Source organism: Streptomyces fulvoviolaceus (assembly GCF_000718165.1).
Classification (GTDB): Bacteria; Actinomycetota; Actinomycetes; order Streptomycetales; family Streptomycetaceae; genus Streptomyces; species Streptomyces fulvoviolaceus.
The window spans coordinates 113,218-169,366 of sequence record NZ_JOEY01000011.1 but is presented as its reverse complement, the minus strand read 5'-3'; the positions used below and the strand labels follow the sequence as shown (position 1 = coordinate 169,366).

Here is a 56,149-nt window from a genome sequence, read left to right as displayed (position 1 = left end):
ATCCCCACCGAGCCCAACCTCCACCAGGTGGCCCAGTCCGTCGTACCGGAGGCGCGGGTCGTGTACGTCGACAACGACCCGATCGTCCTCGCCCACGCGGCAGCCCTGCTGCACGGCACCCCCGACGGCGTGACGCACTACGTCCAGGCCGACGCGCGCGAGCCGGAGCGGATCCTCGAAGAGGCCGCCTCCGTCCTCGACTTCGAGCAGCCCGTCGCCCTGTCGCTGATCGCCCTGCTGCACTTCATCGCCGACGAGGACGGCGCCCACGACCTGGTGGACACGCTGGTCGGCGCGCTGGCACCGGGCAGTTCCCTGGCGCTGTCCGCGCTGACGGCGGACTTCGATCCGGAGAACGTACGCCGCGGCATCGAGGCGTACACGGCGAGCGGGGTGACGCTCGCCGCCCGCTCGCACGCCGAAGTGGGCCGCCTCTTCAAGGGACTTGACCTGCTGGAGCCGGGGATCGTGTCCCTGTCGGACTGGCATCCGGTGGAGGGCGAGCAGGCGGAGGGCGACGGTCCCGTGTCGCTGTACGGCGCGGTCGGCGTCAAACATTGAGCATTTTCCAAGCTGGCGGTGGTGGGCGGGAGTTGGACACTCCTGCGCAACGATGAAGCTCCTGGCAGACGGGTTCTCGACCAAGATCAGCCGTGTCCGCAGGGAGCTTCGTGTGCTTGCCTACCCGTCCTCGATTGATCTGTCCAGCCGCACCTTGCGGTTGCCTGACCGGGCAACTGACAGCCCGGCGGCAGGAGATCGGAACGCGGTGGCGGCGCCTTCCTGCCGGACGTCAGGCTCTGCTCGCCCTCGCCCACCTGCGGTGCGGTGACACCTACGCCCAACTCACCGCCGGATTCGGCACAGGTCCTCCCCGACCCGTTCGGACGTCTCCTCTGGGCCTCGCCAGCCCTGCCCCGGCTCGACCCACGACCTCACCGCCGCCCGACACCACGGGATCATCGACGCCCTCGCCGATGCGGACCTCAAATGTTGGGCTGACATATATAGGAGCATCAAGGCATACCAAGGCGCCGGCGGACCCGTCCGGGTGCCTTTCCGGGGCCGCCGCTCAAGCGATGGAAGCGCCGTCACAACACCACCCACGCCAAGATCCGTTACGTCGGCGAACAGGCCATGGCCACCCTCAAGGACTGGCGCCTGCTGCAGAGACTCCGCTGCAGCACCAACCGCATCACCAACATCGTGAAGGCCGTCCTCGTCCTTCACCACGCGTCAGCGTGAGGATGAAAACGGCTCACAGCACTAGCCCGCCCGGCGCGATCCACTGTGACTGACCGGCCGGAGCTCCGCCGAACTGCCCGTCAGACCCAGTCGAGGGCAGCCGGCTCCTGCAGGAAGCTCACGAACACCGAGGCGTCGTCGTCCGGGCGGGCAGGGTCGTGGAGCACCTGCACCGCACCACCCTGGACGAGCACGGACGCATCGGCGTACTTGCGCGTCACCCAGCGGCGCGTGCCGACGGCGTCGACGTAGGTGACCGTGGCGGTGGCCCCCGCGACGTGCCGCCCACCGGAGTCGTCACTGGAGTAGTGGATGCGCAGCTCGCTGATGGTCCCGGTGGTCCGCAGCCCCTCGATCAGCAGCCGGTCCCGGGTGGCGGCGCTCGCGGCGCCGCGGCGCTGGGCCCGGACGGCCGACCACACCAGCAACAGCGAGAGCACGACCAGGAGACCCGGCAGCCAGAGGTCGGCGTAGTAGAGGATCCACGGCCCCCAACCCCAGGGCTCCGGCGGCTCGTAGTCCGTCACCACCCAGCCGACGCGGTCCGCCGCCACCCAGTCCCGCGCCGCGACAGCGACGCCCAGGGCAAAGCCGGCGACGCCGATCGCCAGCGCCCATCCGCCGCCGCCCCGTACAGCCCGGTAGCCGTCGAGATGATGGGCCCCCGCCGGCAGTCCCAGGCCCGCCAGGAGGGCCCCTGCGACCACCCCGGCGCCGACGAGCGGGACCGAGACACCGGAGACGTGGGTGCCGGACGGCGCGTTGAGGGAGATCGCGCGCAGCGCGTCGAACCACAGGGCGACGAGGAGGCCGAGCACGAAGGCGCCCGCGGCGCCGAGGACGAACCAGATCACGCCCATACGCAGGGCCGCCGGATTGCCCACCTGACGATCGCGTTGCTGGCGCCGACGCACTGACGGATCCACGGTCTCCATGGCGCCTCCTGTGGTGCAGGTCGGCGCGGTCGCCGGGAAACAATGGTACTGAACTGATCGGGTGATGTCGGGGCGTGCGGTCGGCTGACCGCAGCCCACGCCGGCGACCCCCTCGGCCCGCAGCCGCCTACCGCGTCTTCCCGGGGGCTCGTGACATCGGCGACTGACATCGCAGGGCCCCGGCCCCCAGGGCTCCGTCGTTCTCGCGGTCGGCCCGACGTAGCCGGTATGGGCCTGGTACGCCCGGTGCGGCTGAACTACGTTCTTTGCGACCCGCGCCCCGAGGATGAGGCGGCGCTGATCGATCTGCTTGCTCCCTACACCGGACGCTTTCTCCTGTTGCGGTTCTCCAGTTTCAACCCGGTACGCGGCAGCCCCTGCGCCCAAGCCCGCGAGAAGAGGCCTTCATCACCGCTCTCTCCCACGGCTTGAACGGCTGGACGGTCTCCTGTCACTTGTCCGCCGGCCGGGGGTCAGCAACGGCCTGTGGGCAGCTTCGTGCAGACATCCCGGAGCTCGTTCCGCCAGCCAGGCGCCCATGATGAGAAGCCGGTGTGCCCAGGAGCGCGGCTATGGCCTGTGCGGAGTCGTGATCTCGGTTTCCGCAACCGATACCGGCGATCGTGGTCGAGCTGATAGGACACCGGTGTGGCGCGACGTGAACTGAACGATGACGACCGGGAGTTGATCCGCCCTCACCTGCCGATCGGGCAGTACGGCCCCTACCCGGAGCGCCTGCGCGATCAACTGGAGGGAATCATCTGGCGGTTCCGCACCGGCGATGAACGAGATATCTCATGACCGGCGGCTGCCAATATGGCAACCACCTCCCGTTGCGGCACCCGGGGCGCCGGCGTCTCCCCGCTCAGCGAAGACCGCGCTTCTCGCGTTCGGCTTCGATCAGCTCCTCCATGAGTTCCTCCGGGGCCACCGTGTACTCGGTGTCATCGAGGGCGTCGTAGTCCTGGGTGCTTAGCGGTAGGCCAAGCTCGGCGAGTTCGGCGGCCAGTTGTGTGAACGCGATTCGCTCGTCGGGCTCGTCCTGGTAGCTTGCCTGCCCGGCGGCGGACCCCTCGGTCAGGGTGAGGCCGACCAGGCCCCAGAAGGTGAACTCGGTGTCCAGCTCTATGAGGTGCCAGGCACGGTCCGCGGGTTCGTCGGGGTGCAGCCAGTAACCGATCCACCCCTTCCCGCCCTTCGCCACGAGCTTGACGTACTTGGCCATCTCCGCGGCTCCGGCGTTGACGGCCTGCATCTCCGGGTCCGCGAGTTCCTTTTCGCTCAGATAGCTGGTGTCCAGGAGCGGATGGACCTCTCCCGCCTCGAAGAAGTCGAGGTCGAGAAGGTGGGTGAAGTCGGTGCGGCCTTCCCACTGCGCCACCAGCAGCACGCGCAGATCCTCGGGTATGGGACGGCCGTCCAGCCGCTCGCGGGAGAACTCGGCGAGCCGTTCGTCGTACATGCGCCCTCTCCAGAGGTCGAAGCAAGATCCTCGCGTCAACGTAACAGCGGTGTCTGACAAGAGGTTGGGTATGCCGGCGACTCCCGACCACCCCCGCGATCCGGACTCAGAACAGGTCCTAGTAGGCGCGTATCTGGCTGTCACCGAGGGCGTCGTCGCAGGTCACGGGTCAAGCGCGCGACGGGGGCGGGACGCTCGGGTGGTTGGGGAAACACCCGAGCCCCACCCCCGTGCCAGCCCTCCCACCACCCGCGATGGTCAGGGTGAAACCGCTCGGTGGCGTTACCGAACTCGTATGATCTCGCGGTGAGGATCTGGACGGAGCGCCCGGCCAAAACCGACGTCGAAGCGGTCGTTCGCCACTACTTCAGCCTGCTCCGAGCCGGGAGGATCCCTGAAGCCGAACAACTCATCGATCACTACCCGGTCCGTCATGTGCTCAAGTCGCTGTGGACCGGCTCCGTCGAAGCGAGCGCCGATGAGGACGAGGCGAGCGGCAGCCCTGCTGCCGACAAGTGGGAGCAGGACCTGTCCTGGCTCTGCGAACTCGACCTCGCGGACTTTCACTGGGACCCCACTGGCAGCCATCTCTACGTTGAGATCACCTACCGCGCGCAGATGGTCGAGGTGGCCTTGGGCCTTCGGGTCAAGCCTACCGACGCCGGCTGGGTCGTCTCGGGACCGGCCACATACTGGTAGGACACACGAAAGAGCAGTACCAGGTGTCGGCGCAACCTCCCGCCGACGGGCGATCAGCTGCTAACGATCACGGACCCGACCAGTCCGAGCACCCCGCCCCCGTCCCACGCCGGCCCCGTGACCTGGAACCTCAGGTTGGAAAAGACTGACCGACCCCGTTCAGCCGAGCAGCCACCCCCCGTCCACACTCAACCCCACCGCGTTGACCGACCGGTTGCGCAGCAGGAAGTCCACCGCGTCCGCCACGTCCGCCATCGTGGCGAGCCGCCCAGTGGGCGTCTTTGCGCGCAGGCCGGTCAGCACCTGCTCCGGTTTGGTCCGCCAGTGCGGGCTGTCGCCCACGACGCCCGGGTGGACGGCGTTGACGCGGACGGGGGCGAGTTCGACGGCGAGGGTGTGCACCAGGCCGGTCACCCCCGCGTTCACGGTCGCTACCGTCGTCGCGCCCGGGTAGGGGCGCTCCTTCGCCTGCCCGCCGAACAGCACGATCGCGCTGTCGTCGTGCAGCCGGGGCTGCAGCGTGTGCACGACCTCCGTGTAGCCGACGAGCTTGAGGGTGACGAGGTGGAGCGCGGCGTCGATGTCGTACTCGGTGACCCGGTTCTCGTCGCGGGAGATGCCCGCGATGACCAGGTGGTCGACGCGTCCGAGGCCGGCCAGTGCCGCGGCGATCTCGTGCGGCCGTGCGAGGTCGAGGGCGAGGCCGCGCGCGCCGATCTCCTTGGCCACGGTGTCCGCGCGGTGCGCGTCGCGGCCGGTGAGGACGACCTCGTCCCCACGTTCCGCGCGCATACGGGCGAACTCACGGCCGATCCCGGACGTACCGCCGACGACGAGGACGCTGCTCATGATTCCAGGGCCTCCCTCAGGTACTCCCAGTCCCGCGTGAACCGGTACGAGTGGCGCACCGGCGGCTGCGGCGCCTGTGTCTCCAGCCAACGCACCGGTCCCTGACCGGCGTTGGTGAACCCGTGCACACAACCGGCGCCCGCCCAGGCCACGTCACCGGGCCCCAGTCGGTGCACCGAGCCGTCGAGGGTCGCGTCCACGTCCCCTTCCAGGATCAGATACGTCTCCTCGAAGGGATGGTCGTGCGTGCCCGCGACGCCGTCGGGCGCGTACTGCACCATGAACATCGTCGAGGCGACCGCGCCCAGGTCGCCGTCGACCATCATCTTCACGGTGATGCCGCTGTAGACGAGCAGCGCGGTGCGCATGCTCGCCGACACCGCGAGCAGGTCCTGGGACTGCTTGCCCGGGTCCATCTGCGCGGCCTCGAAGTGGCCGAAGGACCTGGTGCGCGGGTCGCGGACGTCGATGCGGACGGGGTCCCGCGCGGGGATCGCGGGCACCGTCTGGGTGTCGTACCCGTAGCGGGCCCGTGGCACCGGAGCGAGCATGTCCGCCCAGCGCGCGGCCGTGTCCCCGGCACCGCGCCAGGCATGCGGAACGCCGGTCGGGAGGAGGCCGTAGTCGCCCTCCTCCAGGAGGTACGCGCCCTCCGGCACGTCGAGGATCACCGTCCCGTCGAGGATGTGGAAGCTCTCCTCGTACGAGTGCACATGGGCCCCGGCCACCCCGTCGGGCCGCAGCTCGCAGATGCCGAAGCCGGTGTGCGCGCTGCCGTCGCCCTCGCCGACCAACTCCCTTCGCCGGTAGCCGTGTTCGTCGTACGGCGGCTCGGTGACGTCCGTGGCCCGGCGCACCAGGTGACGCGTCATGCCCGCGCCGCCTTGGCGGTCAGCAGCCGGTCGCGGGACTCCTCGACGAGGCGCCGGGCGCGGGCCACGTCGGCCGTCAGCCTGCCGTCGCGCTTGCGGACGACGCCGTCGACGATGACCGTCTCCACGTTGGAGACGTCGGCCGACAGCGTCACCGCGGCGGCCGCGTCGTGAACCGGGGCCACGTTCAGGGCAGTTGCGTCGATCGCGACGACGTCGGCGCGCTTGCCGGGGGTCAGGGAGCCGGTGCGGTGTTCCAGTCCCGCGACATGGGCGCCGTTGCGCGTGGCGATCTCCAGCATCTGACGTGCCGTCAACATCGTTTCCGGCACCGGGACATCGGCCTGCCAGCACGCGGCGTTGATCCGGGCGCGCTCGGCACCGAAGGCCGCGCGGATCTGGGTGAACATGTCGCCGGGGACGGTGGTCACGACGTCGATGCTGAGCGAGGGCCGCAGTCCGTGCTCGATCGCCTTCACCACGGGCGGCCAGCCGTGCCCCATCTGCGTCTCCACCTGCGGCGCGACGGACACCGTACCGCCGCTGTCGGCGACCATCCGCCATTCCTCCTCGCTGAAGTAACAGCAGTGGATGTAGGTGGTGTCGGGGCCGAGGAGTCCCAGGTCGTTGAGCTGTTTCACCATCCCGAAGCGGCCCGCCATGCGGCCCATCCCCACGTGCACGGTGATCGGGATGTCCAGTTCGCGGGCGAGGGCCCATTCGGCGGTGACGACGTCGTTGACGCAGAAGCCGGGGCCGCGGGTGGCGAGCGCCATGGTGAGCAGGCCGTCGTCGGAGGCGAAGTTCTGGGCGCGGATGCGGCGTACGTCGTCGCCCGGTATCGCGATCTTGCTCTCGAACCAGTACTCGGCGAGGGAGGTGTTGGCGCTGCCGTACGCGTACTGGGCGCGGATGCCGGTCTCCGCCAGGGCCCGGATCGCCGCGTCCGGATGCTCGGGCGTGTTGTTGATGTGCGACCAGTCGACGAGGGTGGTGATGCCGGCGTTGAGGCACTCCAGGGCGCCTGCGAGGTTGGCCGCGTACACGTCCTCGGGCGTGTACAGGGGTGCGAAGGTGTCGAGGATGTCGACGAAGTAGTCGTCGAGGGTGGCGTCGGGCGCGACCCCGCGGATCGAGGCCTCCCAGGTGTGGCGGTGGGTGTCGACGAAGCCGGGGATCACGATGCGGCCGGTCATGTCGAGGACCTCGGCGTCCGCCTCGATGTCCGGCCGTACGGCCGCGATCTTCCCGTCCTCGATGAGGACGTCACCCCTCGGCAGGTCCCCGACGGCGGGATCCATCGAGAGCACGTGCCCGGCACGAAGGAGTATCCGACTGGTCATCGCCCTTCCTTCCATGGGGAGTTCAAGGGGGGTGCAAGGGGTGTTCAGTACGCGGCGAGGTTCCGCACCGCCGCCACGGCCTTGTCCGCGGTGGGGATGATCTGCTCCGCCGGCGCGTCGGCGAACGGCAGCGGGACGCACTCGCCCGCCACCCGGCGCCCGGGCGCGTCCAGCAGGCCGAGTCCCTCGTCGTCGACGACCGACACGAGGGTGGCGCCCCAGCCGCCCTGGTGCGGGTTCTCCTCCACCGTCACCAGCCGCAAGGTCCGGTCGTGCGAGGAGAGAACGGTGCTCAGGTCCAGCGGCACCAGGCAGCACAGGTCGACGACCTCCGCCTCGATGCCGTCCTCGGCGGGGTCGTGGGCGTCCTTCTCCGTACGGCGGATGACGGCCATCTGTTCGTACAGCGCGAGGAGTTCGTCCCGCCCGGCCATCAGGCGCCGCCCCTGTTCAGATGGGACTGTGCCTCGCGCCGGGTGTTGAGCTCGCCGCCGACCGTCCAGTACTTGCGGCCCGCCACCAGCAGTTCCTCCGCCGGGAACTTGGTGATGACCTCGCAGCCGTCGGCGGTGACGACCAGCTCCTCCTCGATGCGGGCCGCGGACCAGCCGTCGTCGGCCGGCCAGTAGGTCTCCAGGGCGAACACCATGCCCTCTTCGAGGACTTCGGGATGGTCGAGGGAGACGAGGCGGCTGAAGATGGGCTTCTCCCAGATCGACAGGCCGACGCCATGGCCGTATTGGAGAGCAAACGCAGCGGTCTCGTCGGCGAAGCCGAACTCCTCGGCGCGCGGCCACACTTGGACGATGTCGGCGGTGGTGGCGCCGGGCCGGACGAGGGCGATGGCCTCGTCCATGTACTCGCGGCAGCGCACGTACGCGTCGCGCTGGGCGCGGGAGGCGCTGCCGACGGCGAAGGTGCGGTAGTAGCAGGTGCGGTAGCCGAGGTGGCTGTGCAGGATGTCGAAGAAGGCGGGGTCGCCGGGGCGGATCAGGCGGTCGCTGTAGACGTGCGGGTGAGGTGAACAGCGCTCCCCGGAGATGGCGTTGACGCCCTCGACGTACTCGCTGCCCAGGTCGTAGAGGACCTTGCTGACCAGTCCGACGCACTCGTTCTCGCGCACGCCGGGGCGCAGATAGCCGTAGAGCTCCTCGTAGGCCGCGTCGACCATAGCGCAGGCCTGGGTGAGCAGGGAGATCTCGTCGCGGGTCTTGGTGCGGCGGGCCTCCAGGAAGACCTGCTGGCCGTCGACGACGTCGATGCCCTCGGCGCGCAGGGCGGCGAGGACCGGCATCTCGGCGACGTCGATGCCCAAGGGCTCGCCCGCCAGGCCGTGTTCGCGCAGTTCGGCGGCGATCTTCCGGGCGACGTCCTCGGCGATCCCGGCGTCCGGATGGAAGGCGCCACGGAGAGTGGAGATGCCGGCGCGGGCGCCGGTGGGCGGCCCGTCCTTGCCCTCGCTGTAGTCGAGCCAGGGGTTGTAGAGCTGGTGGTGGCGGGCCGCGGAGCCGAAGTCCCAGATGACCGGCTCGCCGCCGCGCACCAGCAGGGCGAAGCGGATCAGCTTGTCCATCGCCCAGGTGCCGATGTGCGTGGCGGTCATGTAGCGGATGTTGGCGAAGTCGAAGCTGAGCACGGCGCCCAGCTCGGAGCGGTTCAGCTTCTCGTGCAGGCGGGCCAGGCGCTCTTTGCGCAGCCGGTCCAGGTCGATGCGCTCTTCCCAGTCGACGGCGTTGGGTCCGTATGTGCGGATCGCCATGGCGAACACCCCCACTGCGGAGTGAACGACCGCGCACCGGAGGTGTCAAGTGCCACTGAACACGAACCAGACGCCCACGGCCGGTTCGGCGCCATCGTTGCGGTACCGGTGCGGGGTCGTCGACTCGAAGCAGACCGCGTCGCCGGGGCGCAGGGTGTGCTCGTCGAAGCCGAGGGTGAGGACGAGTTCTCCGGAGGTGAGGTAGCCGTACTCGGTGCCGGCGTGCCGCATCAGGCCGCCGGAACTGGAGGAGGAGCCACCGGGCCGGTACGTGACGAGCAGGAAGTCGACGTCGGTGCCGGGGACATGCCCGAGGCGCTCCCAGACGACGCCGGAGTCCAGCTCCAGCACGTCCCGTGCACCGGGTGCGACCAGGGGACCGATACGGCGGCCGGGGTCGGCGGCGAAGGCGGCCAGGGCCTGCACCACCGTGCCCGGGGCCACGGCGACGACCGGGGACACGGCGCCCTGCTCCTCGTAGGCGTCGAACAGTGCCTCCACGGAGATGCCGAGGACCGTCGTGATGGCGTACAGCGTGCTCACCGACGGCTGGCTCTTGCCGGTCTCGATCTGGGAGACGAGGCTCGCGGAGACGCCGATCTCCCGGGCCAGGCCGCGCAGAGTGAGCCCGCGCGCGAGGCGTGCCCTGCGGATGCTCGCACCCAGGGACGGCACGGTGGCTGGTGACACGAGCAGCTCCTCCGACAGACCGGCATGTGCAGTGACATTGAACAGCCACGGCCCGCGCCGATGGAAGGGCGACCGTCACGCCGGGAACACCGCACGCACCTCCCACCCATGACCGTCACACGGCCCGGCATTCAGCTCGCCGCCCAGTGCCGTCACCCGTTCCTTCAGCCCGACGAGGCCGAACCCGCCGCCGTGCGCCGCGGCCGGGAGCTGGCTGCCGCCCCGGCCGTCGTCCGCCACCGACACGTCCAGCCGACGGCCGTCGTGCCGCAGCCGGACGGTGACCTGGGTGGCGTCGCCCGCGTGCCGCCGTACGTTGGTCAGCGCCTCCTGGACGACCCGGAAGGCCGCCGCCTGCACCTCGTGCGGGAGGTCGTCGGAGACGGCGGGGTCGCGGTGCAGGACCGCCCTCTGGACCGGGGTCGCGAAGCTGTCCACGAGCTCGGCGATGCCCACCAGGTCGCCCACCGGGCGCCGGTCGGCCGCGTCCTCCCCGCTGTCGCGCAGCACGCCGACCGTGCGGCGCATCGACGCCAGGGCCTCGGTCGCGGCACGTTCGATGCCGGCGAGGACGGGGTCGAGGTCGCCCTGCTCGGTGTCGGCCATCATGCGGGCCACCTGGGTCTGCACCAGGATGCCGGTGACGTGGTGGGCGACGAAGTCGTGCAGGTCGGCGGCGATGGCCAGGCGCTCGGATCGGCGGGTGTCGCTGACGGCGACGGTCCGCCGGTAGTCCAGCGAACGCAGATAGGCGGCGAACCCCGCGGTGAGGCCGACCAGCACGAGGCCGATCAGCATGAAGCCCGTCATCGGGCCCATGTCGTTCCGGTAGGTCCGCACCGGCAGGGCCAGCACGGCGGCGCCGTCCAGCACGCCCGACAGCACGACCCACTGCGGCGGACAGTGCCGTACGGCGACGAAGAGCAGGCTCAGCAGGACGATCAGCTCGCCCGGGCCGAACAGACTCTCGGGGCGCAGCGGCGAGGTCGCCGTGTACAGCAGGGAGGCCAGGGCCGGTACGCCGGTGCGCAGCTGCGGGGTGAGCCACGCGGGGCGCCGGTCGGCCGGCCACAGCAGGGCCGCGCCGCCGAGCAGCAGCACGGCCACCACAGGCCAGTTGATGGTTTCGGAGGCGTTCGCGTAGTACGAGTCGATGGCCGCCGCCGCGAACAGGGCGCCGAGACCGGCGCCGCGTGCGCAGCCCCCAGGGGAAACGGACTTCATGCTGTTCACCGTATGCGGCGCGGGCCCGGGCGGGATCGGCCGAACGGTCGAGGGCACGCCGCCCCGAGCCTGACGACCTTGGCCTTATGGCCGAGGCGGGCGCCCGCGCCCACGGGCGAGGGTGGAGCCACCTCCTCACGGAGCCACTTCCTCCCCCAACCTCAGGAGTTCGTGATGCAACGCAAGTTCGTCGTCGGTGCCATCGGCGGAGCGGTCGGCGTGGCCGCCCTCTTCGGAGTCGGTACGCACCTGCTGTCCGGAACCGAGTCGACCACCGTGCTGGACGCGCAGGACACCGTGGCCGTCGGCGGTCACAAGGCACTCGCGGCGAACATCGTCGAGGGCCGCACCCAGAGCAAGTACCACCCCCTGCCCTGGGTCGGGACGAAGGTCACCGACGTCTCCTGCCCGACCGGGCTGAAGGCCGTCGCCGGGGCCTCCGTCACCTGCACCGGCAAGAAGAGCGACGGCGGGTCCGTCGACATCCCCGTCACCGTGGTCAAAGCCGCGGCCGACTCCGTGACCTGGAAGTTCGAGCGCTAGAAGAGGACCGGTTCCCGTGATGCACTCCGTTCTGGCCGGTCACGGCCTCGTCAAGAAGTACGGCTCCACCACCGCCCTGGCGGGCGTGGACGTCGAGGTCCGCGAGCGCGACTCGCTGGCGATCATGGGCCCGTCCGGGTCCGGCAAGTCCACCCTCCTCCACACCCTCGCGGGGATCGTCCGTCCCGACGGCGGGCAGGTCCTGCTGCGCGGCGAGCGCATCGACAATCTCGGCGAGAACAAGCTCAGCGCCCTGCGCCGCAAGCGCTTCGGGTTCGTCTTCCAGTCCGGCCAGCTGCTGCCCGAGCTGCCCGCCGAGGAGAACGTCGCCCTGCCGCTGATGCTGGAGGGCACGCCCCGCCGTCAGGCGGTGAAGCGGGCCCGCCGCTGGTTCGCGCCGCTGGGCCTCGACGGGCTGGAGGGCCGCCGCCCCGGCCAGCTGTCCGGCGGACAGGCCCAGCGGGTCGCCATCGCCCGCGCCCTGGCCGTCGAACCGGACGTGGTCTTCGCCGACGAACCGACCGGCGCCCTGGACCAGGCCACCAGCACGGAGGTGATCCGGCTGCTGACCTCGGTCACCCGCGAACAGGGCGCCGCCCTGGTGATGGTCACCCACGACGCCGACGTCGCCGCCCACTGCGACCACATCCTCCACGTCCGCGACGGCCTGATCAGCAACTACAGCCAGTACACGGTCGCCTGAGCCGACCGCGTACTTCAGGAGCCCCGACATGCGCACCTCCGTCCTGCCCCTGACCTGGCACCTCGCCCGGTCCTCCGGCCGCCGCGGCCTGCAGAGCCAGCTGCTGGCGGCCGGCGCCGCCGCCGTCGGCGCGTTCGTGATGCTGGTGATGATCGCCGCCTCGCTCGGCTCCGGCACCCGCGCCGACCACACCGCCTGGCGCACGCCCCAGGCCGACAAGCACGGCACCGCCGTCCAGGCACTCGCCACGACCTACGTCCGCCATGAACCCCTCACCGTCGTCTCCCTGGCCCAGCTGCCCGACCGCGCTGCGACCCCCGCACCGCCCGGCCTCAACGCCTTCCCGAAGAAGGGTGAGGTGTACGTCTCCCCCGCCCTGGCCGAGCTGCTGCACAAGCTGCCCGCGAGCCAACTGGCCGATCGGCTCCCGAAGGTCTCGTCGTACGGCACGATCGGCGCGGCCGGTCTCGCCTCGCCCGACGAGCTCGTCGCCGTGGTGGGCCGGGCGCCGACCGACCCCGCGATGTCCAAGGCGGCCGCGGAGGGCGCGAGTTGGTTCGACGGAGGCCAGAGCGCGCGAGCGGTGGTCTCCGGGTTCACCGGCACCAAGGCGAGCATGTTCACGGCTACGGACCAGGCGATGGCGTTGCTGGGCGTGGTGCTGCTGGCGATGCCCGTCGTGGTGCTCTCCTCGGCGGCCGGACGGCTCGGGGCGGCCCGGCGCGAGCAGCGACTCGCCGCGTTGCGGCTGGCCGGGGCGACTCCACGGCAGATCATCGCGATGACCGCGGTGGAGGCAGCGGCCGTCGGCACGGCCGGAGCGCTGACAGGCGCGCTCGCCTACGCGGTGCTGCTGCCCGCCCTCGCGAAGATCCCGTACGGCGTCGGCTCCTGGTACACCGGGCAGCTGTGGGTGGGACCGGCGTGGTTCGCGGGCGTCGTGCTGGCGGTCACCGCGCTCATCACCGTCAGCGCGGTGTCGATGCTGCGCCAGGTGGCGACCTCGCCGCTGGGGGTCGCCCAGCAGGCGAACCCGAGGCGCACCCGCATGATCCGGCTCGTGCTGTTCGTGGGGGCCCTGGGCTACATCTGGGTGTCCACGGCCGGCGGCGGCCAGCTCAAGGCCGGCCAACTGCTCGCCCTGCTGATCATCTTCTACGGCGCGTTCTGGCTGTTCGGCCCGTGGGTCGTGGACCGGCTGGGCCGGATCGTGGGCCGCTTCGCCCGCCGCCCGGCGACCCTGCTGGCCGCACGCCGGCTCAGCGACGACCCGCGCGGCGCCTGGCGCACGGTCAGCGGTCTGGTGCTGGCCGGGTTCGCGGCCGGGTTCTTCTCCGTCAGCTTGCTGGGCTCCGACGTCTCGCAGTACCGGGACCAGGTCGCCGTGACCACCGTCGGCACCGCCGAGGCCCGGCAGGCCGCCACCGAGGCCCGCACCCTGCTGAACCGGGCCGGCGTCACCGCGACCGTCACCGTCGGCAGCGAGGAGGACTTCGACAGCCTGCTGGGCGGCAGCCCGGGCGTGATCGCCCACGTCACCGGCGGCACGGAGCGCATCGACACCGCCGTCACCGCGCTCACCCCCGTCGGCTCGGGCACGCTGCCGTACTCCCAGGACTACGCGGGGGCGAGCGACCGTACGACCACCGACCGCATCGCCCAGGCCAGCACCGCCACCCTGATCCTGAGCTTCGTCCTGGCAACCGCCTCCGCCGGCCTCACCGCCGCCGCGAACGTCCTCGACCGACGGCGCGTCTACGGCCTGCTGCGCCTCGCCGGCACCCCGCTGAGGGTGCTGGACCGGGCCCGGCTGCGCGAGACGGTCCTCCCCCTCGTGGCCCTGGCGGGCGGCACCACCGCGATGGGCGTCTACGGCTCCTACCAGCTCAACAAGGCGGCCGGCGCCGGCATCAACACCTCCGGCGCCGTGGAGCTGGTCGCGTGTCTGGTGCTCGGGGCACTGGCGATGTTCGCCGCCATCGGCGCCAGCAGGCCGCTGCTGCGACGGGTGACGGCCGACCCGGCGCAGAGCGCGGACTGACGACACCGACGACCGGCTGGACGGCCCGCCGCGACACCGCGGCGGGCCGTCCCCATGACTTCCTGAGGCATGATGCGAGCCATGACGAGCCCCACCCCGCCCGGCGCGCCCATCCGTGTCCTGATCGCCGACGACCAGGACATGGTCCGCACCGGTTTCCGCTTCTTCCTGGACGCGCAGCCCGACATCACCGTGGTCGCCGAGGCGGCCGACGGCGAGGCGGCCGTGGAACTGGCCCGAAAGCTGCGGCCGGACGTGTGTCTGCTGGACATCCGGATGCCGAAGCTGGACGGTCTGACGGCCACCCGGCTGCTGGCGGGGCCCGACGTCGCCGATCCGCTGCGGGTCGTCGTGGTCACCACCTTCGACCTCGACGAGTACGTCTACGGCGCACTGCGCGGCGGCGCCTGCGGATTCCTGCTCAAGGACTCCGGGCCGACCCTGCTCGCGGAGGCGGTCCGCGCCGCCGCGGCCGGCGACTCGCTGGTCTCCCCCTCGGTCACCGTGCGCCTGCTCAAGCACGTCACGGCGACCCCGGAACCGACCGCCCCGCCCCGCCCGGCGCCGCCCACCGAAGCTCTCACCGACCGTGAGCTCGACGTGGTCCGGCTGGTCGCCCTCGGCCGCACGAACGCCGAGATCGCCGCCGAACTGTACGTCTCCCTCTCCACCGTCAAGACGCACCTGTCCAGCGTCCAGCTCAAGCTGGACGCCCGGAACCGCGTGGAGATCGCGGCCTGGGCCTGGCAGCACGGGCACGCGCAGCCGGATGCCTGAGCAGCTCAGCCGTCCCGGCCCTTGGCGTCGAGCAGCCGTTCCAGCCGGTCGAACCGCTCGTGCAGGGCGCGCACGGTCTCCGCGCCCGCCTCGTGGACACCGTGGGCCAGCCGGTGGCGACGCCGCTGCTCCCGGCCCACGAACCAGGTGGCCGTGGCCGCGGTGACCATGCCGTACGTCGTGATCCCGACGACCATCACCACCGCGCCGACGACCCGCCCCCACAGGGTCACGGGATAGAAGTCGCCGTATCCGACAGTCGTCGCCGTCTCGATCGACCACCACAGCGCCTTCGGGTACGACGTCAAACTGGCGCCCCGCACCCCGTGTTCGGCGGCGACCACCGCCCAGGAACCGGTGAGCATCACCACCGCGAGGACGGCCGTCGCACCGCCCGCCGCCTTCAGGTGGAGCGAGCGCCCCTCCCGGGCGAGCAGCAACTCGACCGCCCTGGTGAGGAATCCGGGCAGCATGGTCGCTCCTTGGGGTCCGGTGCCGTATGCGGACAGTGTCGCCACGGCGGCGGGCGGGGGCACGCCGGGCGGAGCGTTCGAGTCGCACCAGCGCTCACCCGAACAGGCCCGAGCGCTGGTGGCCCACCAGGGCCGATGGTGCGCTGTGGGAACTCACCCCGTTCTCAGGAGGCCACCGCGATGACCGCACGTCCGTCCCGACCAGTCAGACTCCTCGCCTCGGCCCTGGCGGCAGGCACGCTGCTGACCACGGCGGCCTGTTCGAGTGACGACGGCGACAACGGGTCGAGCACCGCGGAAGTGGCCGCGTCCCCCGTCGCCAAGAAGTCGCCGACCGCCTCACCTGCCGCAGTGCTCACCGAGGCCGGCGCGCGGACCGCCCTGATCACCGAGGCCGACATCGAGGACGACTGGACACAGGTGAAGGACGCCGCGACCTGGCGCGACTCCCTGCTCATCGACACGGTCGACGTCGCCGACTTCCTCACCGCGAAGACCGACGCCGCCGACTGCCAGAAGCTGCTCGACGGGCTCTACGGCGACGACCTGCTGGGCGAGCCCTCGGGCGCGTCCGCGCTGAGGGGCTTCGAGGAGGACCAGTCCCGCCTCCTCCACCAGGTCGCCGCCTACGGCCGGGCCGAACTGGCCGCCTCCCTGACCTGGTTGAAGACCCTGCCGGTCAAGTGCGACCAGTTCACCGCGACCGACTCCGCCGGTGAGCAGCGCACGGTCCGGGTGATCGAGGCCTCGCTGCCCGACGCGGGCGACGCCCGGCAGGGACTGCGCGTCACCGTGCAGGGCAAGGCCGCCACGCTCACGCTGGACGTGGCCGCCGTCCGCGTCGGCACCGACGCGATCACCGTCACGGCCGGCGGCCTCGACGGCGACGAGGGCGACTCGGTCGAGGACGCGGTGAAGCTGGGCACGCAACGGCTGAAGGACGTGCTGGCCGGCAGAACGCCCGCCGCGACCCCCGGCGAGGTCGACTGATGCTCCCGCCTGCGCTTCGGGCCCCTTCCGCTCGAGCCGTTTCCGGGACAAGCTGATCATCGGACGGCACAATGGCGACGAAGGCCGCAGGCGCGAGCAAGGAGCACAGTCGTGAGCGAGAGCCACACCCCGGCAGGCGGGTCGGCGAGGCTGAACACCGGTGTGGCGCACAACGCGCGCGTGTGGAACTACTGGATCGGCGGCAAGGACAACTACGAGGTCGACCAGCGGGTCGGCGAGCACGTCGCCGGGATGTTCCCGATCATCCGGGAGATTGCCCGCGCGGACCGCTGGTTCCTGGGCCGGTCGGTGCGGTTCCTCGCCGGTGAGCAGGGCGTCCGTCAGTTCCTCGACATCGGCACCGGGCTGCCGACGGTGGAGAACACCCACGAGATCGCCCAGGACATCGCGCCCGACTCGCGCATCGTCTACGTCGACAACGACCCGATCGTGCTCGTCCACGCCCGAACCCTCCTGACCAGCACCCCCGAAGGCGTCACCGACTACATCGACGCCGATGTGCACGACCCGGACGCCATCCTCGAACGTGCCTCGCAGACCCTCGACTTCGACAAACCGGTCGCGGTGATGATGCTGGGCATCCTCAACTTCGTGCTCGACGCCGAGGAGGCACAGGACATCGCGCGCCGCGTCGTGGCCGCGCTGCCCTCCGGCAGCTACCTGGCCCTGACCCACCCCACCTTCGACGCCGACCTCGGTGGCGAGGGCCAGGTCCCGGCCATGAAGTTCTGGAACGAGAACGCCACGCCGCCGATCACCGCCCGCAGCCGCGAGGACATCGCCGCGTACTTCAACGGGCTGGAGCTGCTCGACCCGGGTCTCGTGTCGTGCTCGCAGTGGCGTGCCGAGCCCGACTCCCCCGTCGTGGTACCGCAGTTCGGCGCGGTGGCCGTGAAACGCTGACACAGGCGCCGATTCCGGCCCGAGTTCGACCGAGCTCGTCGTGGAGGACGTATGACCACCCTTGCCGACCCCGTCCCCGGCGGCCGCCCCGGTGACGTGGAGCGGGCCACCGCGCTGAGCGACGAGCTCTCCGAGCGGGGCGTGCACGGCATCGTCCTCGGCTACGTCGACACCGCCGGAGTCGGCCGGGTGAAGACGGTCCCGACAGCGAAGCTCGCCTCGGCGGCGGCCTGGGGCGTCGGCATGTCACCGGTGTTCGACACCTTCCTGGCGAACGACTCCATCGTCGCCACCGACGTCCTCGGCTCCCCGGACGGCGACCTGCGCCTGTACCCCGACCTCGACCAACTGGTCGTCCTGGCAGGGCAGCCCGGCTGGGCCTGGGCCCCCGTCGACCGGATCACTCAGGAGGGCGAGCCGCATCCGGGATGCACCCGGACCGTCCTGCGCCGAACCGTCGCCGAGGCCGCCGAACGGCACGGCATCACGTTCAAGGCGGCCATCGAGATCGAGTGGTCCGTGGGTCAAGGGGCGGCGCCCGACGGCGAGTTCGTGCCCGCGACCACTGGACCGGCGTACGGCGCCACCCGACAGGTCGAGCTCGGTGACTACGCGGCCGACCTCCTGGCGGCCTGCGCCGAGCAGGGCATCGACATCGAGCAGCTCCATCCCGAGTACGCGGCCGGGCAGTTCGAGATCTCGGTGGGCGCCCTCGACCCGGTGGCGGCGGCCGACCGCAGCGTCCTCGTCCGGCAGACGATCCGGGCGGTCGCCGGGCGCCACGGCCTGACCGTCTCCTTCGCCCCGGCGGTCTTCGCCAAGGGCGTCGGCAACGGCGGCCACATCCACCTCTCCGCCTGGCGCGCCGGCGTGAACCTGCACGCCGGCGGCAAGGGCCGCTACGGCATGACGGCCGAGGCCGAGTCGTTCACGGCGGGGATCCTCGCCCGTCTGCCCGCCCTCACGGCCGTGACCGCACCGAGCCCGGCCAGCTACCTGCGCCTCAAACCCTCCCAGTGGGCAGGGGTGTTCACCTCCTGGGGCAGGGAGACCCGCGAGGCGGCCGTCCGGGTCGTCACGGGCACGGCGGGCCTCCAGGCCCGGGCCGCGAACCTGGAGGTGAAGCCGGTCGACCTGGCCGCGAACCCGTACCTCGCCCTGACCTGCCTCATCGCCGCCGGCCTGGACGGCCTGACCTCGGCCGCGCCCCTGCCCGAGGAGACCACCGGGGATCCGGCCCGGCTCGGCGCCGCGGAGGCGGCGGCCCGGGGCGTACGGCGGCTGCCGACCTCCCTGTCCGAGGCGGTCGAGGAGTTCCGCGGGGACAAACGGCTGCGGGCCGCGCTGGGCCCGGTCCTCGCCGACGCCGTGATCGCCGTACGACTCGGGGAGATCGAGGCCGTGGCCGGGCTGGACGACGAGCGGGTCGCGGCGGCGTACCGCTGGAAGTACTGACATGAGCGCACGGCCTGTTGATGAAGCGCTCGCGGCCGTACGGCTGGTGGACCACCACTGCCACGGTGTCGTGACCGCCGACCTCGACCGGGCGGGCTTCGAGTCGCTGATCACCGAGGGCGCGGCCTGGCCCGGCATCTCCCCGTTCGACAGCCCCGTCGGCGTGGCGGTCCGCCGCCACTGCGCTCCCCTGCTGGACCTGCCGCGCCACGCCCCCGCGGTGGAGTACGTAGCACGGAGGTCCCAACTCGGCTGGCACGAGGTGAACCGCCGCTTCCTCACCGCCGCGGGCACGGACGTGCTCTGCGTGGACACGGGGTACGTGCCGGACCGCATCACGACGCCGCAGGAGCTGGCGGAGGCCGCCGGCGGGACGGCTTACGAGGTCGTACGACTGGAGAGTGTCGCCGAGGCGGTGGCGGCGCGGGGCGTCGAGCCGGGCGAGTACGCCGAAACGTTCCGCTCGGCCGCCCTCGACGCGGTGGGCCGGCCGGGCGTGGTGGCCGTGAAGTCCGTCGCGGCCTACCGGACCGGGTTCGATCTGGATCCGACCCGCCCCACGGACGCGGACGTCACCGAGGCGGCCCGGCGCTGGCTCGCCGACGGCGGCCGCCTGGCCGATCCGGTACTGGTACGGCACCTGCTGTGGACCGCCGTGGACCTGGGGCTGCCGCTCCAGCTGCACACCGGGCTGGGCGACAGCGACATCCGTATGCACCGGGTGGACCCCACCCACCTGACCGACTGGCTGCACCTGACCTCGGGCACGGTCCCGGTTCTGCTGCTGCACTGCTGGCCGTACCAGCGGCAGGCCGCCTATCTGGCCGCGGTGTTCGAACAGGTGTACCTGGATGTGGGCCTCACCCTGCACTACGTCGGCCCCGCCCGGGCCCGGGCGATCCTGGCGGAGGCGCTGGAGATCACACCGTTCCGCAAGCTGCTGTACAGCTCGGACGCCTATGGTGTGGCTGAATTCCATCTACTCGGCGCGCGGGCCTTCCGGCAGGGTCTGGCCGAACTGCTCCAGGAGCGGGTGGACGCCGACGAACTGAGCCTGCCGGACGCGCTGCGGATCGCGGCGTGGGCGGGCGGAGACAACGCCCGCCGCCTTTACGGACTTCCCTCCCCCGACCCCGTCCCAGCAGGCGAGCACGACTGAGCGCCCGCCGTCCCCGGAAAGTATGATCAAGCAATGTCTGACATGACCGAAACCACGCCCGGCTGGCTGAGCGCCGACGACCTCGAGCAGGCGCGCGCCCGCATGCCGATCCTGTACGTCGAGGCCGTGCCCGTGCGCGTCGACGACAGCGGCGAAGTCACCAGCGTCGGCCTGCTGCTGCGCATAGGGCCCGACGGGACGGTCAGCCGGACCCTGGTCTCCGGCCGCGTCCTGCACCACGAGCGGATCCGCGACGCCCTCCTGCGCCACCTGGAGAAGGACCTCGGCCCCGTGGCGCTGCCCCGGATCCCGTCCGCGCTGCAGCCCTTCACCGTCGCGGAGTACTTCCCCACGCAGGGGGTCACGCCGTACCACGACCCCCGCCAGCACGCCGTGTCCCTGGCCTACGTCGTCCCGGTCGCCGGCGACTGCCGCCCCCGCCAGGACGCCCTCGACCTGGTCTGGTTCAGCCCGCAGGACGCCCTGTCTCCCGCGGTGCAGAGCGAGATGCCGGGCGGACACGGGGTGCTGCTGCGGCAGGCGCTGGCGCATGTGGGCTCGGTGAGCTGACCCGCGGTCAGTCGGAGTCGCCCCGCTGGGTCGTGCCGGGCTCGCCGGTGTCGCGCTTCCACTCGACGACCAGCTCGTCCTTGGTGCCGAAGCGGACCAGGTGGCTTCCGAGGACGCCCTCCAGGAGGTCGAGGTGTTCGGCGTCCGTCTCCAGCACGAGCAGCAGCGCACCCTCGGCGGCGGTGAGGGTGCCGGTGCCGCCGTTCTGGAAGACGACGCTGCCCTCGCCGCTCTCCTCGTCCCAGCTGGTCTCGCTGCGCCGGCCCAGGTGGGAGGCGAGCTGCTTGGCGTAGCGGTGGGGGCGGTCGGTGGGGACTCGGGCTTCGGAGCGGGGCATGGAGGACTCCCGGGGTGACGGTGTGCGAACGGTTCGATACTGCCGCAGTGACGCACCCGGCACGCACCCGCCCCCTTCCATCGCGTGCGCAGGATATGGGTTCGCGGCGCGTCGGGCCGGCAGCGCTTGACGCTCGCGGGCGATGAGGGGAAGGTTGGACATATACGTCGTAAACATACGACGTTGTGAAGCGAAGGAACCGGGCCCATGAGCCCACCGTCAACCGTCCTCGTGACCGGTGGAGCCGGTTTCATCGGCAGTCACGCCTGCGTCGAACTGCTCGACCACGGCTACGAGGTGATCGTGGTCGACGATTACTCCAACAGCACCCCGCAGGTCCTGACCCGGGTGGAACGGATCGCCGGCCGGTTCGTCGGCGCCGTCTACGAACTGGACATCCGCGACCGGCGCGCCCTGTCGGCCGTGTTCGACCGGCACGCCGTGGACGCCGTCGTGCACTTCGCCGCGTACAAGGCCGTCGGCACCTCGACCCGCATGCCGGTCGAGTACTACGACGCCAACGTCGGAGGCACGACCGCCCTGCTCAGGGCCATGGACGAGCACGGGGTGCACCAGCTCGTGTTCTCGTCCTCCTGTGCGGTCTACGGCGACGCCGGGCACGAGCGCCTGGACGAGACCACCCCGCCCCGGCCCACCAACCCCTACGCGGCCTCCAAGTGGCTCTGCGAGCAGATCCTCGCCGACGTCTGCCACCGGTGCCCCGAGTACACGGTGCTGAGCCTGCGGTACTTCAACCCGGCCGGGGCCCACCCCAGCGGGCTGCTCGGCGAGGATCCCCCCGACCCGCCCGAGAACCTGATGCCGTACGTGGCCCAGGTTGCCGACGGCCGGCGGGAGCGGCTGCACGTGTTCGGGAACGACTATCCGACACCGGACGGGACCGCGATCCGCGACTACCTCCACGTCATGGACACCGTCGACGCCCATCGTGTCGCCCTCGACCATCTCGCCGACGGCCCGGGCATGCACGTGTACAACCTGGGCGCCGGCCGGGGCAGTTCGGTCCTGGACGTCGTCACCGCGTTCTCCGAGGTGTCCGACAGACCCGTACCGTACGAGTTCGCACCTCGCCGCCCGGGCGACGTGGCCACACTGGTCGCCGACGCGAGTGCCGTGGCGCACGACTGGGGCTGGCGGCCCACCCTCGACCTCGCCGACATCTGCCGGGACGCCTGGCGCTTCCAGCAGCTCAACCCGAACGGCTACACGGGCTCTGCCCGACGGCCGAATGCGAAGGAGTGACCGGCGGGCGAATCGACTGGGTGCCCCGCGGGCAGCTCCGACAGGGCGAACGCCGTCTCCACCAGGGCGATGTGGCTGAACGCCTGTGGCGCGTTGCCCAGTTGGCGGTTCGTGTCCGGATCCCACTGCTCGGAGAGCAGACCGACGTCGTTGCGGATCGCGAGCACTCTCTCGAACGCCTCCCGGGCCTGCTCCACGTGGCCGGTCACGGCGAGCGCATCGGCGTACCACAGAGAGCACGCCACGAACGTGCTCTCGCCGCCCGGCATGCCGTCCACGTCCTGCACACCGGGCCCGCCCTGCGCGTACCGCCGTACGAATCCGCCGTGCCGCAGGCCTCGCAGCGCCCGCACGGTCCCGCGCACGCGCTCATCCCCGGCCGGGAGGAATCCGAGCCGCGGCATCAGCAGCGCGGAGGCGTCCAGAGCCGAGGAGCCGTAGGACTGGACGAAGGACCCCTGCCGCGGGTCCCAGCCCTCCCGGCACACCTCCCGGTGCACCTCGTCCCGCATGGCCCGCCACTCGGCCGAGGAGCCGTTCCTGCCGAGCAACTGCCCCATCCGCAGGGCGCGGTCGGCGGCGACCCAGGCCATGACCTTGGAGTGGACGAACTGCTGACCGGGACCGCGAACCTGCCACAGCCCCTGGTCGGGTTCCCGCCAGCGTCGGAGCAGATTGCCCATCATGGCCTCCACCAGGCTCCACACATGCGGGGGCATGGGGATCCCGGCCCGCAGCGACAGCCAGAGGGCGTCGAGGACCTCGCCGTAGACGTCCAACTGAAACTGGTTCGTCGCTGAGTTGCCGAACCGGACGGGCCGGGAGCCCTCGTAGCCGGGCAGCCACGGCGCCTCGGTCTCCGGCAACAGGCGCTGCCCGCCCACGCCGTACACGGTCTGCAGGTCGGCGGGGTCGCCCGCGATCGCCCGCACCAGCCAGCCCAGCCAGGCCGCCGCCTCGTCGCGGTAGCCGCTGTGCAGCAGACAGGACAGGGTCAGGGTGGAATCGCGCAGCCAGCAGTAGCGGTGGTCCCAGTTGCGCTCGCCGCCGATGCGTCCGGGCAGGGATGTCGTCGGGGCGGCGACGATGCCGCCCGTGGGTGCGTAGGTGAGCGCCTTGAGCGTGATCAGGGAGCGCATCACGGCGTCCCGCCACGGTCCCGCATAACGGCACTGGACGGCCCAGCGCCGCCAGAAGTCGCCGGTCTCCTTCAGCAAGGTCTCGGCCGGGACGCACAGCGGCGCGGGCGTCTCGGGCAGATGCGACGGCGACCACACCAGCGTCAGCGCCAGCCGTCGTCCGGCCGGGACGGTGAAGTCGTACACCATGGAGTCCGCGCCGTCGACCGCCCGTACGGGGCCGTCGGCGTCCAGCCAGACGGCATCCGGGCCGGCGACCGCCACCGCGCCATGGTCGACGGCCCGGATCCAGGGCACGACCCGGCCCTGGTGGAAGCGCAGCCGCAGCTCGCTGCGTATGGACACCGTGCCGGAGAGGCCCTCGACCACCCGGACGATGCAGGGCAGTTGGGCGCGGGGCGGCATGAAGTCCGTGACCCGCACGGCCCCCGTCGCGGTCTCCCACCGCGTATCCAGGACCAACGTGTCCGGCCGGTAGGCCCGCTGTGGGCACGGCCCGCGGGCGACGGGGGCGACCCGCCAGAAGCCGTTGTCCTCCGTGCCGAGCAGCGCGGCCAGACAGGCCGGCGAGTCGAAGCGGGGCAGACACAGCCAGTCGACGGAACCGTCCCTGCCGACCATGGCCGCGGTCTCCAGATCGCTGATGAGGGCGTAGTCCTCGATGGGAGTACTCATGATCGCCAGTCACTTCACAGTCGAGACGGTGGTCGTGCGCGGGGTGGCACCGACGGCGGCGGCAGCTCCGCCGTCGGCTCATTCTGCGGGGGCTTCCCGTTCCGCATCATTGATCACCACTGTGGAAAAGCCGTATATTTACGGCGTATACGTACATACTGGCCTCACGAGAACCCCGAGTCAACCCCGATCCCCCCGGAGCGGATCACCCATCGCACGGTGCCCGCCTCTTGACGATCTACATAACAGGGGGGAATATGTACATATACGTCGTAAACATACAGCATCCGGATACGTCCGGTCGCTCTCCGGGACGCACCGGAACCGCACTTCCCGCACCTCCCACCCTTCCGTCCACGGAGCACCGATGTACCTCCTTCCTGTCCGGCGGAGCGCCCAGCGGATCCCTGATGTCGCCCCCGAGTACGAGTCCGCGCACGTCGACCATGCCGCGGCAGCCGTCGCCGTCGTCGGCCTCGGATACGTCGGCCTGCCCACGGCCCTGGCCCTGCTCGCGGCGGGCAACAAGGTCATCGGCGTCGACGTCAGCGAGAGCCGGCTGGACGCCATCCGCCGCCGCGAGGTGGACCTGACGCCCACCGACCACCAGCGCCTTGCCACGTACGTGGACGACCCACGCTTCACCGTCACGTCGGACCCCGCCGCGGCAGCCCGGGCGCGCACCGTCGTGATCTGTGTGCCGACCCCGATCGACCGCCACCTCGTGCCCGACCTTCGCGCACTCTCCGCGGCCTGCGCCTCGGTGGTCGAGCACGCCGTGCCCGGCCAGCTGCTGATGCTCACCTCCACCACCTACGTGGGCGCTACCCGAGATCTGCTGGTGGAGCCGCTGACCGAGCGCGGACTCCGGGTCGGCAGCGATGTGTTCGTGGCCTTCTCACCGGAGCGCATCGACCCTGGACTCGTCAATGACCACCCGCACATCTCCCACGACCGCACTCCGCGCGTGGTCGGTGGCACGGGCGAGCTGAGCACCGGCCTGGCCGCGGCCGTTCTGCGACGGACCGCGCCCGCCGTACACCTGGTCTCCTCGGCCGAGGAGGCCGAGATGACCAAGCTGTGGGAGAACACGTTCCGGGCCGTCAACCTTGCGCTGGCCAACGAGTTCGCCGAGGACTGCCGGGCGCTGGGCCTGCAGCCACGGCCGATCATCGAGGCGGCGGCGACCAAGCCCTATGGTTTCGTGGCGCACTATCCCGGGCCCGGCGTGGGCGGCCACTGCATTCCCTGCGATCCGCACTATCTGCTCTGGCAGCTGCGAGCGTTGCACGTCACCTCTCCGCTCGTCGAAACGGCCATGTCCGCGATCGCGGCCCGGCCCCGGCAGGTCGTGCGGCGAGTGCGTGACATCCTCGCCGACCGGAGCACCAGTACCTCGGGCGCCCGGATCCTGATGGTGGGCGTCTCCTACAAGCCGGGCGTCGCGGATCTGCGCGAGTCACCTGCCCTGGAGATCCTCGCGGAACTGGCCGAGGAAGGCGCCGAGGTGCACTTCACGGACCCGCTGATCCCCACGCTCGAGCTCGGCCCCAAGACGCTCGCCGGCGTCGCCGAGCCGGAAGCGGAGCAGTGGGATCTAGTCGTGGTGCACACGGTGCAGCCGGACGCCGAACTGGAATGGCTCGCCGATCAGCCGGCCGTGCTGGACGCCACCTACCGGCTCGGCCCGCTCAAAGCCAAGGCGGTCCTGTGAGCGCCGCGTACATGGGCCGCAAGGATCCCGGTGCCGGTGCCGCGTCGGCCCCGCAGCGGCTGGGGTCGCACGGGTCCGGACCCGGTCAGAGCGTCCTCACCCGACCGAAGCCGGCGCCGCCGCCGCTGCCACCGCTTCGCTCGGCGCGGCCGCAGCGGCCCGGTGCGGTGCGCCGATGGCTGGACCGGATGGACCCGGACACCCGCTACGACGCGCGGCGTGTGTTGACCCTGATCTGCCTGCTGCCGCTGCTGCTGATCCTGGCTCGGGGGGCGCCGGCGCTGCTCGAGGACCCGCTGTTGATGAGCTACGGCTTCACCGTCCTGCTCGGCACCATCACCATGTTCTACCTCGCCTACACCCGCTACGACGACCCGTCGGAACGCCCCATGCGCAAGCGGCCGAAGGCGAGGGATCTCGAGAGCTTTCCGGCACTGCCCACCACGCCGAGGGTGAGCTTCCTGTTGGCGGTCAAGGACGAGGTGGAGAACATCGAGAGCTGCGTACGCTCCATGGCCACCAGCGACTACCCGGACCTGCAGGTCGTCGTGGTCGACGACCTGTCCGAGGACGGCACCCAGGATGTGCTGCGCAGGCTGGAGGCGGAGCTCGGCATCACGGTGATCTACCTGAAGAAGAACCTCGGCAAGAAGGGCGCGTTGGTCCGCGCCTGCGAGGTGGCCCACGGCGACATCATCGCCATGACCGACTCCGACTGCTTCCTGGCCCCGGACGCCCTCGGCCGCTGTGTACGCGCGCTCGTCGACCACCCCGAGCTGGGAGCGGTGAGCGGCCACGCCCGCGCGCTCAACGCGGGCTTCTCCTTCTGGACGAAAGCCCAGGACGTGTGGTTCGAGGGCCAGTTCCGGGTGGCGAAGGCGACCGAGTCCACCTTCGGCCGCGTCACCTGCGTCTCCGGCCCGTTGGCGGTGTTCCGGCGCGACGCCATCTTCAACTACCTGCCCGCCTGGGCCAACGACCGCTTCATGGGCGCGCCCTTCCGCTTCTCCACCGACCGCCAGCTCACCGGTTACGTCCTCGGCCAGAAGTGGAAGGGGCAGGAGCTCAAGCGCAAGTACGCGGACTCGCCGTTCGTCACCCGGCGGGACTACCCGGAACGCGAGTGGCGGGTCGGCTATGTGTATTCGGCCAAGGTGTGGACCAACGCCCCGCCCCGCTTCCGGCCCCTCATGAAGCAGCAGATCCGCTGGAAGAAGAGCTTCGTCCGCAATCTCTGCTTCACCGGCACCTTCATGTGGCGCATGGGCCTGGGGCCCGCGACCCTCTACTACGGCCACGTCCTGTGGGTGACCGCCGCCCCGTTCATGGCGTTCCGGCACATGATCTGGGCGCCGGCCCAAGGGGCGGCCTTCCTCACCCTGCTCTACCTGTGTGGAATCATCCTCAAGGGCTGCGCCTACGGCCTCGCCTTCAAGATCGACAACCCGGGCGACGCCCGCTGGATCTACCGGCCGGCGATGGGCCTGCTCTCCACTTTGCTACTGGCCTGGCTGCTGCCCTACTCCCTCGCCACCATCCGGCGAGGCGTCTGGTCGAGGAGTGCCACCTGATGAACAACCTGCGCAAGGTCGCTCGCCCGCTCGGCCTCTTGCTGTACATCGCCGTGATCGGCTTGTCGAGACTCGATGACACTCACCAGAGGAGGCATTCCGCCACGGCCTCGCCTTCGAGATCGACAACCCTGGCGACACCCGCTGGATCCCCTCCCCATCGTCCGGCGAGGGGTCCCGTCCAGGAGCCCCACCTCATGAACAACCTGCGCAAAGTCGGACACCTGCTCGGCCTCTTGCTGTCACTCGCCGTGGTCGTCTTCCTGTACGCCATGGTGCTCACCCGGGGAGGCATTCTGCCGTGACCGCGACCGAGCCCCTGTCGAAGGTGAAACCCCGGCCCGACGGCCTCCGGGGCCGGACACGGCGAGGCGTCCGCCTCCTCACCCACTGGTGGGTCCGCACCGGACTGATCCTGCTCTCCGTGTGCGTACTCCTGGTGCCGTTCTACGTGGCCGCGCAGTACTACCTCGACCAGAAGTACATGAGCAGGCAGAGCGACCCGCCCGTGACCCGCGTCGACGCCACCACCGCCGCGGCAGCGGAGCGGATGACCAAGGGGCTGCCTGCAGCCACGGCCCCCGTCGTGCTGACGTACCACGACATCAATACCGACAACCCCAGCGAGTACGTGGTCACCCCCGCCGCCTTCGATGCCCAGATGGCCGCTCTCAAGCAGGCGGGATACCGCAGCCTGACCAACGAAGAGTTCGTCAACTACCTCAAAGGCGGCCCCGCCCCGCCGAGGTCGGTCTTCATCACCTTCGACGACGGGCCGAAGGGCCTGTGGGTCAACGCCGACCGCATCCTGGCTCGCCATGGCATGCACGGCACCGTCTTCCTGATCACCGCCCGGGTGGACGACCGCCCCTACTACCTCTCCTGGCGGGAGGTAGGGCGGATGGCCGGCTCCGGTCGGTGGGACTTCCAGGCCCACACCCACGACTTGCACTGGCGTGAGCAGACGGACACCGCCGGACACCGCGACTCCGCCCTCTCCCACCGCCTGTGGCTGCGGGACCGGAACCGCCTGGAGACCCGGTCGGAATACCAGGCACGAGTGACCGCCGACATCACGTCGAACCTCGACGCGTTCAAGAGCCACGACCTGCCGAAGCCCCAGCTCTTCGCCTACCCCTTCGGAGAGGCCACGGAACACGGCAACCTGCCTCCGGGCCAGACCCTGCAGGAGCTGCTGTACAAGAACTACGCGGCCACGATGGCCAACGAGTCCCCCGACCCGCTGAGGCCGCCGTTCGCCGCCAGCCGCCGCGCCGCGGCGGAGCGCACGATCCAGCGACTCGAGGTGCTCAACACGACCACCGCCGACGAGCTGCTCTCCAAGGTCGCCCAGTGGACCCAGGCACCCCCCGTCGCCTCCGACCCCCTGAACGAACCCGCGCTGTGGACGCGTACGGACGGCAGCGACCAGCGTGGCATCGACGTCTTCACCGAGCACAAGCCCTTCCCCGGCAAGGACCAGCGATACGCCGCCGCGGACTATCGCGTTCTCGGGAGCGTGGACTGGACCGGCTACCGGGTGGACGCCACCATCACCGGGCTCGGGGAGAGGACCAACCAGGCCGCCGTCTCGGTACGCAACCGCAGCAGGGACCCGGTCGTGATCCACGTCGGCCAGGGCACGGCCAGACTGCAACACGGCGGACACCAGGCGGTCGTCCGCAAGCTGGTGCCGAAGAGTTCGCACACCCTGAGCGTCACCGTGCACGGCGCCACCACCACGGCCCGGGTGGACGGCAGCACCGAGCTCAGCTGGACCGCCAAGGGCATCACCGCCGAGGGCCTCACCGGGGGCTTCGGCATCCGGGTCGGCAGCGACGGGCCGGGGGTCGCGCCACCGGCCTTCAGCGCGCTACACCTCTCCACGCCGCCCAAGAAGACCGCTGCGGCCGCCGACAGTCGGCAGACCGTGGCCGGATCGGCGCTGCTGATCCCCGACGCGTACTGGGAGAGCACCCCCGGGGTGCGGGCGCCGTTCGAGATCAAGGAAGGTGTGATCACGCCGCTGGGTCGTAGCGCCCTGTCCGTCTACGGGGCGTATCAGCCCACCCGGACGCAGCACTGGACCGGCTACACGGTGAGCGGCACGATCTCCCAGCTATACGATCCAAGGATGAAAGGTGCGATTTTGGTCAAAGTGGGCAGCTTGCAGACGATCAGCGTGCAGGTCTCCCACAGCCGACTGGAGGTGCTCTCCGGGAACGCCGACAGCCAGAGCCTGGTCGTCGCACGCGATCTGAAGGCGGCCGACTCGCACGATGTGTCGGTCACGGTGACCGGCCGGTCCACGGTGGTCGGTGTGGACGGCAAGGTCCAGATGACACTGCCGGCCAGGGGCGAGACCGGAGGCGTGGCCTACGCCGCGTACCGGGACACCAACCGGAGCTTCTGGCCGCGCCTGGCCGACCTCGAGGTCGCACCGGTGGCGGGCGGATGAGCGACGAACCGACGCGCCGGGGGAGCCTCCGGTCCAAGCGCCGGAGGCTCCCCCGGCGGACTCTCGTCTACGCCCTGCTGCTGGCCACCGCAGCGGTCATCGGGACCGGTACGGCCCTGTTCATGAAGGTGGACGAGGAGGAACCGCCGAAGCCGACGGTCCTCTTCGAGCCGAGTTTCGCCAAGGACGGCCTCGTCACCAACGCGTTCGCCTTCCTCCACCCGAGCAACCCGCACGCCAGGCTCTCCCCCGACTGGATCACCACCAGTGGTTCCCTCTTCGCCAAGGACGGCGCGGGCTGGACGGGCGTGCCCGACGCCGGCGACACCGGCCCCGACTCCGCCCGTCACACCGACTCGGCCGTCTTCCGTCTGGCCACGCGCCGGCGCGACTTCGGGCCGGCGACGGTGAGTATGTGGGTCCGGCTGGAGCCGCCCGTCACCACCCCGCGCACCCCCGCCCGCGACTGGGACGGCGGCCACGTCTGGCTGCGTTACCACAGCCCGGAGGAGCTGTACGGGATCAGCTTCCGCCGCCGTGACGGCGTGGTGGTGATCAAACGCAAGATTCCGGGCTTCGGCTCCGAGGACGAGGACGAGGACAACGGGGGCTACGCGACCCTGGCCGAGGGCAAACGCGCCATCTCCTACGGCACCTGGCACTACGTGACGGCAAGCGCTGTCAACCTGCCCTCGGGATCAGTGCTGCTCCGATTGGACATCGACGGGAAGACAGTCCTCACGGGCCAGGACCCCACCCCTGGCCCGCTCCGCCGGCCGGGCGCAGTAGGACTGAGGGCGGACAACACCGAGCTGTTCTTCCGGGATTTCCGTGTCATGCCGGTGCACTCCACGCCGACGTCCGATTGACCGGACCTCAGCTGCCAGGTGCCCGTGACAAGCCGGTCGAGCAGGACGTCCAGGCCTGCGGCCGCGGCCCTCCGTGCTCGGCGAGACCGGGCGCGATGGCACGCAGCCGGGGGAGTCCTGCGCGAGCATGAGGCGCAGGCCGAGCCGGAGCGCGGGTTCGGGTTCCTCGCGGTTGTCCACCATGGCCCGTAGCTCGACGAGGAGGTAGCCGCGGAGCCAGGCGGTGACCGCCTGCAGGGACAGCACGGCGGTGCGGTCGTCCATGCCTGCCCGGTCTAACAGCGCGAGGAGACGCTCGTAGAACCGCAGCACCGCCATCGGGCGCCGGGCCAGGGGCACAGCCGGCATGCGCGTGGCGAGCAGCGGCGCGACCTGGGGTGCGCCACCGAGACGCGGCGGGCCTCCTGGGCGATACGGTGCAGCGCGTCGCGCCACGGAACGGGCTCGCCGACCTCTTCACCCGCTCCGGAATCGGAGGCTTCCAGGCTCCCCTCAAGCTCGCTCGATGCCGAGCCTGCGCATGCTCGGTGCGGACATGCCTGCGCGGTCCACCACTTCGGGAGCGGCCGCCGGCACCCGCTCCCGGCTCAGCCGCCCGTAGCGCGGTGACGGGCTCCCCATGTCCTATGCCGCGTTGACCGCTGCCAGCGAAGCGCTGATCCGACTGGCGGCGAATCCCGTGCCGCACACGAATCGCAGCAGCGGCCCGAAGGTGGGAGCAGCAGCCAGCCCCGCGAAGTACAGGCCCGGCACCGATGCCTGGAAATCGGCGGACAGCTGCGGCGCACCGGCCAGCTGAGGCGGATCGACGGCGCTCTTGCGCACCGCCCGGCGCAGCTGTGGGCTCAGCAGCTCCACCCTGTCGATGTCGACCAGGTATCCGGTCCCCGCGATGACATGGTCGGCGTACAGGGTCTCCACGTCTCCGCCGGGATCCCGCACCTCCAGCCGCACCCCGCCGTTCTCACGCGCCGCCGCATGGAGGCTACGACCGGACAGCACCGGGACACGGCCCTGCACGCGCTCCCGGAGCCACCATGCGCCGGACGGTCCCAGGACCGTGTGCAGGAGGTGGGCACGGATGCGGGCCGGCATGTGCCGGATGGCCCCGGGCCCGCGGCTGCAGACCACCAGCGGCCATCCGGTGCCCATCACGGCCTCCGGCCACAGCAGTCGGGCGTGGAGCGAACGGTCCTCCGCCCGGTCGGTCTCCGGGGGAGGACCGAAGGACGGACGGGTGCGGGCGAGCACCGCCGGCTCCGCTCCGGCCTCGTTCAGCAGAGCAGAGGTCTCCAAGGCCGACTGGCCGCCTCCCACCACGACGACGCGCCGGCCGGCGAACACCGACAGGTCCGTGTGGTCCGCCGTGTGGGAGACGAGGCCGTCTTCCTGCAGCCCGGTCAACTCGCGCGGTACGTACGCGAAGCGGCTGACGCCCGTGGCGACAACGACGGCACTCGCGGTGAACTCCTCCCCGGAGTCCAGTGTGACCCGGAACCGGTCGTCGGGGCCGCGGTCCACGCGGCGTACCGCGGTCCGTTCCAGCTCAGGGACACGGTTCTGCTGAAACCAGAGCCCGTAGCGCACGAATTCGGACAGCGGCACCGGTTCCCGCTCGCGGCCCGGGTGGCGTCCCTCCTGGGCTCGGAATTCCCCGAGCCCGTGCCCCGGAGCGGGGGCGGAGATCGACGAGGAGAACGGGGACGACTTGAGGTGCATCTCGCGGGGCATGTGCGAGCGCCAGCCCTCCATCGGCTCCCCGAAGATCCGGTACGGCACTTGGCGGGACTGGAGGTGGGCGGCGATGGAGAGCCCGTAGGGGCCTGCTCCGACCACGGCGACTTTGGCGTCTCCTGGAGGCTTCATGGTTTCCGAACGACCTTCCCATGAGCGAGTTCTTGACTATGAGCCCATATCGGGCGTATGTATATTTACATCGTAAACGTACGCGATATGACAATCAAGACTGGCCAAGAGGTGAGGTAGCGAGCCGTGGCCGTCGTAGTCGTCAACGAAACGACCGGCACCGGACCGGCGAGGACCACGGGAGGGGTGCGCAAGCGCCATCGCCGCGGTTCTTCGGTCCCGGGCCTGCTCGCCGTCGACACGCTTGCCGCGGCCGTCGCCGCGGGCGGGGTGTATCTGCTCTTCCATCGCTGGTTCGTCCCGGCCGTGTTCGTCCCACTGTGGCTCCTCGCTCTGGCCTCACAACGGGTGTACGGACCGGATGCCGACGCGGAGCGCTTCCGCCGGATTCTGCGGGCGGCCTGCCTGGCGGCCGCCATGGCCGGCGCCGCATGGTGGTTCGCACCGCGGGACGAGCTGCTGCACGACGCGCTGACCGCATTGCCGCTGGCCGCCGGTGCAACGCTCGGGCTGCGCCGGTACCGGCAGGCGAGGATGCGCACCGGCCGGGGCCGGAACGCCGACCGGGTGCTCGTGCTCGGACCCGCCGAGTCCGCCGCCGAGTTGATCGCGGCGCTGCGGAGAGGGCACGCCCCCGGGCCGCAGATCGTCGGCGTCTGCCGCACCGGCCCGGCAGCCCCCGACGGCGGTGCCGTGGACCTGCTCAAGGCGGTACGGCGGAGCGGCTGCGACGCGGTCATCGCGCTGCCGGGCCCCGAGCTGGGCGCCGAAAGACTGCGACAGCTGTCCTGGGAGCTGCGGGCAGCGGGCGTCGACCTGATGCTCGCGCCGGTCCTCGCCGACGTCACGGCCAGGAGGCTGGCCGTGCGTCCGGTCGCCGGAGTGCCCCTGCTGCAGCTGCGCGCACCCAGGATTTCCGCGCTGCCCCGCATCCCCAAAGAGCTGACCGACCGTCTGCTGGCCGTGCTGGGAATACTGCTGCTGGCTCCGCTGATGGTGGCCATCGCCGCATGGGTACGGCTCGACAGCCCAGGACCCGCGTTCTTCCGGGAACGCCGTATTGGGCGTGACAGCCGTGAATTCACTCTTCTGAAGTTCCGGACGATGCACCGTGGTGCGGATCGGCGCAAGGCCGAACTCGCCCACCTCAACCGCTACGGCAGCGACCGGTTCTTCAAGATCGCCGACGACCCGCGCGTCACCAGAGCGGGGTCGATCCTGCGCTCGTCCTCACTGGACGAACTGCCGCAGCTGTTCAACGTGGCGGCAGGCCATATGTCCCTCGTCGGCCCGAGGCCTCTGGTGAAGGACGAGGTCACCGCCCTGAGCGAGGACGCGAGTCACCGGCTTCTGGTGAAGCCGGGTATGAGCGGGTTGTGGCAGGTCAGTGGCCGCTCCTGCCTGCCGGCCGATGAGCGGGACCGTCTCGACGTGAGCTACGTCGAGAACTGGTCGCCCGCCCTGGACCTGTCCATCCTGCTGCGGACGCCGTCCGCGGTGGTGCGCCGGACCGGCGCATGCTGACCCGTGTCATCGGCGGGACCGAGTCAACAAGGTCGCACCGAAGGAGTTCCCATGAGCGACCAACTACCGGCACTGCTCGTCAAGGTGGGGCGTTTCCCCCAGCTCCACGGGGGGCTCGGGGTTGTGCGCACCCTGGGGCGTATGGGGGTCCCGGCGTACGCCATGGTCGAGGACCGTTTCACCCCGGCCGCCCTCTCAAGCCATCTTGCCGGCCGCTTCATCCGCCCGACGACCGGCAGGGAGGACACGTCGGAACTGGTCTCGACCCTCCTGCAGATCGGCCGGGAGATCGGGCGCCCCACCGTTGCGGTGCCGGAGGGAGACGAGGCCGCCGTGCTGCTGGCGGAGAACGCCGGTCGCCTGGCCGAGTGGTTTGTGCTGCCCCCCGTGCCGCCCGCGCTGCCCCGCACTCTGGCCAGCAAGGAGGGGTTGCACCGGATCTGCCAGGAGCACGGGGTGCCCACCCCGCGCACGCGATCGCCGGTCAACAGGGCCGAGCTGGTCGCGGTGAGCCGCGCATGGGGCTTTCCCGTGGTGCTGAAGGACAGGGAGGCGTTCACCAAGTTGAACGACTCCGCCATGGGGCACACCACGGTCGTTCACGACGAGGCCGAGTTGCTCGCCCGGTGCGGGGCGGCCGAGTCTCCCTCCGTCATCGTGCAGGAGTACATCCCTCTCGAACTCGCCGAGGAATGGTTCACCCACCTCTACTGCAGCGCGCGAGGCATACCCCGGCTCGTCTTCACGGGGCACAAGTTCCGCTCCTGGCCACCGAAGACAGGCCTCACCACCCGGGCGCGGGCCCGGCCCAACACCACCCTCGCGACGCTGGCCGTCGAGCTGTGCCGTGCGATCGGCTACTGCGGGATCGCCGACCTCGACTGGCGGTTCGACCGGCGCGACGGCCGCTACAAACTGGTGGACTTCAACCCTCGGTTCGGGCAGCAGTTCCGCCTCTTCAGCACCACGCGGGGACTGGATGTGGTCCGGGCTCTGTACCTGGACCTGACCGGTCAGCACGTTCCGGACGGGGTACAGATCCACGGCCGGGGCTTCATCGTGGGCAATCTGGATGCGGTATCGGCGACTGTGAGTGCTTGGCGCGAACGCCGGCTCCCGGCGGCGCTGCCGCGGCGGAACCTCGAACGAGCCTGGCTGTGCCGGGACGATCCCGTGCCCGCGGTCGCCGAGGCGGTGCGCTTCAGCGGCACCGTGGCACGGCGACTCACGAAACCGTTGCGCGCCGTGGGCGGTCCGGACAAGGGTGTTCCGGCCGCGGGTGCGCTGCCGCACGACACCGTCTCGGCTCCGGCAGGTCCACTCCTGCCGCAGAAGGGCGCAGCTCCGTGAGGCGGGTCATCCTGCACATCGCGCAGTCGAGCGAGGCAGGCGTCGCCAGAGTGGTCACGGACCTGGCCGCCGGGCAGTGTGCGAAAGGCGACCGGGTGATCGTGGCATGTCCGATCGCCGGCACACTGTTGTGGACAGCCGCGCAGCGCGGGGCCCAGGTGATGCAGTGGGACGCCGTGCGCTCTCCAGGTCCGGCGCTCCCGCGCGAGGTTGCCGGAGTGCGGCGCATCGTGGACATGGTGCGTCCGGATGTGGTGCACCTGCACAGTGCGAAGGCGGGCCTCGCAGGCCGCCTGGCGATACGCGGGCGCCTTCCCACCGTCTATCAGCCGCATGCCTGGTCGTTCGAAGCCGTGTCCGCTGCCCTGCGGACTGCCGCCGTGCAGTGGGAGAGGGTGGGTGCGCGATGGGCGCACCAGGTGGTGTGCGTCAGCGAGGGCGAGCGTACCCACGGGGTGGCCGCCGGCATCCGGTCCCGGTACACCGTCGTACGCAATGGGGTGGACCTCGACTCGTTCAACCCACCGGAAGCCTCTTCGCGTGAAGCCGCGCGGTACCGGCTCGGCGTCGCCGGCACCGGACCACTGGCCGTGTGCGTGGCGCGTCTTTGCCGTCAGAAGGGGCAGGACGTGCTCCTCGCCGCCTGGGCAGAGATCGAGGACCGGATACCGGAGGCGCGGCTGGTCCTGGTCGGGGGCGGGCCGGACCGTTCGGTCCTGGCAGCACGGGCATCCCCGACCGTCAGGTTCGCCGGAGCCGTCGTCGACCCTCGCGACTGGTATCTCGCGGCTGATCTCGTGGTTCTGGCCTCTCGCTGGGAGGCGGGAATGGCGCTCGCCCCCATGGAAGCCATGGCCTGCTCCCGCCCCGTCGTCGTCACCGACGTGCCGGGAGCGCGGGAAATCCTCCCGCCCCATCATGTGCCGTTCGCCGTCGTGCCGCTGGAGGACCCGGGTGCGCTCGCAGCCGCGGCGGCACGCCTGCTGGCCGATCCGGCGACCAGCGGTGCACTCGGCGAGGAGGCGCAGGCACACATCCGCCGCCATTACGACGTGCGGCAGGTCGTCGAGCGCATGTACACCGTGTACTACGACGCCCGCCGCGTCTGGGCCGCGGACCTGCACGGCCCAAACAGTACGACGGCCGACACGCGGCGTCCGTGAACGAGGTCATGGCCGGTGGGCGCGGCCGATCAGTGAGTGCAGGGCGGGGCGCAGCGACGGCACTGCCCCGGACATCCGACGGACGGCGGGATAGCCCCGCCAGATCTTCAGCCGGAAGGTCGCGTCGGTCTCGGTGGCGTTGATGTCGACGCGCGGGACGGCGTAACGCCCGGCGCCCTGGTGCACGCTGAACGCGATCTCGAATCCGGCTTCGGCCACTGCTCTGCGGGCGGCCGCGTCGTGCGTTCCGTAGGGGTAGGCGAACGCGCGGGCGCGCTTGCCGGTGATGTCGGCCAACACCGCAGCGGCATCCACGAGATTGCGGGCGAGGGTCCCGGCCCTGGCGTTCACCAGGTCACTGTGGTCCCATCCGTGGCATTCGACGTCCAGCCCCGCATCAGCCAGTGCGCGCACGCCTTCAGCGTCGAGCAGTGGCTCATCCGGCATTCCGGCCATCCACGTGGAGGTGCCACCGAGTACGCCGCTGAGCACAAAGGCGGTAGCGGGAAACCCCAGCTTGCGCAGGACCGGCAGCCCCTCGTCCAGCAAGGCCTGGTAGCCGTCGTCGAAAGTCACCAGCACGCTGCGCCTGGGGAAGTCACCGCGCAGGTACCGGCCGAGCGTCAGGGGCGTCCAGCCCCGGTCGAGGAGCCCTCGCAGTTGCCTGTAGAGAGTGTCCGGTGAGACGAACAAGCAGAACGGGTCCTGGCGGGCGGGGCGTCTGCCGACGCCGTGATACATCAGCACCAGCGGTTGCCTGACCGTCATGACGTGACTCATCGGGGACCGTCCGCGGCAGCCCCGCCCGATCTCATCCGACCGACCAGTCCACGCCCGGCCCCGGCCGCCTTGGCGAGGTCTCGCACTGCCGCGGCGAAGGGGACGAGGGGCAGCGCCGCCCAGTGGCGTCGGCGGACAACCCTGGTGAGCGGCAGTGACACGTACGCCGCGAACGCAGTGGTCGCGACCGACCGGGCGCGTGGGCCCGTCACCACCGCAGCGAGGGCGGTGGCGTAGGCGAACGCTCTGGCCATGTCCCGGCCCAGCAGGCGCGGGTTCGCCGACCGTCCGCCGCCCTCGCCGTAACGGAAGTACATCGCCGCTGTCTGGCGCAGCGTCGGCCGCTGCTCCCAGCGAACTTCGGCGGCGGAGGCCAGGACCGCCCGGTGGCCGGCCCCGACCACAGCCCGGCCGAAGAGTACGTCCTCAGAGGTCCGCAGATGTTCGGGGAAGCCCCCGGCGTCCTGCCAGGCGGTGCGGGAGAAGGCCACCGAACGCCCGGTGGGCATGGTCGGGTCGAGTCCCCGGCCGAAGAGCCGACAGTACACGCGGGTCCACGGTCCCGGGTGACGGGCCTCCTCGGGGACCGGATAGCCCACCGCCGACATGGCATGGGCCAGCGGTCCGTGGCCGTCCACCCGGTAGACGCCGGTGATCAGGTCGGCCGGGACGGGCTCTGCCGTCGCCGCGCGCAGCCGGTCCAGCCAGTCCGGATCGGGGTAACAGCCCGCGTCGGTGCAGGCGATCAGTGGGTTGCCCGCCGCTTGCACGCCGGCGTTGCGGCCGGCCGAGATGCCCGAGCCGGGGAGCCGGAGCAGGCGGATCCGGGCATCCTTCGAAGCCCACGCCTCGACCCGGTCGGGCGTGCCGTCGGTCGAGCCACCGTCGACGACGACGATCTCGTCCCCGTCCTCGACGAGTTGGGGGACCAGCAGGCCGAGCAGCCGGTCGATCACGTCGGCCTCGTCGAGCACGGTGGTCACCACCGAGACCGGCGCGGTCCCGGTCAGCCCCGCACCGGGCAGCCGAGCGACCTCGGACAGGATCTGCACCAGCCGTCCGGCGCACTCGGCCGGGCCCGGATGAGAAGCGGCCAGCCGGTGTCCCACCGAGCCCATGGCGACGCGGGTGTCGCGGTCCGCCAAGCGCCGCAGCGCCAGGCCCACCTCGGTGGAGTCGCCGGGCTGGACGGCGATCCCGGCGGGCGCCGCCCCCGGCTGCGCCACCCGGTCGGCGACGGGGCCCGGTGTGGTGATCACCGGGACTGCGGAGCGCATCGCCTCCAGTGCGACCGCACCGAACCCCTCCGGATAGGGCATTGCCGGGGTGGCCTTGGTCAGCACCGCGGCCGCCTCGGCCCCGGGGATGATCCGCCAGGCGTCCTGGACAAAACCCGTGAAGTCGACGCGGTCGCCCACTCCGAGGTCAGCGGCCAACCGGGCGAGCCGGCTCGGCTCGCCCGGTTCGGCCGGATCCTCGCCCCCGACCACGGCCAGTCGCCAACGCTCTCCCCCGGGCTTCGCCAAGGCCTCGATCGCGTCGTCCACGCCCTTGTTGGCGACGAGACGGCTGATGGTGAGCAACAGCGGCTCGTCGTGGTCGTCTCCGAGCCGCACACCGTGTCGTACCAGCTCCTCCCGAGCCGCCTCACGCGGCAGTGCGGTGCCCTCCGGCGCGGGGAACGGCACGAGTACGGCCCGGGGATGTCGCGAGGCGAGCACCAGTCCGTCCGCGGTCGCCACGCAGTCGTCGATGAGCGTGGCCAGGAGCTTCATCAGACGGGGGTGGGTGTAGTCGTGCTTGGCCCAGACGCACCGCACCCCGGTGAGCCACGTGGCCGGGCCGCACACGCACGCCGCTTTGATCCCGTTGGCGAGAACCACGTCCGGCCGGTCCGCCCGCAACCGGCGCGCGAGCGATACCGCGGAGGCCGCGATCGCCGCTCCGGTCCGGCCCGTGGGGCGCGTCACGCAGGGCACGCCCCTGCGGCGGAACTGCTCGTCCAGCGGTCCTTTCCCCAGCATCACCGCGTCCACGTCCAGCCGGTCGGTGGCGTCGAGCAGCGCAAGCAGCCAGAGTTCCGCACCGCCGAGGATTCCAGCGGTCGTGACCACCGTGACGCGCAGTGGACGGTTCATATGGCCCTCCTGCATGGCCGACAACCACAGCCTGACCCGCAGCTGAGGGCTGCCGTGGCCGTTCGGGCGAAGACAGCTCATCACCGAGCAGCTCTGGCGTGTCCGGAAATCACCGATCCCTACCTGATCAATGCTCCGCCGGTCCAGGCACTGACGCCAACAGATGGGCCGCTGCCAGGGCAAACGGGCACAATGCGGCCATCCCACTCGGGCCCGATGACGCAGCCGGCCGAGCCCTGGACCGCTGCGCGACACACGGGGCCGACAGGCTCCCCTTCCAGTTCCGCACCAGCTATGTTTACGTCGTATACGGATGCTGTAGCCCAGACGGCCCTTACATTCACGGGGCAAGGAGGCGCGGAATGGCCAAAGGCTCAGGAAACGACCCCGCTCGCCGCGCCAGCGATCGCGGGCGCTATGGCAGGCTCAATCGCGAGCGCGTGCTCGCCGCCGCCCTGGAGCTGGTGGATCGAGAAGGCCTCTCGGCTCTGAGTATGCGTCGGCTGGGCGCCGAGCTCGGCGTCGAGGCAATGGCTCTCTATCGGTACGCGGCGGGCAAGGACGCCCTGCTGGACGGCCTGGTCGAGGCGCTGTACCTGGAGCTGGAGGAACGCCTGGCCGCCGAGGCCGGGCCCGAGGGCGAGGACGCCGGGGCACACGAGTGGCGTAGCGGGCTGCACCGCATCGCGCGGGCCACGTACGACGTATGCCTTGCCCACCCCCAGGCGGTCCCGCTGTTGGCCACGCGCATGCTGGCGGTCCCGCTGGCCCGTCGGCCCCTCGCCGTACTCAAGGATCACGAGCGGGTGCTCGCGCTGCTGCGGGAGGCCGGGTTCGACGACAACCGTGCGGCCGCCGTCTTCCGCGCCTTCACCGCCTGGCTCCTCGGCTATGTCTCCGTGGAACTGCGTCCGATGGTGGACAACCCCGACGAGCCGGATCCGGCGTTCCGCCTGGGCCTGCACCGGATGCCGCCGCAGGAACTGCCCATCCTCCGGGATGTCGCCCCCGCGCTCGCCGAGCGCGGGGGGCCTCAGGGGCTGGCGGCCGGCCTGGACTCGTTGCTCGACCGCTTCGTCGAGGCAGGGTGAGGAGCGAGGTCCGCTGGCGGCAGCCCTCGCAGGTGTGACCTACGAGGACCGCCGTCGGTGCACCTCGTCCAACCGAGCCCGCTGCTCCCCCGTCAGCTCCAGCTCCACCGCCGCCAGGTTCTCCTCCGACTGCGCCGACGACGACGCCCCGGCGAGCGGGATGATCGGCAGTTCGCCGCCGATCCGCCAGGGGAGGACGACCTGGTTGACGGTCGCGCCGGTCTCGCGGGCCACGTCGCTCAGGACCGCGAGCCGGGCTGGGGTTCCCGGGCGGTCGCAGTCCGGAGGCATGGGCTTCTAGTCGCGGACGTAGGCGCCGGTCAGCAGGGGTGAGCAGGCGACAAGGGGCAGGGCGGGGTCCTCCCTCATGCAGCCGAGAACCTCGTAGCCGGGCAGGCCGGCGCGGCCGCGAGGGCGTGGGCCCGTTCCACGCGACAGACGACGTGGTTGCTGACGTCGATGCGGCCGACCGTGCCCTCGGCGACCAGTTCGGCGAAGCCCTCGACCGTCTCCTGCACGACTATTCCGAGAAGAGCGACTGCCCCGCGCTCCGCGGTGCTCCTCCGACCTCAACTCACGTGCGCTGCTTGCTGATCATGGCGAACTCGTCGGCCTCGGCGAGGTCGAAGTCGCCGTGGTCGCTGCCGAGCCCCTGTGCTACCAGCGCCGCCGCCGCACTGCCGAGTATGGCGGCCTCGAACGGCGTACGGCCCAGGCTCACACCGCGCAGGAAGCCGGCCGAGAAGGCGTCGCCGCAGCCGGTCGTGTCGACCACGTCGATCTCGAAGGCGGGGACCGTCTCGGTGCCCTCCGCGGTCACCAGGAGTACGCCGTCGCCGCCGCGGGTGACCGCGACGAGACCGGCCCCGCCGGCGAGAAACTTCTTCGCGCCCTTCACGAGGTCGAGCTCTTCACTGAACCCGAGTACCTGATCGTCGTTGGGCAGCAGGTAGTCGACGTACGGGAGCACCGGCTCGATCTGGTCGAAGCTGCCGAGCTCACCGGGGGCCAGGAGGTCCACGGAGGTCACCACGTCGTGTTCCTTGGCGTGCGCGAGGATGCGCGCGGCCACGTCGGCGCCGATCAACTCGGGGCCGCCCAGGTGGAGATGGGTCGCCTCGGCGACCGCGTCCCAGGGCACGTCGTCGAGGCCGTAGGTGATGTTGGCACCGAGCAGATGGAGGGAGGGGCGGTCGCCGTTGGGGCGGATGGGCAGGACGCTCGCGGAGGTGGAGGTGTCGATGCGGCGGACGAGCAACTCCGTGTCGATGCCTGCCTTGTTGAGCAGCTGGACCAGCAGGTCGCCGGTCGGGTCGGTGCCGATCGCCCCGGCGGTGCGCACCGAGGCGCCCAGCTTGGCGAGGGTGAGCGCGGTGCCGGCGGCCGTACCGGCGGCGGTCATCCTGATGTCCTCCACCAGCGTCGCGCCCTGGCCCTCGGGTATGGCTTCCACCGGCCGTACCAGCACGTCCAGTACGTGCACGCCCATCGTGACGACCTGCTGTGCCTTCATCGGTTTCCCTCCCGCGCGGGTTGTGTGGTGCCGTAGTTCCGTGCGATCGCGGCCTCGATCACCGCGAGTTGCTGCTGTTCGTCGAGCACACGGGGCGGCCCCAGGGCGGCCGCGTGCTGGTAGACACCGCAGGCCCACTCCAGCAGCAGCGCGTGCTCGACCGCCTTGTCGAGTGTCGGCGCGTGGGTGAGCGCCCCGTGGTTGGCCATGAGTGCGGCGCCGCGGCCGTCGAGTGCGGTGAGCACCGAGTCGGCGAGCTCCGGGGTGCCGAACGTGGCGTACGGCGCCACTCGCACGGTGCCGCCGAGTGCGAGCAACTGGTAGTGGATGCAGGGCAGTTCGTCGAGCACGCAGGACAGTGCGGTGGCCATCGACGCGTGGGTGTGTACGACCGCGCCGGTGCCGTAGCGGCGGTAGACCCCGAGATGCAGGTCCAGTTCCGAGGTCGGCTCCAGCGTGCCGGCCACGATCTTTCCGTCGAGGTCGACCACGGTGACCTGGTCCGCGGTGAGTTCGGCGAGAACCGCGCCGGTGGCGGTGATCGCGACCCGCTCCCCCGCGCGCACGCTGACGTTGCCGGCCGTGCCGATGAGCAGCCCCTCGGCCCCCAGACGGCGGCAGGCGTCCGCCACGGCGGCCCGCTCCTCGCTCAGCGCCGAGCTTGAGTCGGTCATGCGCGCGACGCTAACCTAAACGTGAAACAAAGTCACGTTCAGATTCTAAGATCAGACTCTAAGATCAGATTCCAGGATTCGGAGGCAGTCGCGTGGGTGAGCCGACCGCGGACGCCGGCCCGGTGGCGGGGATCGCCTCCCTGCGCCGAACTCCCCAGCAGGCACGCAGCAGAGCCCGTCTGGTCCGGGTCCTGGAGGCCGCCGAGCGCGTCCTGGTCGACGAGGGGGTCGAGGCGCTCACCACGACACGGATCGCGGCGGAGGCGGGAGTCTCGGTCGGCTCGATCTACCAGTACCTGCCCGACCGCGGCGCCATCATCGAGGCCCTCGCGGCCGGCTACTTCACCAAACTCGAAGCCGCCATGGACGACCTCGTCCGCAGCGCGTCCGCACAGCCGTGGGAGGACCCGGTGGGCGTCCTCATCGACGCGTACGCCGAGATCTACCGCACCGAACACGGCTTCCGCGCCCTGTGGTTCGGCAGCGGCCTGACCGAGCAGACCCGGGCCGCTGACCGCGAGCACAAGCGCCGGATGGCCGACGGGATCCGCCGTATCCTCCTCGCGCTCGGCCTCGCTGAGGACGACGACGACCTCGCCCGGTCCTGCCACGCGGCGGTCCTCGCCGCCGACGCCCTCGCCCAGGAGGCGTTCCGCCGCGACACGAAGGGTGACGCGGCCCTCCTCGACGAGGCCAAGATCATGCTGCGCGGCTATCTGACGGACATCGCCGGACGCTATCCGGAACAGGGTGGGTGAACGGCCGCAGCTCTCTCAGGCGGTCGTCATCCACTTCTCCAGCCCACTCGCATCCAACGGCAGCGCGTCCGACAACACCTCCGACCCATCGGGAGTGACCAGGATGTCGTCCTCGATGCGCACACCGATCCCCCGCAACTCCGGCGGCACGGTCAAGTCGTGCGCGTGGAAGTACAGACCGGGCTCGACCGTGAGCACCATGCCCGGGGCCATCTCCGCGCCCTGGTACGCCTCGTCGCCCGCCCGTGCGCAGTCGTGCACGTCGAGGCCCAGGTGGTGGCCGATGCCGCACACGAGGTAGCGGCGATGATGCTGGCCGGTGTCGGAGAGCGCCTCGTCCACGGAGACCGGCAGCAGCCCCCAGTCGGCGAGGCCGTGCGCGATGACCTCCATGGCGGCGTGGTGGAAGTCGGTGAACCGGCGTCCGGGCCCCACCGCCGCCAGCCCGGCCCGGTGGGCCTTCTCCACCAGGTCGTGCACCTGCCGCTGGGCGACGGAGAACCGGCCGGAGGCCGGGAAGGTGCGGGTGACGTCGGCGGTGTAGTGGCTGTCGACCTCAACTCCCATGTCGAGCAGGAGCAGTTCGTCCGGGAGGACCGGACCGTCACAGCGCACCCAGTGCAGCGTCGGGGCGTGCTTGCCGCTGCCGACGATCGACGCGTAGCCCGGGCCGTTGCCGTACGCGCGGGCGTACCGGTCGAAGGTGCCCTGCAGCCAGCGTTCCCCCGGGCCCTCGATCGCGGCCGGGATCTCGCGGACGACGGCGGCGAAGCCCTCGACCGTGCGGTCTACGGCCCGGCGCAGCTGTGCGACCTCCCACTCGTCCTTGTACATGCGCAGTTCGGCCAGGGTCCGGCCCACTTCTTCGGCTACGGCTTTTTCGGCTACGGCTTTTTCGTCTACGGTCACCTCTTCGCCCAGCTCCGAGAGCGGGCGTACGGCGATCCCCAGCGCCCGTGCCCAGTCGTCGAGGCCCGGCGCTGCCCCGACCCACAGCTCGCCGTACTGGGCGTCGCGCCAGAAGGACTGCTCTCCGGCGTAGGCCGGGGGCGGCATGTAGAGCGTGGCGTCGCCGGCCCGCAGCACCACCACGGCGTTCTCGATCGCGCAGCCCGTCACCCAGTAGAAGTCGCTGTCCGGGCGGAAGTCGTACGTCGTGTCGTTGCTGCGGACGGGAGCCCGGCCGGCACTCAGCACCACCGTCCTGCCGGGCAGCGCGGCGGCGAGCCGGGCCCGGTGGTCGGCGGCGGCCTCGGCGGCGCCGGGGACGACGCGCGGTGTGCGGTCGGGGGTGTCCCAGCCCGTGCCCATGTACGCGTTGAACTCGGGGATGTCCGTCAGCTTCGGGGGCCTGCCGTCACTCACTGATCTCTCCTCCTGCGTCCTGCACCAGCTCGGTCAGCCGGGCGAAGACCCGGTCGTCGCGGATGCCGTCATGTTCGTACTCGTTGGTGACCCAGGTCTGGACGTTGCCGACCCGGGAGGCCGTGTCCAGCTGCAGGCCCGCGTCCACGTACATGTCGTCGTAGTAGACGGCGGCGGCGACCGGGACCTCGTTGGCGGCGAGCCGGTCGGTGTCGTAGAGCGGCGGCCACTTCTCGCGGGCGGCCAGTTCCTCGACCGCCCCCTGGAACGGGCGCAGTTGGGCGATTTCCCGGAACATCCAGGGGTAGATCATCTCGCCCGTGAACAGCAGGGGCCGTGTGTCCTCGCCGAACTGCGGGTGCCGGGCCCGCTCGGCCTGTGCCGCCCACGCACTCGCGCCGGAGCCATGCCCGTAGATGCTCTCCTGCAGCGCGGCGAACAGCGGGTTGTCGCTGTACGAGGTACGGGCCATCACGTCGTACAGGAACGCCGAGGACAACTCGTCCCCGTTGAAGGCCTCGTCGAGCAGCCAGTGCAGGCGCTCGTGGCCCGGTTTCATGCCGAAGTCGATGCCGAGCGACTGCAGCCGCCGGACGGTCAGCACGTCGCCGTCGGGCAGCCGTATGTCGCCCTCGGCCAGCCGGTCGGCGATCCGGGCGACGTGGTCGAGGTGCTGGGGGTAACGCCGGTAGAACACCGCGTTCTTGGCCTCGACCCGCGGGTACGTACGCCGGTAGACCTCGGCGGCGGACGGTTCGATGCCGGGCAGTCCTCCGGCGACGTAGCAGGCGCTCAGGCCCTCAGGGGCGCGGGACAGGTAGGTCAGGGTGAGGAAGCCGCCGTAGGACTGTCCGAGCAGGGACCAACGGCCGCCGCCGTAGACGGTCTTCCGCAGGTGCTCGTGGTCCGCCACGATCGAGTCCGCGCGGAAGCACGCGAGGAAGTCCGCGCCCTCCCGCGCGGTCGTGAACGCGCTCATCCGGCGGCCGTCGATCCGGGTGCTACGGCCCGTGCCGCGCTGGTCGACCAGGATCACCCGGTACGTCTCGAGCGCCCGGCCGAGCCACCCGCTGCGGTCGAGCGGGCGTGGGCCTTTGCCGCCCGGGCCGCCCTGGAGGTAGACCAGGCAGGGCAGGTCCTCGCCCTTCCGCGCGGGGGCGGTGATGTCGCGGGCGAAGAGCTGGATGGTGCCGCGTGCCGGCTCTGACCAGTCGAGCGGAACGTCCACGAGGTGCTCGCGGACGTGCATCCCGGGAATCGTGCAGGCAACGGTGTCGGTCATGCGGTGGCGGCCCTTCTCCGGCGGTCCCACTCCGGGTTGATGCGCGGGATCGCGGCCAGCAGCGTCCGGGTGTACGGGTCAACTGGATCGTCGAAAACCTGGGCGCACGGCCCCTGTTCGACGATCTTTCCCTTGCTCATGACCGCCACCCGGTGCGCGATCCGCCGGACCACCGCCAGGTCGTGGGCGATGAAGACATAGCTGAATCCGCTCTCCCGCTGAAGCCTCAGCAGCAGCTCGATGACCTGCGCCTGGACGGACACGTCCAGCGCGGAGACCGCCTCGTCGCAGATCACCAGTTTCGGGCTGACGGCGAGCGCGCGGGCGATGCCGATCCGCTGGGCCTGGCCGCCGGAGAACTGCGCGGGATAGCGCTGGGAGTGGTCGGGGTTGAGGCCGACCCGCTCCATCAGCTCCTTGGTGTACGTCCTCCTGTCTCCCGGTGGCGCGATGCCCTGGTAGTCGAGCGGGGCCATGAGGATGCGCTCGACGGTGTGCCGGGGGTTGAGCGAGGAGAACGGATCCTGGAAGACGACCTGCACGTCGGCCCGGTAGCGGGCGAGCTGCGCGGCACCGGCGTGGGTGATGTCCTCGCCCTCGAACTCCAGGACGCCCGCGCTCGGTTCCATGAGTTTGGCGACCATCCGCGCGGTGGTGGACTTGCCGCTGCCGGACTCGCCGACCACGGCGAGGGTCTCGCCCCGGCCCACGTCGAAACTGACGCCGTCCACGGCGGTGAACTCGGCTTTACGGCCGTACACGCCGCGGACGGTGAACCGCTTGGTCAGGTCTCGGGCGCTGAGCAGTACGTCGCTCACGTGGTCACCTCGTCGGCGGGAAGGGCGTCGGTGATGCGCGGGATGCTGTCCAACAACTTGCGCGTGTACGGGTGTTGGGGTGCCGAGAAGATCTGCTCGGCGGTGCCGTACTCGACCTGCTCGCCCTGGCACATCACCAGCACGCGCGTCGCGATGGAGCTGATCACGGCGAGGTCGTGGGTGATGAAGACCATCCCGGTGCGGGTGCTCTGCTGCAACTCGGCGAGCAGGCGCAGGATTTGGGCCTGGACGGTCACGTCGAGGGCCGTGGTCGGCTCGTCGGCGATGAGCAGCGCGGGCGAGCAGACCAGTGCCATCGCGATCATCACGCGTTGCCGCTGCCCGCCGGAGAACTGGTGGGGGTAGTGGCCCACCCGCCGTTCCGGTTCCGGGATGCCGACCCGCGCGAGCGCCTCGACGGCGACCTTCCTGGCCTCCTTGCGCGAACCGCCTCGGTGCGCCCGGTACATCTCCTCGATCTGCAGGCCGACCGTGTAGTACGGGTTCAGCGAGGACAGCGGATCCTGGAAGATCATGGCCGCCTGTGCGCCCCGGATCCGGCGCATCTCGCGGTCGCTGCGGCCGAGCAGCTCGACTCCGTCCAGCCGGACGCTGCCCTCGGTCACGGCCCCGCGCGGCAGCAGGCCCATGACGGCCAGGCTGGTCATCGACTTGCCCGAGCCGGACTCGCCGACGATGCCGACGGTCTCGTTCCTGCCGACCGTGAACGACACGTCCTTGACGACGGCCACGGGCCCCCGCGTGGTCGGCAGAGTCACGGTGAGGTTCTCCACGACCAGCAGCTCGCTGTTCAGAGCCTCGCTCATCGGATCCTCACCCTCGGGTCGAGGGCGGTGTAGACGAGGTCGACCACGACGTTGCCCACCACCACGAAGAAGGCCGCGAGCAGCGTGACCGCCATGATCACCGGCTGGTCGTTCTTGGCGATCGAGTCGGCGGCCATCTTGCCGATGCCGTTGAGTCCGAAGACGGTCTCGGTGATCAACGCGCCGCCCAGCAGCGCGGCGAAGTCCATGCCGAAGATCGTGACGATCGGCGTGAGTGCGGGCCGCAGCGCGTGCCGCCGCATCGTGAGGACGGGAGCCAGGCCCTTGGAGCGGGCCGTCCGGAAGAAGTTCTCGGCCAGCGTGTCGATGACGTTCGCTCTGGTCAGCCGCGCGTACAGGCATGCGGCGCCGGTGGCGAGGACGAACCACGGCATGAGGTACGACTGGAACCACAGCCAGGGGTCGTCCGTGAAGGCCACGCTCGACGGGAACGGCAGGATCTGCAGCTTCACGACCAGGATGTACTGCAGGGCGAGCGCGAGCACGTAGTTGGGGATGCTGGCGCCGCCCAGGGCCAGGTTCATGGCGGCCCGGTCCCACCAGGTGCCCTCCTTGACCGCGCTGAGCAGTCCCGCGGTGATGCCGGCGAGCAGCCAGAGCGCGGCCGCGCCGACCGCGAGGGTCGCGGTGACGGGGAGGCGGGTCACGACCATCTGCATCACGGACTGGTTGGTCTGGAACGAGTAGCCGAGGCAGGGCGCGGGACAGTGCACGAGGTTGGCGCCGGTCCCGTAGTCCCGCCCGGCGAACAGCCCGCCCAGGAAGTCCCCGAACTGGGTGAGGAACGGTTTGTCGATGCCGAGGACCGTGCGGATCTGCGCGACCCGTTCCGGGGTACAGGTCTTGCCGCAGATCATCACCGCTGGATCCGGCGACAGCTCGAAGAAGATGAGGTAGGTGAACAGGCAGACCAGGAACAGGATCAGCACGAGCCCGGCGATCCGGCCGGCGAGGTAACGGGCCATCAGGCGGCCTCCCCCGCGTCGGTGGCGGCCCGGATCCGGTCGCCGAGCACGGTGAGGGACAGCACGGTCAGGAAGAGGAAGAGCCCGGGGATCGCGAAGTACAGGGGGTCCACCGCGTACCAGCTGACCGAGCTCGCGATCATCTGGCCCCAGGAGGGCGTCGGCGGGCTGACGCCCACCCCAAGGAACGACAGGCCGGCCTCGGTACCGATGTATCCGGGCACGGAGAGCGTCGTCATCACGATCAGCGAGCTCCGCAGGTTGGGCAGGATCTCCCTGAACACCAGGGCGCGTCGGGACGCGCCCGAGGCGCGGGCCGCCTCGACGAAGTCGCGGTTCAGCAGGGTCAGCGTCTGTCCGCGCACCACGCGTGCGAGATAGGGCCAGCCGAACACGCTGATCACGGCGACCAGCAGGAACGACCGGTTGCCCGCGGGCAACGACGACAGGATGGCGATCATGAAGATCAGCGCCGGAAAGGCCATCAGGAAGTCCATGACCCGGGAGACGAACTGGTCGACCCAGCCGCCGTAGAAGCCGGCGACCATACCCAGGACCACGCCGAGGAGCGTGGTGACCACGGTCGCCGACGCGGCGATGAGGAACGACACGCGCGCGCCGTACGCGATGCGCGCCAGGATGTCGCGGCCGTTCAACGGCTCGACGCCGAGCGGGTGTTCGGCGCTGATCCCGCCGAACGACCCCTTGGGCAGACCGCCGGAGTCGACGTCGATGGCGGACGTGTCGAACGCCGTCGGTCCATGTCCCGTGAGGGCGCTGATGAGCGGTGCGCAGATCGCCATCAGCATCATCAGGGCGATGAAGGAGGCGCTGAACAGCGCGGCCCGGTCGTGTCGCAGCACGCCCAGGATCCGGCCGCCGGCGGTGGCGGGCACACCCGGTGCACCGGGTGAACCGGGTGCGCCCACCGGTGGCCCGGGGTGCGCGTCATGCACGAAGGCAGTCGTCATGAGCCGGCTACTTTCCCGAGTCCTTGAGGCCCACGGAGACCAGGTCGATGCCGCCGCTGAACGAGGCGGACAGATAGGCGCCCGCGATGTTGGCGCCGGGGATGAGGAGGGCCTTCTCGTAGGCCAGGGGCACGACCGGGGCCTGGGCCATGATCTGCTTGTCCAGTGCGCCGTACGCCTTGTTGGCGGCGCCCACGTCCTTCATGGCCGCGATCTCGTCGATCCGCTTGTCGATGGCATCGTTGTCGAGCTGCGCCAGGTTGGTGTTCGCGGTCGGGGTGATCCGGCGGCCGTCGAACAGCGGCGGCAGGAAGGTCGAACCGGAGGCCCAGTCGGGGCACCAGCCGGTGATGGCGAGGTCGTGCTGCTTGGCCGTGGTGCCGATGACCTCGTAGTACGACGACGTGTCGATGGTGTTGATCTTCACCTTGATGTTCAGCGGCTTGAGGGCCTCCTGGATCGCGACCGCGAGCGCTGTGTTCTTGGCGTCCGGGCGGTTGTCCAGAGTGAGGGTGAACCCGCCCGACACTCCCGCCTCGGCGAGCAGCTTCTTCGCCTTGGCCACGCTGTGCGGGTAGAGGTCGTAGTCGGTGCGGCCGATCATGGTCGGCGGCTGGATCACGGTCGCCTTGGTGGCGAGCCGGGAGCCGCCGAGCGCGGCGACGATCGTGTCCTTGTCGACGGCGTACTCGATGGCCTTGCGCACCCTCAGATCGGAGAGGTACTTGCGGGTCGTGTTCATCCCCATGTACGTGGTGCAACCGCCGTACCCGGACAGCGTGCGGGCCTTCAACTGCGGCGTCTGGATCCGTGACAGGGTCGCCGGCTGAATGGTGCCGGCGTTGCCGGCGATGGCGTCGACGTCCGTGCCCTGCCCTGCGAGCATCCGCTCGTCGACGGTGGCGGCGTCGAGCCCGAAGGTCCACTCGAAGGCGTCCGGCTTCGCCGCGCGGATCTTGTCGGTCGACGCCTTCCACTCGGTGTTGCGGACCAGCTTGAGCGAGGTGCCGTGGTCGTAACTGGCCACCTTGTACGGGCCGGAGGCTATGGGCTTGGTGTCGAACACGTGCTTCGCGCCGGTCCCCTTCGGGAAGGGGGTGAAGTTGGGCATGGTCAGCGCGCTGGGGAAGTCGGGGAAGGACTTCGTCAGATGGAAGACTACGGTCTTGGCATCGGGAGTCTCGATCGAGTCGAGGTCACCGGACTGGTACGGCCCCTTGTAGTCGTCCGGTGCCTCGATGAGCTCCTTCGGGTACGGCGATCCGCCCATCTCGGGGTCCCAGGCACGCTCGATGCCGAACTTCACGGCCGCGCTGTCGATGGGCGTTCCGTCCTCGAAGGCCAGGCCGTCCTTGAGGTGGTACGTCCAGGTCTTCGCGTCGTCGGAGGAGGTGCCGAGATCGGTCGCCAGATCGGGGACGATCTTCGTGCTCTCGGCACCGGGCCCGGCGCCGACCGTGGTCAGTCCGCGGTAGATGAGCCGGTAGAAGTTGTTGACACCGCCGTCCCAACCGAGCCCGGGGTCCAGGTGGGAGAAGTCCGCACCGGCCAGGATGTGGACGGTGCCGCCGGTGGCCGGGGTCTTCGAGGATCCGGTGCCGTCGGTCGAGGCGTCGGTCCCGCCGGAACAGGACGTGAGCATCAGCGTGCTGAGCAGCGTGACGCCGGTGACAACCGTGGATCTCCGCATGGGGGCTCTCCTTGGGGCGAGGCGGGTCGTTGAACTCAGGGGGTACTCAAGGGGTGCGGTCACTGGGCCCTGACCCACACGCGCATGGCCCCGGGCCTGCGGTTGCCCCACAGGAAATAGGGCACGAGCGCCACGGGGACCGTCTCGGTCTCCTCGATGGCGGTGGGTTCGGTGGTCAACTCCGGGTAGAGCTCAGGCGATTGAGCGGGGCGCGCGTCCGCGGTCAGCTGGAGGACGACGGCGCCGGGCAGATCCTCCAGCGGCGAGGAGGCGACTGCGGCGGCGATGTGACCGGCCGTCAGGACGAGGTCGTCCACGGGGGCCGGTGAGTCCTGCTGCTCGACGCAGTAGACGAGCGGACCGCGGGCGACGCCGACCGCGCCGCGGGTCGCGTCGAGATGCGGGTGCGAGGCGTGTCCGCGCACCGGCATCGGCAGATGGAGCCGGACGCTGTCACCCTCGGACCAGTTCCGTTCGACGGTCAGCCAGCCGTCCTCGGCCGTGACCGGATCGCCGTCGAGGGTTGCGTCGCGCGCCCAGGTGGGGATCCTGAGTTTGATCGCGTACGGCCGCTCTGCCGGGGCCCGCTCGAAGGTGAGCCGCACGTCCCCGTCCCAGGGGTACGCGGTCTCGACGTTCACCGCTACGGCGTCCGTCTCGATCCGGCTCTCGGCGTACAGGGCGATGTACAGGGCGTCCGGGCGCTCGGCGGCCACGTGCTCATGGAGCTGCGCCATCCAGCGGACGATGTTCGGCGGACAGCAGGGACAGGTGAACCACGGCCGACGCAGCGGCTCTCCCCCGGACTCGGCCCCGCTGCGCTGCTCGTGGTCGGGGCGACGCTGGAGCGGGTTGTCGTAGAAGAAGCCGGTACCGTCGGCGGACAGACCGACCGCATAGGCGTTGAAGAGGACGCGCTCGAAGACGTCGAGGTACTTCGCGCCGCCGGTGGCCGTGAACATGCGCCAGGCCCACTGCATGGTGGCGATGGCGGCACAGGTCTCGCTGTACGCGCGCTCGGACGGCAGTTCGTAGCGGTCGCCGATGGCCTCGTCCGAGTGCCGGCTGCCGAGCCCGCCCGTGAAGTAGAGCTTGGTGGCGACCATGTCGTCCCAGAGCCGGTCGAGCGCCTCGAAGAGGGTCCGGTCGCCGGTCTCCAGGTGGACGTCGGCGGCTCCGGCGGCCAGGTAGGCCATGCGGACCGCGTGCCCGGTGACCGACGTCAGCTCACGGAAGGGCAGGTGGTCCTGGAAGTACTCGGGGGGAAAGATGCTGTGCTTCAGATGCCCGTGCCCGCGCCGGTCCACGAACAGGCCCGCCTGGGTGAGGTAGTCGGGGTTACCGGTCTCCCGGTACAGCTCGACCAGGGCCATCTCCACCTCGGGATGGCCACAGGTGCCCTCCTCACGCCCCTCACCGAAACGGCGTACCGTCAAGTCGGCGAATTTCACGGCCACTTCGAGGAGCCGGCCGTCACCCATCCGCCGGTTGGCCGCGACGGCGGCCTGGATCAGGTGGCCGAGGTTGTACAACTCGTGTCCCCAAGCCAGGTCCTCCCAGGGCTTCTTGGCCGCCGCCGGGTCCTGGAAGAACGAGTTCAGGTAACCGTCCTCGGCCTGCACCCGCTCAAGAAGACCGACCACCTCGTCGAAGAACTCCCGTACGCCGTCGTCCGCTTCGCCCGCACCGATCTCGTACGCCAGGCCTTCGAGCGTCTTGTACAGGTCGGTGTCGAGGAACGGATAACGCCCGCGATAGCCCGGGGGATCGTCTACGAGCAGTCGGCCGAGGTTGTCCACGTTGCCCGCAGCACGCAGTTGCCCGATGGTGTGCGGGACGGTCGACCGCCGGTTCCGGTCCTGCCAGTGCCCGAGCAGACCGCCGGTAATGCGCACGGTGGACAGCGGGATGACCTGCGCTGATGTCATGGGAACCCCAGTAGTATGTGCCATTGCACAGTGCAATAGCACTGCTGGCGTTGCGCCGACCGTAGGGCCTTGGTCGGGCGGACGGCAATGGGGGATTCACCGAATTAACGTGGGTCTTTGTGCAACGGCCGGATTCCGAGGGGTCAGGGGGGCGTCAGAGAAATGTGACATAGCGCCACGTGTGGGCCGCTTTCAGAACAACCCGCCACCGCAGCTGGACCTCCTCACTCCCCAGGAACTCCAGGCGGCCCCGGCGATAGGCGAGGGCCTCAGCAACGTGGAGGCCTCCGGTGCGCCCTTCCTGTCCCGCAAGACCGCGGAAGCCACCTCGCCCCGGGGCAAGCTCTACAAGATGCAGCTCCTCGGCCACGAGCTACGCGTGCTCCGTCAGCGCACCGACCTCGACGGCGGCGGATGACGCCGCTCTGCGGGATACGGAAGGGGATACGAAAAGGGCCCCCGCGGACTCTAGCCCGCGAAGACCCTTCGCACCGTCGGGACGACAGGATTTGAACCTGCGACCCCTTGACCCCCAGTCAAGTGCGCTACCAAGCTGCGCCACGTCCCGGTGACCGTCTGACCTGGGGTTTCCCCCGGCCGTACGTGCATGGAAACCATACCGCACTCGGGTCGGTGGTCGTGCATCCCTTTTATCCGGCTTGACCTCAGGTTTGGTTGAGGTTGCACGATCGTCCGCATGACGATCACCGAGGAACGCGGGCGTCTCCATGGGTACGAGGAGCTGCCCCGGCTCATGGGGCTGATGACGGGCGACGAGAAGCACGGGTCGGCGGCGACCTCCACGCTGGACGTGCTGTGGGTGCTGTACGACCGGGTGCTGCGGGTGGGGCCGGAGCGGATGGACGACCCTGGGCGGGACCGGTTCCTGCTGTCCAAGGGGCACGGGCCGATGGCGTACTACGCGGTGCTGGCCGCCAAGGGCTTCGTGCCCGTGGACTGGCTGCCGGGCTTCGGCTCGTACGACTCGCCGCTGGGCCACCACCCCGACCGCCTGCTGGTGCCGGGGGCCGAGATCGGCAGCGGGTCACTGGGGCACGGGCTGCCGATCGCGGTCGGTACGGCGCTGGGACTGCGCGCCCAGGGGCTCGATGACCCGCGGGTCTGGGTGCTGATCGGGGATGCCGAGCTGGACGAGGGCAGCAACCACGAGGCGATCGCTTTCGCCGGGCCCGCCGGGCTCGAGCAGCTGCACACCGTCGTCGTCGACAACTCCTCGGCCAGCCACTCCCGGCCCGGCGGGATCGCCGCCCGTTTCCAGGCCGCGGGCTGGTCCGCGGTGACGGTCGACGGCCGTGATCACGAGGCGCTGTACGCCGCCTTCACCGCGCCGCATCCGGGCCGACCGCACGTGGTCGTGGCGCGGGTCGAGCCGAAGTCCGCATAAGAGTCCTCCCGTACCTCCAGAAAGGTTCGAACCTCCATGGACACCATGCGTGACCGTTTCGTCCCGGTCCTCTCCCGGCTGCTCGACGAGGATCCGCGGGTCGCGATCGTCCTCGCCGAGATCGGCAACGTCGCCTTCGCCGAGACCCAGCGTCGGCATCCCGACCGGGTCGTCAACGTCGGCATCCGCGAGCAGCTCCTCGTCGGGGCGGCCGCGGGGCTGGCGCTGACCGGGCTGCGGCCCGTCGTCCACACGTTCGCCAGTTTCCTCGTCGAGCGGCCCTTCGAGCAGGTCAAGCTGGATCTCGGCCATCAGGGCGTGGGCGCGGTGCTGGTGAGTGCGGCCGCGTCCTTCGACTGGCCCGCCGGCGGGTACACGCACATGGCCCCGGGTGATGTAGCCCTCCTCGACACCCTGGACGGCTGGACCGTGCACGTTCCGGGGCATCCCGACGAGGCCGAGACGCTGCTGCGCCACGCGGTCGCCGCGGACGACGACAAGGTGTACGTACGGCTGTCCGTGCAGGCCAACCGGGAGGCGCTCCCGGTCGACGGGAAGGGGTTCCGCACCGTCCGCGAGGGGCGCTCCGGTGTGGTCGTGGCCGTCGGGCCGATGCTGGACGCCGTGCTCGCCGCCACGGAGGGCCTCGACGTGACAGTCCTGTACGCGACGACCGTGCGGCCCTTCGACACGGCCGCGCTGCGCCGGGCCACGGAGAGCGCGGGGACCGACGTCGTCCTTGTCGAGCCCTACCTCGCGGGCACCTCGACGGCGGCGGCGAACGACGCCCTCACCGACGTACCGCATCGGGTGCTGGGCCTGGGCGTGGGCCGGAGTGAGCTGCGGCGGTACGGGACCGTCGAGGAGCATGTCGCCGCGCACGGGCTCGACGCGCGGTCACTGCGGGAGCGGATCGGCGGGTTCGTCGCGAGCGGGGCGGCGGTGCACTCGTGACTCAGTCCGCCGTCGGCAGCCCCAACTCCGGGTAGACGTCGAGGAGTCGGGGCGGGGCCGCCTGGCGCCAGGAGTCGGCGAGGATGTCCCGCAGTTCGTCCTCGTCCTCGATCGCCGCGAGACGGGCCCGCACCCAGGCGAACTGGGCCTCGTGGTCGGCGATCCAGAACTTCCCCGGCTCGGCCAGCACCAGTTCGTCGCGCTCCTCCTTGGGACAGCGCACGGCGAGGGAGGTCTCCTCCTCGGGCAGCGTGGCGAACATCTTGCCCGCGACCCGGAACGTGGGCATGCTCCAGGCGATCTTCTCCGTCGTGTCCGGCAGGGACA

51 protein-coding genes, 1 tRNA gene and 2 pseudogenes (2 of these 54 running past the window's edge) are annotated in these 56,149 nt (G+C 70.6%); 26 read left to right on the top strand and 28 right to left on the bottom strand.

All coding sequences use genetic code 11. The features are described from left to right. Both IG08_RS0113955 and IG08_RS54170 read left to right on the top strand, forming a co-directional pair. On the top strand, positions 1 to 561 hold the 3' portion of the coding sequence (locus IG08_RS0113955; RefSeq protein WP_052424672.1) for an SAM-dependent methyltransferase. Its footprint begins 285 nt before the window's first position; only the last 561 of its 846 coding nucleotides appear in the window; its start codon lies beyond the left edge, outside the window; the stop codon is at positions 559 to 561. Positions 562 to 673: 112 nt separating this feature from the next. Further along, positions 674 to 1,245: pseudogene (locus IG08_RS54170) on the top strand (transposase family protein). An 80-nt stretch (positions 1,246 to 1,325) separates the two neighbouring features. On the opposite strand, the gene IG08_RS0113945 reads toward IG08_RS54170, so the two are convergent. After that, positions 1,326 to 2,180 carry a DUF3592 domain-containing protein gene (locus IG08_RS0113945; RefSeq protein WP_030600690.1) on the bottom strand — a complete coding sequence of 285 codons (855 nt, stop codon included), beginning with the start codon at positions 2,178 to 2,180 and terminating at the stop codon, positions 1,326 to 1,328. A 648-nt stretch (positions 2,181 to 2,828) separates the two neighbouring features. Between IG08_RS0113945 and IG08_RS60100 the strand changes: the two genes are divergently transcribed. Further along, complete coding sequence (locus IG08_RS60100) at positions 2,829 to 2,981, top strand: hypothetical protein (RefSeq protein WP_158812232.1); 153 nt, start codon at positions 2,829 to 2,831, stop codon at positions 2,979 to 2,981. 64 nt (positions 2,982 to 3,045) lie between these two features. Here the strand turns inward: IG08_RS60100 and IG08_RS0113935 are convergent, their stop codons facing one another. Beyond that, a complete protein-coding gene (locus IG08_RS0113935; protein WP_030600687.1) occupies positions 3,046 to 3,642 on the bottom strand; it encodes a hypothetical protein in 597 nt (198 codons plus the stop codon). Positions 3,643 to 3,948: 306 nt separating this feature from the next. Between IG08_RS0113935 and IG08_RS0113930 the strand changes: the two genes are divergently transcribed. Continuing rightward, a complete protein-coding gene (locus IG08_RS0113930; protein WP_030600686.1) occupies positions 3,949 to 4,341 on the top strand; it encodes a hypothetical protein in 393 nt (130 codons plus the stop codon). 159 nt (positions 4,342 to 4,500) lie between these two features. On the opposite strand, the gene IG08_RS0113925 is transcribed toward IG08_RS0113930, so the two are convergent. The 7 genes from IG08_RS0113925 to IG08_RS0113895 form a co-directional block, all read right to left on the bottom strand. Then, entirely contained in the window at positions 4,501 to 5,190 is a 690-nt protein-coding gene (locus tag IG08_RS0113925; RefSeq protein ID WP_030600684.1) for an SDR family NAD(P)-dependent oxidoreductase, read from the bottom strand. Beyond that, entirely contained in the window at positions 5,187 to 6,062 is an 876-nt protein-coding gene (locus IG08_RS0113920) for a cupin domain-containing protein (protein WP_030600681.1), read from the bottom strand. The genes IG08_RS0113925 and IG08_RS0113920 overlap by 4 nt, the downstream gene beginning before the upstream one ends. Continuing rightward, the gene (locus tag IG08_RS0113915; RefSeq protein WP_030600678.1) at positions 6,059 to 7,405 is read right to left on the bottom strand and encodes an amidohydrolase family protein; all 1,347 of its coding nucleotides are present in this window, start codon (positions 7,403 to 7,405) and stop codon (positions 6,059 to 6,061) included. Before IG08_RS0113915 ends, IG08_RS0113920 begins: the two co-directional genes overlap by 4 nt. 44 nt (positions 7,406 to 7,449) lie before the next feature. Further along, positions 7,450 to 7,839, bottom strand: a complete 390-nt coding sequence (locus tag IG08_RS54165) for a transketolase C-terminal domain-containing protein (RefSeq protein WP_078655588.1) — start codon at positions 7,837 to 7,839, stop codon at positions 7,450 to 7,452. Next, positions 7,839 to 9,164, bottom strand: coding sequence for a M24 family metallopeptidase (locus IG08_RS0113905; RefSeq protein ID WP_030600675.1), 1,326 nt, complete (start codon positions 9,162 to 9,164; stop codon positions 7,839 to 7,841). Before IG08_RS0113905 ends, IG08_RS54165 begins: the two co-directional genes overlap by 1 nt. Before the next feature lie 45 nt (positions 9,165 to 9,209). Next, positions 9,210 to 9,854 (bottom strand): helix-turn-helix domain-containing protein, encoded by a 645-nt coding sequence (locus IG08_RS0113900; protein ID WP_043454205.1) that lies wholly within the window; start codon positions 9,852 to 9,854, stop codon positions 9,210 to 9,212. A gap of 75 nt (positions 9,855 to 9,929) precedes the next feature. Next, positions 9,930 to 11,078, bottom strand: coding sequence for a sensor histidine kinase (locus IG08_RS0113895; RefSeq protein ID WP_030600669.1), 1,149 nt, complete (start codon positions 11,076 to 11,078; stop codon positions 9,930 to 9,932). 174 nt (positions 11,079 to 11,252) lie between these two features. Here IG08_RS0113895 and IG08_RS0113890 point away from each other — a divergent pair, with 174 nt between their 5' ends. From IG08_RS0113890 to IG08_RS0113875, 4 genes are all read left to right on the top strand, one after another. Next, positions 11,253 to 11,621, top strand: a complete 369-nt coding sequence (locus IG08_RS0113890) for a DUF4333 domain-containing protein (RefSeq protein WP_030600666.1) — start codon at positions 11,253 to 11,255, stop codon at positions 11,619 to 11,621. A gap of 19 nt (positions 11,622 to 11,640) precedes the next feature. Then, complete coding sequence (locus tag IG08_RS0113885) at positions 11,641 to 12,324, top strand: ABC transporter ATP-binding protein (protein WP_030600664.1); 684 nt, start codon at positions 11,641 to 11,643, stop codon at positions 12,322 to 12,324. A 28-nt stretch (positions 12,325 to 12,352) separates the two neighbouring features. Continuing rightward, complete coding sequence (locus tag IG08_RS0113880) at positions 12,353 to 14,365, top strand: FtsX-like permease family protein (RefSeq protein WP_030600661.1); 2,013 nt, start codon at positions 12,353 to 12,355, stop codon at positions 14,363 to 14,365. Positions 14,366 to 14,446: 81 nt separating this feature from the next. Next, a complete protein-coding gene (locus IG08_RS0113875) occupies positions 14,447 to 15,142 on the top strand; it encodes a response regulator (protein WP_030600659.1) in 696 nt (231 codons plus the stop codon). A gap of 5 nt (positions 15,143 to 15,147) precedes the next feature. On the opposite strand, the gene IG08_RS0113870 is transcribed toward IG08_RS0113875, so the two are convergent. Further along, positions 15,148 to 15,615 carry a potassium channel family protein gene (locus tag IG08_RS0113870; protein ID WP_030600656.1) on the bottom strand — a complete coding sequence of 156 codons (468 nt, stop codon included), beginning with the start codon at positions 15,613 to 15,615 and terminating at the stop codon, positions 15,148 to 15,150. Between the two features lie 180 nt (positions 15,616 to 15,795). Here IG08_RS0113870 and IG08_RS0113865 point away from each other — a divergent pair, with 180 nt between their 5' ends. The 5 genes from IG08_RS0113865 to IG08_RS0113845 all read left to right on the top strand — a co-directional run bounded on the left by IG08_RS0113865 (position 15,796) and on the right by IG08_RS0113845 (position 20,713). After that, positions 15,796 to 16,605 carry a hypothetical protein gene (locus IG08_RS0113865; protein WP_030600653.1) on the top strand — a complete coding sequence of 270 codons (810 nt, stop codon included), beginning with the start codon at positions 15,796 to 15,798 and terminating at the stop codon, positions 16,603 to 16,605. 111 nt (positions 16,606 to 16,716) lie between these two features. Then, complete coding sequence (locus IG08_RS0113860) at positions 16,717 to 17,529, top strand: SAM-dependent methyltransferase (protein ID WP_030600650.1); 813 nt, start codon at positions 16,717 to 16,719, stop codon at positions 17,527 to 17,529. 51 nt (positions 17,530 to 17,580) lie between these two features. Then, entirely contained in the window at positions 17,581 to 18,984 is a 1,404-nt protein-coding gene (locus IG08_RS0113855; RefSeq protein ID WP_030600647.1) for a glutamine synthetase family protein, read from the top strand. A gap of 1 nt (position 18,985) precedes the next feature. Continuing rightward, positions 18,986 to 20,143, top strand: a complete 1,158-nt coding sequence (locus IG08_RS0113850; protein ID WP_030600645.1) for an amidohydrolase family protein — start codon at positions 18,986 to 18,988, stop codon at positions 20,141 to 20,143. 42 nt (positions 20,144 to 20,185) lie between these two features. After that, positions 20,186 to 20,713, top strand: coding sequence for an NUDIX hydrolase family protein (locus IG08_RS0113845; RefSeq protein WP_030600643.1), 528 nt, complete (start codon positions 20,186 to 20,188; stop codon positions 20,711 to 20,713). A 7-nt stretch (positions 20,714 to 20,720) separates the two neighbouring features. Here the strand turns inward: IG08_RS0113845 and IG08_RS0113840 are convergent, their stop codons facing one another. Continuing rightward, positions 20,721 to 21,050 carry a DUF2218 domain-containing protein gene (locus IG08_RS0113840; RefSeq protein ID WP_030600638.1) on the bottom strand — a complete coding sequence of 110 codons (330 nt, stop codon included), beginning with the start codon at positions 21,048 to 21,050 and terminating at the stop codon, positions 20,721 to 20,723. A gap of 207 nt (positions 21,051 to 21,257) precedes the next feature. Between IG08_RS0113840 and galE the strand changes: the two genes are divergently transcribed. Further along, the gene (galE, locus tag IG08_RS0113835; RefSeq protein WP_030600634.1) at positions 21,258 to 22,313 is read left to right on the top strand and encodes a UDP-glucose 4-epimerase GalE; all 1,056 of its coding nucleotides are present in this window, start codon (positions 21,258 to 21,260) and stop codon (positions 22,311 to 22,313) included. Here galE and IG08_RS0113830 read toward each other — a convergent pair. Continuing rightward, positions 22,274 to 24,127 carry a glycoside hydrolase family 15 protein gene (locus IG08_RS0113830; RefSeq protein WP_043454201.1) on the bottom strand — a complete coding sequence of 618 codons (1,854 nt, stop codon included), beginning with the start codon at positions 24,125 to 24,127 and terminating at the stop codon, positions 22,274 to 22,276. The genes galE and IG08_RS0113830 overlap by 40 nt on opposite strands. A gap of 367 nt (positions 24,128 to 24,494) precedes the next feature. Between IG08_RS0113830 and IG08_RS0113825 the strand changes: the two genes are divergently transcribed. From IG08_RS0113825 to IG08_RS58995, 4 genes are all read left to right on the top strand, one after another. After that, positions 24,495 to 25,841 carry a nucleotide sugar dehydrogenase gene (locus IG08_RS0113825; RefSeq protein WP_052424671.1) on the top strand — a complete coding sequence of 449 codons (1,347 nt, stop codon included), beginning with the start codon at positions 24,495 to 24,497 and terminating at the stop codon, positions 25,839 to 25,841. Next, complete coding sequence (locus IG08_RS0113820; RefSeq protein WP_234342871.1) at positions 25,838 to 27,412, top strand: glycosyltransferase family 2 protein; 1,575 nt, start codon at positions 25,838 to 25,840, stop codon at positions 27,410 to 27,412. The genes IG08_RS0113825 and IG08_RS0113820 overlap by 4 nt, the downstream gene beginning before the upstream one ends. Before the next feature lie 301 nt (positions 27,413 to 27,713). Beyond that, entirely contained in the window at positions 27,714 to 29,870 is a 2,157-nt protein-coding gene (locus IG08_RS0113810) for a polysaccharide deacetylase family protein (RefSeq protein ID WP_052424670.1), read from the top strand. Then, positions 29,867 to 30,739 carry a hypothetical protein gene (locus IG08_RS58995; RefSeq protein WP_052424669.1) on the top strand — a complete coding sequence of 291 codons (873 nt, stop codon included), beginning with the start codon at positions 29,867 to 29,869 and terminating at the stop codon, positions 30,737 to 30,739. Before IG08_RS0113810 ends, IG08_RS58995 begins: the two co-directional genes overlap by 4 nt. A 624-nt stretch (positions 30,740 to 31,363) precedes the next feature. Here IG08_RS58995 and IG08_RS0113800 read toward each other — a convergent pair. Beyond that, positions 31,364 to 32,605: an NAD(P)-binding domain-containing protein gene (locus tag IG08_RS0113800; RefSeq protein WP_030600621.1), complete on the bottom strand. Its 1,242-nt coding sequence runs from the start codon at positions 32,603 to 32,605 to the stop codon at positions 31,364 to 31,366. Between the two features lie 126 nt (positions 32,606 to 32,731). Here IG08_RS0113800 and IG08_RS0113795 point away from each other — a divergent pair, with 126 nt between their 5' ends. The 3 genes from IG08_RS0113795 to IG08_RS0113785 are packed head-to-tail and all read left to right on the top strand — an operon-like array spanning position 32,732 to position 36,642. Further along, positions 32,732 to 34,129, top strand: coding sequence for an exopolysaccharide biosynthesis polyprenyl glycosylphosphotransferase (locus IG08_RS0113795; RefSeq protein WP_052424667.1), 1,398 nt, complete (start codon positions 32,732 to 32,734; stop codon positions 34,127 to 34,129). 51 nt (positions 34,130 to 34,180) lie between these two features. Further along, on the top strand, positions 34,181 to 35,479 hold the full coding sequence (locus IG08_RS0113790; RefSeq protein WP_063757771.1) for a carboxylate--amine ligase: 1,299 nt from the start codon (positions 34,181 to 34,183) through the stop codon (positions 35,477 to 35,479). Further along, positions 35,476 to 36,642, top strand: a complete 1,167-nt coding sequence (locus IG08_RS0113785) for a glycosyltransferase (RefSeq protein WP_052424666.1) — start codon at positions 35,476 to 35,478, stop codon at positions 36,640 to 36,642. The genes IG08_RS0113790 and IG08_RS0113785 overlap by 4 nt, the downstream gene beginning before the upstream one ends. A gap of 6 nt (positions 36,643 to 36,648) precedes the next feature. Here the strand turns inward: IG08_RS0113785 and IG08_RS55810 are convergent, their stop codons facing one another. Beyond that, a complete protein-coding gene (locus IG08_RS55810) occupies positions 36,649 to 37,410 on the bottom strand; it encodes a polysaccharide deacetylase family protein (RefSeq protein ID WP_052424665.1) in 762 nt (253 codons plus the stop codon). Between the two features lie 8 nt (positions 37,411 to 37,418). Then, a complete protein-coding gene (locus IG08_RS0113775) occupies positions 37,419 to 39,560 on the bottom strand; it encodes a glycosyltransferase (protein ID WP_030600611.1) in 2,142 nt (713 codons plus the stop codon). Positions 39,561 to 39,922: 362 nt separating this feature from the next. Between IG08_RS0113775 and IG08_RS0113770 the strand changes: the two genes are divergently transcribed. Then, on the top strand, positions 39,923 to 40,651 hold the full coding sequence (locus IG08_RS0113770; protein ID WP_030600609.1) for a TetR/AcrR family transcriptional regulator: 729 nt from the start codon (positions 39,923 to 39,925) through the stop codon (positions 40,649 to 40,651). 39 nt (positions 40,652 to 40,690) lie between these two features. Here IG08_RS0113770 and IG08_RS57070 read toward each other — a convergent pair. The 3 genes and pseudogenes from IG08_RS57070 to IG08_RS0113755 all read right to left on the bottom strand — a co-directional run. Continuing rightward, a pseudogene (locus tag IG08_RS57070) lies at positions 40,691 to 41,175 on the bottom strand (aldo/keto reductase); the annotation flags it as partial. Between the two features lie 50 nt (positions 41,176 to 41,225). Continuing rightward, entirely contained in the window at positions 41,226 to 42,164 is a 939-nt protein-coding gene (locus IG08_RS0113760) for a carbohydrate kinase family protein (protein ID WP_030600607.1), read from the bottom strand. After that, positions 42,161 to 42,838, bottom strand: a complete 678-nt coding sequence (locus tag IG08_RS0113755; RefSeq protein WP_030600604.1) for a class II aldolase/adducin family protein — start codon at positions 42,836 to 42,838, stop codon at positions 42,161 to 42,163. The genes IG08_RS0113760 and IG08_RS0113755 overlap by 4 nt, the downstream gene beginning before the upstream one ends. A 92-nt stretch (positions 42,839 to 42,930) precedes the next feature. Between IG08_RS0113755 and IG08_RS0113750 the strand changes: the two genes are divergently transcribed. After that, positions 42,931 to 43,596, top strand: a complete 666-nt coding sequence (locus IG08_RS0113750) for a TetR/AcrR family transcriptional regulator (RefSeq protein WP_043454198.1) — start codon at positions 42,931 to 42,933, stop codon at positions 43,594 to 43,596. A 15-nt stretch (positions 43,597 to 43,611) separates the two neighbouring features. Here the strand turns inward: IG08_RS0113750 and IG08_RS0113745 are convergent, their stop codons facing one another. Genes IG08_RS0113745 through IG08_RS0113710 form a run of 8 tightly spaced genes read right to left on the bottom strand, consistent with a single transcriptional unit; the run spans position 43,612 to position 53,463 of the window. Continuing rightward, a complete protein-coding gene (locus tag IG08_RS0113745; protein WP_030600600.1) occupies positions 43,612 to 44,961 on the bottom strand; it encodes an aminopeptidase P family protein in 1,350 nt (449 codons plus the stop codon). After that, the gene (locus IG08_RS0113740) at positions 44,954 to 46,243 is read right to left on the bottom strand and encodes an alpha/beta fold hydrolase (protein WP_030600598.1); all 1,290 of its coding nucleotides are present in this window, start codon (positions 46,241 to 46,243) and stop codon (positions 44,954 to 44,956) included. Before IG08_RS0113740 ends, IG08_RS0113745 begins: the two co-directional genes overlap by 8 nt. Continuing rightward, a complete protein-coding gene (locus IG08_RS0113735; RefSeq protein WP_030600596.1) occupies positions 46,240 to 47,061 on the bottom strand; it encodes an ABC transporter ATP-binding protein in 822 nt (273 codons plus the stop codon). Before IG08_RS0113735 ends, IG08_RS0113740 begins: the two co-directional genes overlap by 4 nt. Then, positions 47,058 to 47,888, bottom strand: a complete 831-nt coding sequence (locus IG08_RS0113730) for an ABC transporter ATP-binding protein (protein ID WP_052424663.1) — start codon at positions 47,886 to 47,888, stop codon at positions 47,058 to 47,060. Before IG08_RS0113730 ends, IG08_RS0113735 begins: the two co-directional genes overlap by 4 nt. Continuing rightward, a complete protein-coding gene (locus IG08_RS0113725; protein WP_030600592.1) occupies positions 47,885 to 48,874 on the bottom strand; it encodes an ABC transporter permease in 990 nt (329 codons plus the stop codon). The genes IG08_RS0113730 and IG08_RS0113725 overlap by 4 nt, the downstream gene beginning before the upstream one ends. Then, positions 48,874 to 49,845: an ABC transporter permease gene (locus tag IG08_RS0113720; protein ID WP_030600590.1), complete on the bottom strand. Its 972-nt coding sequence runs from the start codon at positions 49,843 to 49,845 to the stop codon at positions 48,874 to 48,876. Before IG08_RS0113720 ends, IG08_RS0113725 begins: the two co-directional genes overlap by 1 nt. Positions 49,846 to 49,852: 7 nt before the next feature. Next, positions 49,853 to 51,535, bottom strand: a complete 1,683-nt coding sequence (locus IG08_RS0113715; protein ID WP_030600589.1) for an ABC transporter substrate-binding protein — start codon at positions 51,533 to 51,535, stop codon at positions 49,853 to 49,855. 59 nt (positions 51,536 to 51,594) lie between these two features. After that, entirely contained in the window at positions 51,595 to 53,463 is a 1,869-nt protein-coding gene (locus IG08_RS0113710) for a glycoside hydrolase family 127 protein (protein ID WP_199820863.1), read from the bottom strand. A gap of 181 nt (positions 53,464 to 53,644) precedes the next feature. On the opposite strand from IG08_RS0113710, the gene IG08_RS0113705 reads away from it, so the two are divergent. After that, complete coding sequence (locus tag IG08_RS0113705) at positions 53,645 to 53,881, top strand: hypothetical protein (RefSeq protein ID WP_030600586.1); 237 nt, start codon at positions 53,645 to 53,647, stop codon at positions 53,879 to 53,881. Between the two features lie 76 nt (positions 53,882 to 53,957). Here the strand turns inward: IG08_RS0113705 and IG08_RS0113700 are convergent. Beyond that, positions 53,958 to 54,031: transfer RNA gene (locus IG08_RS0113700), tRNA-Pro, on the bottom strand. Positions 54,032 to 54,160: 129 nt separating this feature from the next. Here IG08_RS0113700 and IG08_RS0113695 point away from each other — a divergent pair. Beyond that, positions 54,161 to 54,868, top strand: a complete 708-nt coding sequence (locus tag IG08_RS0113695) for a thiamine pyrophosphate-dependent enzyme (RefSeq protein ID WP_030600585.1) — start codon at positions 54,161 to 54,163, stop codon at positions 54,866 to 54,868. Positions 54,869 to 54,904: 36 nt separating this feature from the next. After that, positions 54,905 to 55,822, top strand: coding sequence for a transketolase family protein (locus IG08_RS0113690; RefSeq protein WP_030600584.1), 918 nt, complete (start codon positions 54,905 to 54,907; stop codon positions 55,820 to 55,822). A gap of 1 nt (position 55,823) precedes the next feature. Here the strand turns inward: IG08_RS0113690 and IG08_RS0113685 are convergent, their stop codons facing one another. Next, positions 55,824 to 56,149 carry the 3' portion of an MmcQ/YjbR family DNA-binding protein gene (locus IG08_RS0113685; RefSeq protein ID WP_030600583.1) on the bottom strand. It continues 34 nt past the right edge of the window, so 326 of the gene's 360 nt are visible here — the last part of the coding sequence; the start codon falls outside the window, past its right edge; the stop codon is at positions 55,824 to 55,826.

Bases quoted from the DNA above. Each gene is read 5' to 3' on its own strand.
- IG08_RS0113885 (WP_030600664.1), top strand. From the start codon at position 11,641: ATGCACTCCGTTCTGGCCGGTCACGGCCTCGTCAAGAAGTACGGCTCC.
- IG08_RS0113865 (WP_030600653.1), top strand. From the start codon at position 15,796: ATGACCGCACGTCCGTCCCGACCAGTCAGACTCCTCGCCTCGGCCCTG.
- IG08_RS0113775 (WP_030600611.1), bottom strand. From the start codon at position 39,560: ATGAACCGTCCACTGCGCGTCACGGTGGTCACGACCGCTGGAATCCTC.
- IG08_RS0113725 (WP_030600592.1), bottom strand. From the start codon at position 48,874: ATGGCCCGTTACCTCGCCGGCCGGATCGCCGGGCTCGTGCTGATCCTG.
- IG08_RS0113800 (WP_030600621.1), bottom strand. From the start codon at position 32,605: ATGAAGCCTCCAGGAGACGCCAAAGTCGCCGTGGTCGGAGCAGGCCCC.
- IG08_RS0113840 (WP_030600638.1), bottom strand. From the start codon at position 21,050: ATGCCCCGCTCCGAAGCCCGAGTCCCCACCGACCGCCCCCACCGCTAC.
- IG08_RS0113875 (WP_030600659.1), top strand. From the start codon at position 14,447: ATGACGAGCCCCACCCCGCCCGGCGCGCCCATCCGTGTCCTGATCGCC.
- IG08_RS0113720 (WP_030600590.1), bottom strand. From the start codon at position 49,845: ATGACGACTGCCTTCGTGCATGACGCGCACCCCGGGCCACCGGTGGGC.
- IG08_RS58995 (WP_052424669.1), top strand. From the start codon at position 29,867: ATGAGCGACGAACCGACGCGCCGGGGGAGCCTCCGGTCCAAGCGCCGG.
- IG08_RS0113790 (WP_063757771.1), top strand. From the start codon at position 34,181: ATGAGCGACCAACTACCGGCACTGCTCGTCAAGGTGGGGCGTTTCCCC.
- IG08_RS0113905 (WP_030600675.1), bottom strand. From the start codon at position 9,164: ATGGCGATCCGCACATACGGACCCAACGCCGTCGACTGGGAAGAGCGC.
- IG08_RS0113915 (WP_030600678.1), bottom strand. From the start codon at position 7,405: ATGACCAGTCGGATACTCCTTCGTGCCGGGCACGTGCTCTCGATGGAT.
- IG08_RS0113755 (WP_030600604.1), bottom strand. From the start codon at position 42,838: ATGACCGACTCAAGCTCGGCGCTGAGCGAGGAGCGGGCCGCCGTGGCG.
- IG08_RS0113935 (WP_030600687.1), bottom strand. From the start codon at position 3,642: ATGTACGACGAACGGCTCGCCGAGTTCTCCCGCGAGCGGCTGGACGGC.
- IG08_RS0113880 (WP_030600661.1), top strand. From the start codon at position 12,353: ATGCGCACCTCCGTCCTGCCCCTGACCTGGCACCTCGCCCGGTCCTCC.
- IG08_RS0113890 (WP_030600666.1), top strand. From the start codon at position 11,253: ATGCAACGCAAGTTCGTCGTCGGTGCCATCGGCGGAGCGGTCGGCGTG.
- IG08_RS0113845 (WP_030600643.1), top strand. From the start codon at position 20,186: ATGACCGAAACCACGCCCGGCTGGCTGAGCGCCGACGACCTCGAGCAG.
- IG08_RS0113855 (WP_030600647.1), top strand. From the start codon at position 17,581: ATGACCACCCTTGCCGACCCCGTCCCCGGCGGCCGCCCCGGTGACGTG.
- IG08_RS0113925 (WP_030600684.1), bottom strand. From the start codon at position 5,190: ATGAGCAGCGTCCTCGTCGTCGGCGGTACGTCCGGGATCGGCCGTGAG.
- IG08_RS0113710 (WP_199820863.1), bottom strand. From the start codon at position 53,463: ATGACATCAGCGCAGGTCATCCCGCTGTCCACCGTGCGCATTACCGGC.
- IG08_RS0113830 (WP_043454201.1), bottom strand. From the start codon at position 24,127: ATGAGTACTCCCATCGAGGACTACGCCCTCATCAGCGATCTGGAGACC.
- IG08_RS55810 (WP_052424665.1), bottom strand. From the start codon at position 37,410: ATGACGGTCAGGCAACCGCTGGTGCTGATGTATCACGGCGTCGGCAGA.
- IG08_RS0113825 (WP_052424671.1), top strand. From the start codon at position 24,495: ATGTACCTCCTTCCTGTCCGGCGGAGCGCCCAGCGGATCCCTGATGTC.
- IG08_RS0113730 (WP_052424663.1), bottom strand. From the start codon at position 47,888: ATGAGCGAGGCTCTGAACAGCGAGCTGCTGGTCGTGGAGAACCTCACC.
- IG08_RS0113690 (WP_030600584.1), top strand. From the start codon at position 54,905: ATGGACACCATGCGTGACCGTTTCGTCCCGGTCCTCTCCCGGCTGCTC.
- IG08_RS0113920 (WP_030600681.1), bottom strand. From the start codon at position 6,062: ATGACGCGTCACCTGGTGCGCCGGGCCACGGACGTCACCGAGCCGCCG.
- IG08_RS0113945 (WP_030600690.1), bottom strand. From the start codon at position 2,180: ATGGAGACCGTGGATCCGTCAGTGCGTCGGCGCCAGCAACGCGATCGT.
- IG08_RS54165 (WP_078655588.1), bottom strand. From the start codon at position 7,839: ATGGCCGGGCGGGACGAACTCCTCGCGCTGTACGAACAGATGGCCGTC.
- IG08_RS0113870 (WP_030600656.1), bottom strand. From the start codon at position 15,615: ATGCTGCCCGGATTCCTCACCAGGGCGGTCGAGTTGCTGCTCGCCCGG.
- IG08_RS0113715 (WP_030600589.1), bottom strand. From the start codon at position 51,535: ATGCGGAGATCCACGGTTGTCACCGGCGTCACGCTGCTCAGCACGCTG.
- galE (WP_030600634.1), top strand. From the start codon at position 21,258: ATGAGCCCACCGTCAACCGTCCTCGTGACCGGTGGAGCCGGTTTCATC.
- IG08_RS0113695 (WP_030600585.1), top strand. From the start codon at position 54,161: ATGACGATCACCGAGGAACGCGGGCGTCTCCATGGGTACGAGGAGCTG.
- IG08_RS0113770 (WP_030600609.1), top strand. From the start codon at position 39,923: ATGGCCAAAGGCTCAGGAAACGACCCCGCTCGCCGCGCCAGCGATCGC.
- IG08_RS0113895 (WP_030600669.1), bottom strand. From the start codon at position 11,078: ATGAAGTCCGTTTCCCCTGGGGGCTGCGCACGCGGCGCCGGTCTCGGC.
- IG08_RS0113850 (WP_030600645.1), top strand. From the start codon at position 18,986: ATGAGCGCACGGCCTGTTGATGAAGCGCTCGCGGCCGTACGGCTGGTG.
- IG08_RS0113760 (WP_030600607.1), bottom strand. From the start codon at position 42,164: ATGAAGGCACAGCAGGTCGTCACGATGGGCGTGCACGTACTGGACGTG.
- IG08_RS0113740 (WP_030600598.1), bottom strand. From the start codon at position 46,243: ATGACCGACACCGTTGCCTGCACGATTCCCGGGATGCACGTCCGCGAG.